The 57,671-nt window shown below is 73.0% G+C and carries 49 protein-coding genes and 1 pseudogene (1 of these 50 running past the window's edge); 27 read left to right on the top strand and 23 right to left on the bottom strand.

What is annotated here, in order from left to right; all coding sequences use genetic code 11:
* Positions 1 to 765, top strand: partial view of an outer membrane protein assembly factor BamB family protein gene (locus ACH01S_RS33435; protein ID WP_067901217.1) — the final stretch only. Its footprint begins 1,170 nt before the window's first position; only the last 765 of its 1,935 coding nucleotides appear in the window; the start codon falls outside the window, past its left edge; the stop codon is at positions 763 to 765.
* 17 nt (positions 766 to 782) lie between these two features.
* Here the strand turns inward: ACH01S_RS33435 and ACH01S_RS33430 are convergent, their stop codons facing one another.
* From ACH01S_RS33430 to ACH01S_RS33420, 3 genes are all read right to left on the bottom strand, one after another.
* Positions 783 to 1,934 carry a glycosyltransferase family 4 protein gene (locus ACH01S_RS33430; RefSeq protein ID WP_067901214.1) on the bottom strand — a complete coding sequence of 384 codons (1,152 nt, stop codon included), beginning with the start codon at positions 1,932 to 1,934 and terminating at the stop codon, positions 783 to 785.
* 162 nt (positions 1,935 to 2,096) lie between these two features.
* A complete protein-coding gene (locus ACH01S_RS33425; RefSeq protein ID WP_067901211.1) occupies positions 2,097 to 3,359 on the bottom strand; it encodes a nucleotide sugar dehydrogenase in 1,263 nt (420 codons plus the stop codon).
* A 24-nt stretch (positions 3,360 to 3,383) separates the two neighbouring features.
* Entirely contained in the window at positions 3,384 to 4,823 is a 1,440-nt protein-coding gene (locus ACH01S_RS33420) for a glycosyltransferase family 4 protein (RefSeq protein WP_067901208.1), read from the bottom strand.
* Between the two features lie 24 nt (positions 4,824 to 4,847).
* Between ACH01S_RS33420 and wecB the strand changes: the two genes are divergently transcribed.
* The 3 genes from wecB (at position 4,848) to ACH01S_RS33405 (ending at position 8,831) form a co-directional block, all read left to right on the top strand.
* A complete protein-coding gene (gene wecB / locus ACH01S_RS33415; RefSeq protein WP_083981429.1) occupies positions 4,848 to 5,948 on the top strand; it encodes a non-hydrolyzing UDP-N-acetylglucosamine 2-epimerase in 1,101 nt (366 codons plus the stop codon).
* On the top strand, positions 5,941 to 6,645 hold the full coding sequence (locus ACH01S_RS33410; protein ID WP_067901203.1) for a hypothetical protein: 705 nt from the start codon (positions 5,941 to 5,943) through the stop codon (positions 6,643 to 6,645). The genes wecB and ACH01S_RS33410 overlap by 8 nt, the downstream gene beginning before the upstream one ends.
* Before the next feature lie 86 nt (positions 6,646 to 6,731).
* A complete protein-coding gene (locus ACH01S_RS33405) occupies positions 6,732 to 8,831 on the top strand; it encodes a glycosyltransferase family protein (RefSeq protein WP_246236544.1) in 2,100 nt (699 codons plus the stop codon).
* A 7-nt stretch (positions 8,832 to 8,838) separates the two neighbouring features.
* Here the strand turns inward: ACH01S_RS33405 and ACH01S_RS44015 are convergent, their stop codons facing one another.
* From ACH01S_RS44015 to ACH01S_RS33355, 10 genes are all read right to left on the bottom strand, one after another.
* Complete coding sequence (locus ACH01S_RS44015; protein WP_067901197.1) at positions 8,839 to 9,291, bottom strand: excalibur calcium-binding domain-containing protein; 453 nt, start codon at positions 9,289 to 9,291, stop codon at positions 8,839 to 8,841.
* A gap of 126 nt (positions 9,292 to 9,417) precedes the next feature.
* Positions 9,418 to 10,434 carry a CDP-alcohol phosphatidyltransferase family protein gene (locus ACH01S_RS33395; RefSeq protein WP_067901194.1) on the bottom strand — a complete coding sequence of 339 codons (1,017 nt, stop codon included), beginning with the start codon at positions 10,432 to 10,434 and terminating at the stop codon, positions 9,418 to 9,420.
* Positions 10,435 to 10,548: 114 nt separating this feature from the next.
* On the bottom strand, positions 10,549 to 11,730 hold the full coding sequence (locus tag ACH01S_RS33390) for a glycosyltransferase (RefSeq protein WP_067901191.1): 1,182 nt from the start codon (positions 11,728 to 11,730) through the stop codon (positions 10,549 to 10,551).
* The gene (locus ACH01S_RS33385) at positions 11,727 to 12,515 is read right to left on the bottom strand and encodes a hypothetical protein (protein ID WP_067901188.1); all 789 of its coding nucleotides are present in this window, start codon (positions 12,513 to 12,515) and stop codon (positions 11,727 to 11,729) included. The genes ACH01S_RS33390 and ACH01S_RS33385 overlap by 4 nt, the downstream gene beginning before the upstream one ends.
* 134 nt (positions 12,516 to 12,649) lie before the next feature.
* Positions 12,650 to 16,060 carry a bifunctional glycosyltransferase/CDP-glycerol:glycerophosphate glycerophosphotransferase gene (locus ACH01S_RS33380; RefSeq protein WP_067901184.1) on the bottom strand — a complete coding sequence of 1,137 codons (3,411 nt, stop codon included), beginning with the start codon at positions 16,058 to 16,060 and terminating at the stop codon, positions 12,650 to 12,652.
* A gap of 226 nt (positions 16,061 to 16,286) precedes the next feature.
* The gene (locus tag ACH01S_RS33375; protein ID WP_255220368.1) at positions 16,287 to 18,500 is read right to left on the bottom strand and encodes a bifunctional glycosyltransferase/CDP-glycerol:glycerophosphate glycerophosphotransferase; all 2,214 of its coding nucleotides are present in this window, start codon (positions 18,498 to 18,500) and stop codon (positions 16,287 to 16,289) included.
* A gap of 58 nt (positions 18,501 to 18,558) precedes the next feature.
* Positions 18,559 to 19,680: an acyltransferase family protein gene (locus ACH01S_RS33370; RefSeq protein WP_067901177.1), complete on the bottom strand. Its 1,122-nt coding sequence runs from the start codon at positions 19,678 to 19,680 to the stop codon at positions 18,559 to 18,561.
* Positions 19,681 to 19,786: 106 nt separating this feature from the next.
* Positions 19,787 to 20,986, bottom strand: a complete 1,200-nt coding sequence (locus ACH01S_RS33365) for an acyltransferase family protein (protein ID WP_083981427.1) — start codon at positions 20,984 to 20,986, stop codon at positions 19,787 to 19,789.
* A gap of 12 nt (positions 20,987 to 20,998) precedes the next feature.
* Positions 20,999 to 22,423 (bottom strand): LCP family protein, encoded by a 1,425-nt coding sequence (locus ACH01S_RS33360; protein WP_067901172.1) that lies wholly within the window; start codon positions 22,421 to 22,423, stop codon positions 20,999 to 21,001.
* Between the two features lie 61 nt (positions 22,424 to 22,484).
* Entirely contained in the window at positions 22,485 to 23,336 is an 852-nt protein-coding gene (locus ACH01S_RS33355; RefSeq protein WP_148344078.1) for a TIGR03089 family protein, read from the bottom strand.
* Positions 23,337 to 23,448: 112 nt separating this feature from the next.
* On the opposite strand from ACH01S_RS33355, the gene ACH01S_RS33350 reads away from it, so the two are divergent.
* From ACH01S_RS33350 to ACH01S_RS33340, 3 genes are all read left to right on the top strand, one after another.
* Entirely contained in the window at positions 23,449 to 25,473 is a 2,025-nt protein-coding gene (locus ACH01S_RS33350; RefSeq protein ID WP_067901162.1) for a hypothetical protein, read from the top strand.
* A 227-nt stretch (positions 25,474 to 25,700) separates the two neighbouring features.
* On the top strand, positions 25,701 to 26,636 hold the full coding sequence (locus tag ACH01S_RS33345; protein WP_246236543.1) for a glycosyltransferase family 2 protein: 936 nt from the start codon (positions 25,701 to 25,703) through the stop codon (positions 26,634 to 26,636).
* Positions 26,637 to 26,643: 7 nt separating this feature from the next.
* Complete coding sequence (locus tag ACH01S_RS33340; protein WP_067901150.1) at positions 26,644 to 27,735, top strand: glycosyltransferase family 4 protein; 1,092 nt, start codon at positions 26,644 to 26,646, stop codon at positions 27,733 to 27,735.
* Here the strand turns inward: ACH01S_RS33340 and trxA are convergent.
* Both trxA and ACH01S_RS33330 read right to left on the bottom strand, forming a co-directional pair.
* The gene (gene trxA, locus ACH01S_RS33335) at positions 27,716 to 28,039 is read right to left on the bottom strand and encodes a thioredoxin (RefSeq protein ID WP_067901148.1); all 324 of its coding nucleotides are present in this window, start codon (positions 28,037 to 28,039) and stop codon (positions 27,716 to 27,718) included. The genes ACH01S_RS33340 and trxA overlap by 20 nt on opposite strands.
* A complete protein-coding gene (locus tag ACH01S_RS33330) occupies positions 28,036 to 29,037 on the bottom strand; it encodes a lysylphosphatidylglycerol synthase transmembrane domain-containing protein (protein ID WP_067901145.1) in 1,002 nt (333 codons plus the stop codon). Before ACH01S_RS33330 ends, trxA begins: the two co-directional genes overlap by 4 nt.
* A gap of 60 nt (positions 29,038 to 29,097) precedes the next feature.
* On the opposite strand from ACH01S_RS33330, the gene ACH01S_RS33325 reads away from it, so the two are divergent.
* The 7 genes from ACH01S_RS33325 (at position 29,098) to ACH01S_RS33295 (ending at position 35,851) form a co-directional block, all read left to right on the top strand.
* Positions 29,098 to 29,802, top strand: a complete 705-nt coding sequence (locus ACH01S_RS33325; protein WP_067901142.1) for a class I SAM-dependent methyltransferase — start codon at positions 29,098 to 29,100, stop codon at positions 29,800 to 29,802.
* Positions 29,803 to 29,916: 114 nt separating this feature from the next.
* Complete coding sequence (locus tag ACH01S_RS33320) at positions 29,917 to 31,065, top strand: glycosyltransferase family 4 protein (protein WP_067901139.1); 1,149 nt, start codon at positions 29,917 to 29,919, stop codon at positions 31,063 to 31,065.
* 37 nt (positions 31,066 to 31,102) lie between these two features.
* The gene (gene manB, locus ACH01S_RS33315; protein ID WP_067901136.1) at positions 31,103 to 32,170 is read left to right on the top strand and encodes a mannose-1-phosphate guanylyltransferase; all 1,068 of its coding nucleotides are present in this window, start codon (positions 31,103 to 31,105) and stop codon (positions 32,168 to 32,170) included.
* Positions 32,171 to 32,222: 52 nt separating this feature from the next.
* Positions 32,223 to 32,432 (top strand): hypothetical protein, encoded by a 210-nt coding sequence (locus ACH01S_RS33310; RefSeq protein WP_148344077.1) that lies wholly within the window; start codon positions 32,223 to 32,225, stop codon positions 32,430 to 32,432.
* 426 nt (positions 32,433 to 32,858) lie between these two features.
* The gene (locus ACH01S_RS33305) at positions 32,859 to 33,551 is read left to right on the top strand and encodes a DNA-3-methyladenine glycosylase family protein (protein WP_246236422.1); all 693 of its coding nucleotides are present in this window, start codon (positions 32,859 to 32,861) and stop codon (positions 33,549 to 33,551) included.
* Positions 33,552 to 33,840: 289 nt separating this feature from the next.
* Positions 33,841 to 34,785 (top strand): LysR family transcriptional regulator, encoded by a 945-nt coding sequence (locus tag ACH01S_RS33300; protein ID WP_067901130.1) that lies wholly within the window; start codon positions 33,841 to 33,843, stop codon positions 34,783 to 34,785.
* 64 nt (positions 34,786 to 34,849) lie between these two features.
* Positions 34,850 to 35,851: a YwqG family protein gene (locus tag ACH01S_RS33295; protein WP_067901126.1), complete on the top strand. Its 1,002-nt coding sequence runs from the start codon at positions 34,850 to 34,852 to the stop codon at positions 35,849 to 35,851.
* A 52-nt stretch (positions 35,852 to 35,903) separates the two neighbouring features.
* On the opposite strand, the gene ACH01S_RS33290 is transcribed toward ACH01S_RS33295, so the two are convergent.
* Genes ACH01S_RS33290 through ACH01S_RS33280 form a run of 3 tightly spaced genes read right to left on the bottom strand, consistent with a single transcriptional unit; the run spans position 35,904 to position 37,164 of the window.
* Entirely contained in the window at positions 35,904 to 36,101 is a 198-nt protein-coding gene (locus tag ACH01S_RS33290) for a DUF397 domain-containing protein (RefSeq protein ID WP_067901122.1), read from the bottom strand.
* Between the two features lie 12 nt (positions 36,102 to 36,113).
* Positions 36,114 to 36,317, bottom strand: a complete 204-nt coding sequence (locus ACH01S_RS33285; RefSeq protein ID WP_246236421.1) for a DUF397 domain-containing protein — start codon at positions 36,315 to 36,317, stop codon at positions 36,114 to 36,116.
* A 13-nt stretch (positions 36,318 to 36,330) separates the two neighbouring features.
* Positions 36,331 to 37,164, bottom strand: a complete 834-nt coding sequence (locus ACH01S_RS33280) for a helix-turn-helix domain-containing protein (protein ID WP_067901119.1) — start codon at positions 37,162 to 37,164, stop codon at positions 36,331 to 36,333.
* Between the two features lie 501 nt (positions 37,165 to 37,665).
* On the opposite strand from ACH01S_RS33280, the gene ACH01S_RS33275 reads away from it, so the two are divergent.
* On the top strand, positions 37,666 to 38,088 hold the full coding sequence (locus tag ACH01S_RS33275) for an ATP-binding protein (RefSeq protein WP_169809402.1): 423 nt from the start codon (positions 37,666 to 37,668) through the stop codon (positions 38,086 to 38,088).
* 19 nt (positions 38,089 to 38,107) lie between these two features.
* Complete coding sequence (locus ACH01S_RS33270) at positions 38,108 to 38,308, top strand: BldC family transcriptional regulator (RefSeq protein ID WP_067901113.1); 201 nt, start codon at positions 38,108 to 38,110, stop codon at positions 38,306 to 38,308.
* On the opposite strand, the gene ACH01S_RS33265 is transcribed toward ACH01S_RS33270, so the two are convergent.
* The 3 genes from ACH01S_RS33265 to cofD form a co-directional block, all read right to left on the bottom strand.
* Positions 38,309 to 40,864, bottom strand: coding sequence for a bifunctional FO biosynthesis protein CofGH (locus tag ACH01S_RS33265; RefSeq protein ID WP_067901110.1), 2,556 nt, complete (start codon positions 40,862 to 40,864; stop codon positions 38,309 to 38,311). It lies immediately after the preceding gene.
* 156 nt (positions 40,865 to 41,020) lie between these two features.
* Complete coding sequence (locus tag ACH01S_RS33260) at positions 41,021 to 42,307, bottom strand: coenzyme F420-0:L-glutamate ligase (protein ID WP_067901106.1); 1,287 nt, start codon at positions 42,305 to 42,307, stop codon at positions 41,021 to 41,023.
* Complete coding sequence (gene cofD / locus ACH01S_RS33255; RefSeq protein WP_067901103.1) at positions 42,304 to 43,257, bottom strand: 2-phospho-L-lactate transferase; 954 nt, start codon at positions 43,255 to 43,257, stop codon at positions 42,304 to 42,306. Before cofD ends, ACH01S_RS33260 begins: the two co-directional genes overlap by 4 nt.
* Before the next feature lie 145 nt (positions 43,258 to 43,402).
* On the opposite strand from cofD, the gene ACH01S_RS44935 reads away from it, so the two are divergent.
* From ACH01S_RS44935 to ACH01S_RS33235, 4 genes are all read left to right on the top strand, one after another.
* Positions 43,403 to 44,332 (top strand): hypothetical protein, encoded by a 930-nt coding sequence (locus ACH01S_RS44935; protein WP_067901100.1) that lies wholly within the window; start codon positions 43,403 to 43,405, stop codon positions 44,330 to 44,332.
* Positions 44,333 to 44,575: 243 nt separating this feature from the next.
* Positions 44,576 to 44,839: a WhiB family transcriptional regulator gene (locus ACH01S_RS33245; RefSeq protein ID WP_021594342.1), complete on the top strand. Its 264-nt coding sequence runs from the start codon at positions 44,576 to 44,578 to the stop codon at positions 44,837 to 44,839.
* 226 nt (positions 44,840 to 45,065) lie between these two features.
* Complete coding sequence (locus ACH01S_RS33240) at positions 45,066 to 48,368, top strand: glycosyltransferase family 2 protein (protein ID WP_067901097.1); 3,303 nt, start codon at positions 45,066 to 45,068, stop codon at positions 48,366 to 48,368.
* Positions 48,365 to 49,807 carry a DUF5719 family protein gene (locus ACH01S_RS33235; protein WP_067901094.1) on the top strand — a complete coding sequence of 481 codons (1,443 nt, stop codon included), beginning with the start codon at positions 48,365 to 48,367 and terminating at the stop codon, positions 49,805 to 49,807. The genes ACH01S_RS33240 and ACH01S_RS33235 overlap by 4 nt, the downstream gene beginning before the upstream one ends.
* Before the next feature lie 14 nt (positions 49,808 to 49,821).
* Here the strand turns inward: ACH01S_RS33235 and ACH01S_RS33230 are convergent, their stop codons facing one another.
* Complete coding sequence (locus tag ACH01S_RS33230; RefSeq protein WP_246236419.1) at positions 49,822 to 50,250, bottom strand: metallopeptidase family protein; 429 nt, start codon at positions 50,248 to 50,250, stop codon at positions 49,822 to 49,824.
* 166 nt (positions 50,251 to 50,416) lie between these two features.
* Between ACH01S_RS33230 and ACH01S_RS33225 the strand changes: the two genes are divergently transcribed.
* From ACH01S_RS33225 to ACH01S_RS33195, 7 genes are all read left to right on the top strand, one after another.
* Positions 50,417 to 50,797 (top strand): DUF3499 domain-containing protein, encoded by a 381-nt coding sequence (locus tag ACH01S_RS33225; protein WP_067901089.1) that lies wholly within the window; start codon positions 50,417 to 50,419, stop codon positions 50,795 to 50,797.
* Between the two features lie 117 nt (positions 50,798 to 50,914).
* Positions 50,915 to 52,270, top strand: a complete 1,356-nt coding sequence (locus ACH01S_RS33220; protein WP_067901085.1) for a phosphomannomutase/phosphoglucomutase — start codon at positions 50,915 to 50,917, stop codon at positions 52,268 to 52,270.
* 17 nt (positions 52,271 to 52,287) lie between these two features.
* On the top strand, positions 52,288 to 52,470 hold the full coding sequence (locus ACH01S_RS33215) for a Trm112 family protein (RefSeq protein WP_067901080.1): 183 nt from the start codon (positions 52,288 to 52,290) through the stop codon (positions 52,468 to 52,470).
* Positions 52,467 to 53,612, top strand: a complete 1,146-nt coding sequence (locus tag ACH01S_RS33210; protein ID WP_067901075.1) for a bifunctional phosphoglucose/phosphomannose isomerase — start codon at positions 52,467 to 52,469, stop codon at positions 53,610 to 53,612. The genes ACH01S_RS33215 and ACH01S_RS33210 overlap by 4 nt, the downstream gene beginning before the upstream one ends.
* Before the next feature lie 2 nt (positions 53,613 to 53,614).
* Positions 53,615 to 54,580: a cation diffusion facilitator family transporter gene (locus ACH01S_RS33205; protein WP_067901070.1), complete on the top strand. Its 966-nt coding sequence runs from the start codon at positions 53,615 to 53,617 to the stop codon at positions 54,578 to 54,580.
* A gap of 490 nt (positions 54,581 to 55,070) precedes the next feature.
* Entirely contained in the window at positions 55,071 to 56,687 is a 1,617-nt protein-coding gene (locus tag ACH01S_RS33200) for a sensor histidine kinase (RefSeq protein ID WP_067901065.1), read from the top strand.
* 42 nt (positions 56,688 to 56,729) lie between these two features.
* Entirely contained in the window at positions 56,730 to 57,407 is a 678-nt protein-coding gene (locus ACH01S_RS33195; protein WP_067901059.1) for a response regulator, read from the top strand.
* A gap of 32 nt (positions 57,408 to 57,439) precedes the next feature.
* On the opposite strand, the pseudogene ACH01S_RS44670 reads toward ACH01S_RS33195, so the two are convergent.
* Positions 57,440 to 57,671: pseudogene (locus tag ACH01S_RS44670) on the bottom strand (hypothetical protein); the annotation flags it as partial.

Here is a 57,671-nt window from a genome sequence, read left to right as displayed (position 1 = left end):
CCGGGCGACGGGCGCACCGCGACCGCGCCCGCGCCGTTCTCCATGAACCCGGACCTGCCGGGGGCGCGGCCGTGGCTCGCGGCGGCGGGCGGGCTGCTGTACGCGGCCGTCCCGCAGGCGGCGCCCCGGCCGGACGGCGCGACCCGGCTCGTCGTGCTGCGCGGCGGGCTCCTCGGCCCCGGCCCGGCGGAGCTGGACGGCGTCCCGGCGGCCGACTGGCCGGACGCCTGCGCCCTGCTGAAGAAGCCCGACCTCGCCGCCGCGCGGATGCCCGCGCACCGTCCCGCGCCCGCCTACGCGAGCGCCGGGGGCGTCCGGCTGCCGCGCCCGGTGTCCTGCGACTACGAGCCGCGCCACCGCGACCGCGACGACGGCCCGAGCCGCCCGTCCCCGCCGCCCGGCCGCCGGGAGCGGGGGACGCCGGACCCGTCCGCGAGCCCGTCCGGGACGGCGTCGCCGTCGAAACGCCCCGCCGGTCCCGACCACGAGGAGGGCACGGCGGGCGGCTTCACCGTCAGCGTCCGCTGGGTGGCGCGCACCGACCACGCCGCGTCGCGGATGCTGGAGGCGCTCCAGGCCACCCAGGCGCAGTCGCGGCGGCGGCGCGACATCGGCGCCGACGAGGCGTACGAGATCGGCCCCACCGCCGGGATGATCGCGCTGCGGGTCGCCCGCTGCGTCGTGGTCGTGGAGGCCGACCGCCCGCCGGGCGCCGCCGCGCGGCTCGCGCGGTCGGTGGCCTACCGGCTGCGCGCGCCGTCCTGACACCGCAGGGGGCGGGCTCAGAACTCGGGAACCGGCTCCGGCTCGGGGTCGGGGTCGGGCTCCGGCTCCCGGACGCGGCCGGGGGAGCGGCCCGCCCACGCTTCGAGCTGGGCGACGAAGCGCGCGGCGTGGACGGGCCAGTGGAAGCGCTCGCGGGCCGTCCGGTAGCCGCGCTCGCCCATCGCGGCGCGCAGCTCCGGGTCGTCGCGCAGCCGCAGGACGGCCTTCGCCGCCGACTCCGGGTCGCCGAACGGGACGACCAGCCCGCAGTCGGCGGGCTCGACGATGTCCACCGCGGGCGGGTTCGGCGTGGTGATCACCGGGACGCCGCGGGCCATGTACTCGACGACCTTGGTCGGCATCGAGTGCCGGTAGTTCGGCTCGTCGTGCAGCAGCGCGAGCCCGGCCATCGCGCCCTCGGCGATGCGCAGCGCCCGGTCGTTCGGGACGAACCCGTACCAGCGCAGGATCCCCTCGCGCTGCGCGGCCCGGAGCGCGTCCCGGACGTCGACGTCCGCCGCGCCGATCAGCTCGACCAGCACGCCCTCGGCGGCCAGCGGCCGGGCCATCTCGATCATGTCGAGCGCGCCGCGCGCCCGGGACAGCTGCCCGACGTACACGGCGCGGCGGCCGTCCGGCTCCTGCGGCCGCCGGTCCGGCACGTAGGTGGTGTTCGGCACCACCGGGTGCTCGCGGCCGAACCGCTCCCGGTAGCCCTCCTCGGCGAGCAGCAGCCGGTGCCTGCGCTCGGTGCGCCTCTCCAGCCGGTGCACGGCCGGGCGCAGCAGCGGGCGCGCCGGGCCCGGCAGCCAGCCCTTGGCGCTGAGCGCGGCGGCGGTGTCCTCGTGGACGTCCCAGACGACCGTCCGGCGGGCCACCTCGCGGGGCAGGGACACGAGCAGTTCCGGGTCGTGCAGCAGGATCACGTCGGCGTAGGCGGCGTGCTCGGCCAGCGCGCGGTGCGCGGCGCGCAGGGCGCGGAACCGGCGCCGCCCCGTCGCGCGCGGGATGTCCACCGGGCTGATCTCCCGCCACGGGGTCACGTTGCAGGCTCGGAACGGAGCGATATACGTGACCTCGTGGCCGGCGTCGAGCAGGGCGCGTATCTGCCGGTGCAGAATGCGCGCGTCTTCGGGATGGTGCACCACGGTGCAAACACAGACCCGCATTCTCACCCACTCCGCGTGATTCGGAATCATCGTCCCCTCCCGCCGAGTCTTGGACCCGGATGGAAATCGCCGATGAATTCCCGTCGTCCATGGCGTGGACGACGCCGGGCGATTGCACCCCCCGTGATAGGAGGGCCACCGGGAGCCGACGCGGCCACCGCGCTAGAGAAGCTCGACGGCGTCGCTCTTGGCGTCCCGCGTCCGGCCGCGGGTGTCGAACAGCAGCCGCGCGTGCCGGGTCAGCGTCGCCGGGTCGTAGGCCGCGTGCCCGGCCAGCACGATCGCGAGGTCCGCCGCGGCCAGCGCCGCGGGCAGGTCGGCGCCCGCGTTGCGGACCGCCTCCCCGTCCACGTCCCAGGACGTGACGAACGGGTCGTGGAACGACAGGTCGGCGCCGAGCCTCGCCAGCCGCCGCGCCACCGGACGGGCGGGCGACTCGCGCTGGTCGGCGATGTCGGCCTTGTAGGTGACGCCGAGGAGCAGGACCTTCGCGTCCTTCAGCGCCCGCCCCTCCCGGTTGAGGAGCTGCTGCGCGCGCTCCGCGACGTACCGCGGCATCCGGTCGTTGATCTCCTGGGCCAGCTCCACGAACCGGAACGGGTAGCCCAGCGACCGGACCTTGTACGACAGGTAGTTCGGGTCGATCGGGATGCAGTGCCCGCCGACGCCCGGCCCCGGGCGGAACGCCTGGAACCCGAACGGCTTGGTGGCGGCGCAGTCGATCGCGTCCCACAGGTCGATGCCGAGCTCGTTGCAGAACACGGCCATCTCGTTGACCAGCGCGATGTTGACGTGCCGGTAGGTGTTCTCCAGGAGCTTCGCCATCTCGGCCTCGCGGGTGCCCTTGGCCTCCACGACCCGCTCGACGAACTTGCCGTAGAACGCCGACGCGGCCGACGCGCAGCACGGTTCGAGCCCGCCGACGATCTTCGGCGTGTTGCGCACGCCGTAGACCGGGTTGCCCGGGTCGATCCGCTCCGGGGAGAACGCCAGGTGGAACTCCTCCCCGGCGACCAGCCCGGACGTCTCCAGGATCGGCCGGACGACCTCCTCCGTCGTGCCCGGGTAGGTGGTCGACTCCAGCACCACGAGCGTCCCCGGCTCCAGGTGCCGGGCGACCGTCTCGGACGCGCCGCGCACCGCGGTGAGGTCGGGTCCGCCCTCCGGGGACAGCGGCGTCGGCACGCAGATCACCACGGTGCGGGCGCCGTCCAGGACGTCCTCCTGCAGGCTCGGGACGAACCCGGCCTCCAGCATCTCCTCGATCTCGGCGGGCGAGACGTCGTCGATGTGCGACAGCCCGGCCTTGAGCCCGGCGACCACGCGCGCGTCGCGGTCGAGCCCGGCGACCCGAAGGCCGGCCCGGCTCGCCTCGCGCACGAGCGGCAGTCCCACGTAGCCGAGTCCGATGACCACCAGATCCACGCCGGTGGCTCCCTTCGCAGCGATTTATGTGATGGCGTACGCGGCCCGATATCGCTCCGCCACGGCCCGCCAAGTGCGTTCCGCGCGGACCCATTCCCGGGCCGACCGCCCGATTTTCTGCCTTCTTTCGGGACTGTAAGCCAGGTCTTCCAGACAATTCGCCCATGCTTCCGGGTCTTCCGGAACTGTTAACTCGCCGGTCACGCCCGGTTCCACGATTTCGCGAAGTGCCCTGACATCACTGGCTATGACGGGGATTCCCCCGGCCATCGCCTCGATCGGCTTCAGAGGCGTCACCAGTTGGCACACCCGGTCCGCGCGGCGCGGAACCGCGAACACATCGAGGACGGCGTGGAATCGGCGAACGGACTCCATCGGCACCCGCCCGGTGAACACGGCGTGAACGCCGTGCCCGGCGGCGCGCCGTTCGAGCGCGCCGCGCTCCGGGCCGTCGCCGACGAGCAGCAGGGTTACGGGCGCACCCTTATCGCGCAGCAGCGCCGCGGCGTCGATCAGCGTGTCGATGCCCTCGTAGCCGTAGAACGACGACGTGAGCCCGACGACGGTGGCGTCGTCGCGGATGCCGAGCCGGGCGCGCAGCCCGCCGGGGTCCGGCAGCGGTTCGAGGAACGCCTCGTCCACCCCGTTCGGGACGGTGAAGATCTTCTCCATCGGGACGCCGCGGGACGCGATCTCCGCCCGCATCGCCTCGCCGAGCGTCACGACCGCGTCCGCCTCGGTCATGCGGCGGGTCTCCAGCTCCCGGGTCAGCCGGTAGAAGTCGTCGGACTCGCTGTGCGAAGGGTCGCGCGACAGCCAGGAATCCTCCAGGAATCCGCGCACCTCGTAGACGACGGGCAGCCCGTGGCGGCGGCCGACCTCCAGCGCCACCGCCGCGTTCAGGTGGTTGCTGACCGCGTGCAGGACGGACGGCCGCAGCTCCTCGACCAGCGGCCCGGCGAGGTCGGCGCTCTTCGCGACGGCCCGGACCGGGTCGGCGGCGGGCCACCACGGCAGCAGCCGGTGGTAGGCGAGCCCGTCGACCTCGACGCGCGGCCGCGCGTCGCCGACGCCCTGGTTCAGCGGATATCCGAGCCGCGTCACCACGTGCGGGTCGAAGCCCATGTCGCGCTGGGCCAGCGCGATCCGGTGCGTCCGGACGGTGTAACCCGCGTTCGTGCAGGGCAGAGCGTTGGTCACGAACTGCAGGACGCCTTCGACGGGCCGCGCGGGCGTCCGCTCCCGCGCCGGGGCGGACGGCGCGCGGTCCAGCAGGCGGCGCAGGTCGGCGCTCTCGCGGCGGACGTCCCGCGGTCTCGGGACGGCGAGCCGGGATTTGCGCAGCCGCCCGCCGAACGGCGCGCGGGCCAGCAGCCGGACGGCCAGTCGAGCGGCGCGGCCGGGATCGTCCCGGAGCTGCCGCCAGGCGAGTCCTGCCAGGTAGACGGGCTTTTTTGTGGGCACGGCGGGCGAGCGTAGGCAACCCCGATGAACAGAAGGGAAATTGTGTTGGGACCCATCGTGCACGTCCTCGGGGCGCGGCCGAACTTCGTCAAGGCGGCGCCGGTGATCGGCGCGCTGCGGGCGGCGGGCGCCGAGCAGGCCGTGGTCCACACCGGCCAGCACTACGACGCCCGGATGTCGGAGATCTTCTTCGACGAGCTGGGGCTGCCGGAGCCGGACGTGAACCTCGGCGTCGGCTCGGGCGGGCACGCCGAGCAGACCGCCGCGCTCATGATCGGCCTGGAGCGGGAGTTCATCGGGCGTTCACCCGCCCTCGTCATCGTGTACGGCGACGTGAACTCGACGATCGCCGCCGCGCTGGTCGCGGCGAAGCTCCACATCCCGGTGGCCCACGTGGAGGCCGGGCTGCGCAGCTTCGACATGACGATGCCCGAGGAGGTCAACCGCCGCCTCACCGACCAGCTCTCCGCGCTCTGCCTCGTCACGAGCCCGGAGGCGGTCGGGCACCTGGCGAACGAGGGCGTCCCGGTGTCGCGCGCCCACTTCGTCGGCAACCCGATGATCGACACGCTGCTGGCGAACCTCGACGCGTTCGACACCGAGCGGGTGCGGGCGGAGCACGGGCTGCCGGAGCGGTACGTCCTCGCGACGATGCACCGTCCGGCGAACGTCGACGAGCCGGACACGGCGGCGGCGCTCGTCCGGCGGCTGCACGGCGTGGCCGACCTCGCCGACCTGGTGATCCCGGTGCACCCGCGCGGCCGGGCCAACCTGCTCGCCGCCGGGCTGGACGCGCACGACCGCGTGCACATTCTCGATCCGCTTGGGTACATCGACTTCATCGCGGCCGTGCGGGGGGCGGCGGCGGTCGTCACGGACTCGGGGGGCCTCCAGGAGGAGACGACGATCCTCGGCGTGCCGTGCCTGACCGTCCGGCCGAACACCGAGCGGCCGATCACCATCACGCACGGCACGAACCGCCTGGTGACGTTCGAGGAGCTCGTGCCGGGAGTGCGCAAGGTCCTGGAGTCGGGCGCGCGGGCGGGGGAGCGCAGGCCGCCGCTGTGGGACGGCCACGCCGGCCCCCGCATCGCAGATGTGATCATGGAGTACCTGGGTGAGTGAGGACAGCCGGAACGCGAAGGCGTACCAGCAGCTCGGACGGCTGCGGGCGCGGCTGCGCGAGCGCGAGGAGCGGCTCGCCGAGCTGGAGCGGCGGCTCGCCGCGCTGGAGGCGTCGACGGCCGTGCAGTTCGGCCGGCTCGTCGCGGGCGCGGCGCGCAACCCGAAGCGCGGCAAGCGGCTGCCGAAGGACCTGTACCGGCTCTGGCGCAAGCGGAACGCGCCCGCGTCCGCGCCCGCGCGGGCGGCGGACCAGGGCGTCCCGGTGGACCGCGTCGACCGGCCGGAGAACCGGCTCCTGGTCGCCGGGCCCTGCGACCGGCTGATCATCGCGGGCGTGCTCGGCGACCGGACGGCCGCGCTGCTCGGGGAGCAGGCGAAGGTCGTCCCGCTCTACCCGCACGACGCCGCGATCGCGCTCCAGACCGCCGACGTGGACATGCTCGTCGTGGACGCGGCGGCCGGGGAGCCCGGCGGCGCGTGGGCGTACCTGGGCGTCCCCGGCATGTACGACCGCGACCTCGCGCTCCACGAGATCCGCCGGATCGCCGCCGCCCGCTCGCTCCCGCTCGTCCTGTGGGCGCCCCGGGAGGGGCCGCCCGCGCCCGCCACGCTCGCCTGCCTGAGCTGGGACGCGACCGTGACGGATCCCGTCACCGCTTCCAGCCGTCTCGCGGGGCTCTTGGAACCCGCTCGTTGAAAGGACACACCTTGCGACCACGCGCCCTCGTCTACGGCGACGTCGATCTCAACATCATCGACGGGTCCGCGATCTGGGCTCAGGGCATGGTCCAGGCCCTCGCCCGCGCCGGCTGCGAGGTGACCCTGGTCCTGAAGGCGCCCGTCCGGACCGGCCGCCTCGTCGACCCGCTCCGCGCCCTGCCCGGCGTCACCGTCCGCAGCCCGCACGAGGAGGGGCTGTTCGAGGGGGACGGCGCCATGCCCGCACGGCAGGCCGCCATCATGCTGACCCGGATCGACGCCGAGGCCGAGCCGTACGACCTCGTCGTGATCCGGGGACGCCGCGTCGCGGGCAACCTGTCGGGCAGCTCGCTCGCCGGACGGCTCTGGACCTACCTCACCGACGTCCCGCAGTCGGCCGCCGAGTTCGCCGCGTCGGCGAAGGCCGAGCTGCGGCGGATCGCGGACGCGTCCCGCGTGCTGCTCTGCCAGACCGAGGAGCTGCGCGGGTTCCTGGAGGGCGCGGTGCCCGCGACGGCCGGGAAGAGCGTCCTCTTCCCGCCGGTCGTGGTGCTCCCGGACGGCCTCGAACCCCGTCCGGACGGCCCGCCCGGACGCCGCGAGCTGCGGCTCGCCTACAGCGGCAAGTTCGCGCCGCGCTGGAACACCTACGAGATGACGTCGCTGCCGCGCCTGCTCGCCATCCGCGGGGTGGACGCCGAGCTGCACATGATCGGCGACAAGATCCACAACGACCCCGCCGATCCGGGGTTCGCGACCCGGATGCGGACCGCGCTGGAGACCGGGCAGGGCGTCGTCTGGCACGGCGGGCATCCGCGCGCCGAGGCGATGCGGCTCACCGCGGCCTGCGACGTCGGCCTGTCGTGGCGGGACCCGTCCATGGACGCGAGCCTCGAACTGTCCACGAAGGTGCTGGAGTGCGGGACGCTCGGCGTCCCCGTCGTCCTCAACCGGACGCCCATGCACGAGCGGCTGCTCGGCACCGACTACCCGCTGTTCGCCGCGACCGAGGACGACGTCCTCGACGCGCTGACGCTCATCGGCAAGAACTCCGACGTGTTCACCCTCGCCGTCGAGCGCTGCCGCGCCGCCGCCGCGCTGTTCACGCTGGAGGCCGCCGCCGGACGCCTGCGCACCTACCTCGCGCAGGCGTTCCCCGAACCGTCCGACCGGGTCCTCTCCGTCAAGGGCCGTCCGCTGCGGGTGGGCGTCGCGGGCCACGACCTGAAGTTCTTCACGGCGCTGCTCGACTACCTGCGCTCGCGCCCGGACATGGAGGTCCAGGTCGACCACTGGTCGGCGCTGAAGGCGCACAACGAGAGGCGCAGCCAGGAACTGGCCGACTGGGCGGACGTCGTCGTCTGCGAATGGTGCGGGCCGAACGCGCTCTGGTACTCCGAGCGGAAGCGCCCCGGGCAGCGGCTGGTCGTCCGGCTGCACCGGTTCGAGCTGTACGCCGGGTGGCCGAAGAGCCTCGACATCGACGCCGTGGACGACGTCGTCTGCGTCAGCCCGCACTACAACGCGCTGACCCGCGAGATCACCGGGTGGCCCGCGGACAAGGTCGTCACCGTCCCGAACTGGGTGGACGACGCGCAGCTCGACCGCGCGAAGCTCCCCGGCGCCGAGCACCACCTCGGGATGATCGGCATCGCGCCGTCCCGGAAGCGGCTCGACCTGGCCCTGGACGTCCTGGAGGAGCTGCGCCGCGACGACCCGCGCTTCACCCTCTTCGTCAAGTCGAAGCTGCCCTGGGAATACTGGTGGATCTGGCAGAAGGACGAAGAGCGCGAGCACTACGAGAAGGTGTTCCGCCGCATCCGCCGCTCCTCGCTCCTGTCCGGCGGCGTCGTCTTCGACTCCTACGGGCGGGACGTGGCCGCGTGGCTGCGCCGCATCGGGTTCGTCCTGTCGACGAGCGACGACGAGAGCTTCCACCTCGCCCCGGCCGAGGGCATGGCGGCGGGCGCGGTGCCCGCGCTGCTGCCCTGGCCCGGCGCCGAGACGATCTACGACCGCCGCTGGATCCACGAGACGCCGTTCGACATGGCGGCCGCGATCGCCGCGACCGTCGCCGAGGGCCGCTGGGAGGACGAGCGGCGGCTCGCCCGCACCCAGGTGACGTCCGCCTACGGCCTCGCCGAGGTCTGCGCCCGCTGGACGGACCTGCTGAGCACCACCTGACCGGGGGTCACTCGCAGACGACGCCGTCGCCGTCCCGGTCCTCGTACCAGCCGTACTCCGGGTCGACGCCCCGCCTGTAGTGGCCGTACCCGGCGCGCTTCGCGGCCGTGCAGGTCGGGAAGCGCGGGTCGGTGCGCGGCGCGGGCGCCGCCGTCCTCTTCGGCTTGGGCCTCGGGGTCGGCCGGTGCGTCCTGCGCGGCGTCGGCGGCGCGGTCGGCGCCGGCGGCGGGCTCGCCTCGACCGGCTCCGCCGTCGTCGTGGCCGTCACGGTCACCGTCGCCTCGACCGGCGACGGCGCGCCCGCGGGCTTGGCCGTCCCGGACTCGGACCCGGACCCGGCGATCCCGGCGCCCACGGCGCAGCCGAGCAGCAGGCCCGCCGCGGTGATCACCACGACGGCGAGCGCCGGAATCCCGTTCCGCTGCCGCCGCGGCGGCGGGGGTGGGGGCGGTGGGTACATGAGGGCCTCCCGTCATCGGCTGACCGAGCCAGGGCGGGGGGCGTGAGTGGGACGGCCGGGACGCCCGAGCCGTTCACCTCCCTGTCAGGATCCGGTCACCCGACGGGCCCTGCCGGGCCGGGCGGGTCAGCCGGTGCTGGTGGCGGCGCCCGCCCGCTGGTACTCGGCGGCGGGGGCCTCGTCGCGGTGCGCGGCGATGCGGGCGTCGAGCTTGGCCATGGTGCGGCTGTAGTCGCGGGTCGACAGCCAGAACTTGTAGATGATGATCAGCTCGAAGGCGAGCATCCCGGCGGCGCTCAGGATCACGACCGGGATGACGGCCCCGGAGACGACGGCGGCGGCGATCGGCGCGACGATGAAGACGCCCATCTGGAACTCGATCCCGCTGATCAGGTGCGGGCGGATGCGGGTCGCGGTGAGGAACGGGCGGATCCGCGCGTACCAGGGGAACCGCTCGTTGAAGCCCTGCTGGAGGGCGGCGTTGGCCGCGTTGGCGGGGTCGTCGCCGACGACGCGGTTCTCCATGTCGGCCTCGGGGTCGTCGGCGATGGCGCCCGCGGCGGACAGCAGGTCCTCGTCGACGGCCTCGCCGTTTGCGCGCTGGGCGGCGAGCTCCAGCGAGTCGGCCTCGTGGCGGGCGGCCTGGAGGGTGGTGCGCATCTGCGTGCGCACCTTGTAGATCTCCAGGGCGTCCATGTAGCGGAGCATGTCGAGGAAGACGACGGCGAGCGCCGTCCAGATGTAGGCCGTGTTGTGGGTGGCGTGGTACTGGCCGCCCATCAGCGCGATCGCGCAGGCGAGGACGCGGACGCGGTCGAAGATGTAGTCGAGCCACGCGCCGAACACCGAGCCGGTGCCCTTCAACCGGGCGATCTTGCCGTCCATGCAGTCGAGGGTGAACGACAGGTGGTACAGCAGCGCCCCCGCGAGCAGCCACGGCCAGGACGCCACCGCGAAGCAGCCGCCCGCCGCGAGCCCGAGGACCAGCGCGCCGACGGTGAGCTGGTTCGGCGTGATCCGCGTCCGGTTGGCGGTGAACTTCACCAGCCGGGACGCGAGCGGGTCCACGAGGAGGACCGTCCACCAGGCGTCACGCGCCTTGTACGTCCGTTGCCGAACGTCGTCGAGCGTGAAGTGCGCCATGGATGGGTCCTCTCGTCGTCGGAAGCGGTCCGATGGTATCGGCTGCCCGGAACATGATCCGGTCATTGTCTCCGAGTCGTGACCGTGCCGTCGGGCGGCGTTCGGCGGCGGGTGCTAGTGGCGTCCGGTGGCGCGGCGGGGGCGTCGCCGCAGCTCGGCGATCATCTGCTCCCAGCGCTCCGCCACCCCGGCGATGCCGAAGCGCTCCGCGGACGCGCGGGCGTTCGCCGCCATCCGGCGCCGCAGCTCCTCGTCGTCGATCAGCTTGATCAGCGTCTCGGCGAGCGCGTCGGCGTCCTCCGGCGGGACGAGCAGCCCGTCGTGCCCCTCGGTGATGATCTCGCGGGGGCCGCGCGGGCAGTCGAACCCGACGACCGGCAGCCCGCACGCGAACGCCTCGATGATCGTCATGCCGAACGGCTCGGCCCGCGACGACATCGCGAGGATCGACGCCTTCGCGAGCTCGCCCTCCATGTCGTCGGTCGGCTCCATCAGCAGGACGTTGTTGTGCAGCCCGAGCCGGGTCGCCTTGCGGAGCAGCTCGTCGTGCCGGACGCCCTGCCCGTAGATCCGCAGCCGCCACTCCGGGTGCTTCTCCACGACCTTCGCGAACGCGCCGATCAGCAGGTCGTAGCCCTTGATCCAGACCATCCGCCCGGCGGCGACGACGAGCCGGTTGTCCTGCCGGGACAGCGGGTAGAGCCTGCGCGGCAGGCCGTTCCCGATCGTGTAGACGGGGCACGAGCCGTCCGGGAGGAGGGCCTCGTAGTCGGCGCGGTCGGCGTTGGTGAGGCTGGTGAGCGCGTCGAGCTTCGGGTACCACTCCTCGATCTCGGCGCGGATCCCGTCCGCGTGGATGCCGAGCTGGAGGTGCTCCTGCCCGATCACGACGACCCGGCGCGGGACGAACCGCGCCGCCGCGATGTTCAGCCCCGCGCGGGTCGTGACCAGCACGTCCGTGTGCGGACGGCGCAGGAAGCGGGTGATCCGGTCGTCCGTCCACGCGGAGAACTTGTCGTAGCAGCGCTCCTCCGGGTGGACGAGCGCGGACGGCTCCGGCATCAGCCGCTCGGCGCGCGCGGTGTTCGGCCACGGGACCTTCGCGTCCGGGCGCAGGTCGACCAGGGAGCGCAGCTCGACCCGGTCCGACAGCGGGAACACCGGGCGGTCCGCGTCCCGCAGCACGCTGACGATCTCGACGTCGTGGCGGAGGGCCAGCTCGTCGGCGAGGGTGAAGGTGCTGCGCACGGTGCCGTCGATGGTGAACGCGTCCAGCAGCAGGAAGGTGATCCTCACTGGGCGCCGTCCCCCACCGGGCGGCAGGCGACCGACAGGTTGTCCCACGGCGTGTAGTAGGGCCGGACGGCGAACTCCCGCCCGTCGACCACGGTGGTCTGCCGGGGGTAGGACAGCTTGCCGCGCTTGCCGGGCGCGTCGTCCAGCCGGGACGCGAGCCGGGCGTGCACGTCGGGCGCGTCCGCCGGGCCGACGTCGAGCCACAGGTCCCACAGCGCGGGCTCTGCCGCGGCGAGGTCGTCCACCTGGAGGGCGGTGCGGTAGTCGATGCCGTCGAGGCGGGCGTCCCAGGTGAGCGTGACCTCGGTGTCGCGGGCGACGGCGACGAGCCGGGCGGCCGCGCCGGGGCGCGGGCCCGCGTAGGCGAGCCGTCCCTCGAACCTGATCTCGCCGTCGCGCGGGTCCACGGCCTCGACCTCGGCGTGCGGGGTCACCTCCCGGACGACGAGACGGACGATCCCGTCCGCCGCGCGGACGACCCGGACCGTCCGGTCGCGGGCGCCCGCCGCGTAGTCGCGCAGCTCGTCGAACGAGAAGCCGGGGTCGTCGGTCAGCAGCGGGCGGTCGGCGCCGCGCGACTCGACCCGGACGTCCCACTTGCCGGGCGCGAGCCCGGCGAGCGGCAGCTTCACCGAGCGCCGGTCGCCGCGGACGGTCTCCACCCGCGTGCCGGGGGACGCGCCCTTGCGCAGGACGACGCGGTCACCGTCGGGTACCGGATCCCGCCAGCGGATGTGCAGGTGGTCGTCGACGCCGACCCTGCAATGGTTCGCCACCGCGTCCAAGGACCGTGCCTTTCCCCCAAAAACCACGCATTCCAGGCGCGAAGTTTATCAACGGCATCACACCGCTCGCGCGCCGGAACCGTCCCGGTGGCCTCAGTCGGCCGGGGTGGTTTCGGCGTGCGAGCGGAGTCGGTTCAGGCGGACGGGCCGAAGACGCGGTCGACGGTGCGGGCCGCGGCGTGGCCGTCGTCCAGCGGGCAGAACCGGTCCACGAACTCGGCGTAGCGGTCCTTGTGCCCGGCGGTCGCGTCGTCGACGTGGCGGATCGCCTCGATCAGCTCGTCGGAGGTCTCCACCAGCGGCCCCGGCGCCTCGGCCTCGAAGTCGAAGTAGAAGCCGCGCAGCCGGTCCCGGTAGTCGGCGAGGTCGTAGGTGAAGAACAGCATCGGCCGCCGCGTGTTCGCGTAGTCGAACATCACCGACGAGTAGTCGCTCACCATGAGGTCGGAGATCAGGTACAGCTCGGTGATGTCCGGGTACAGCGACAGGTCGCGGACGAAGCCGTCCGGGTCCTCGGGGACGCCGTCCACCACGTTGCTGTGCAGCCGGACCAGCAGGACGTGGTCGTCGCCCAGGGCGTTCCGGGCGCGGTCCAGGTCGAGGCGCATGTCGTGCTTGTAGCGGCCCCGGCTGTAGTACTGGTCGTCCCGCCAGGTCGGCGCGTACAGGATGACCCGCTTGCCGTCCGGGATGCCGAGCCGCCGCCGCACCGACCGGGCCACCTCGTCGGCGTCCGGGCTGTGCAGCAGGTCGTTGCGCGGGTACCCGACCTCCAGCATCTCGCCCTTGAACGCGAACGCGCGGCGGAAGATCTCCGTGCTGAACGGGTTCGGCGACAGCAGGTGGCTCCACTCCGGCACCGCCGGACCGGCCGGCTTGTCCTTGCTCTGCAGCGCCGACTTCATCCCCGGCGCGTACGCGAAGTGGACCTCCTTGACGTCCCGGCCGATCTTCTTCAGCGGCGTGCCGTGCCACGTCTGCAGGACGACCTGGTCCGGGTGCCGCTGGAACCAGTCGCCGAGCCGGTGGTTGGTGACGATGTACTTCGACGTCGTCACCGCCTCCTGCCACTCCTTGCCGTTCAGCCGGACGGCCTTCAGCGTGTCCGGCAGCTCGGCCTGCGCGTCGTTGACGACCCAGAGCTGCTCCAGGTCGGCGCCGCGGCGCAGCAGCTCCTCGTGGATCGCCTTCGGGCTGTCGGAGTACTGCCGCCCGTTGAAGCAGGAGAACAGGACCGCGTCGCGGAGCCCGTCGCGGGCGACCCGGCGGCGCGCCTCCTCGCGGTACTTCGCGCCCGCGCTCTTCTCCTCGCTCGACACGTCCCCGGTGACGGCGACGACGAGCCGGCCGTCCTTGGCCTCCAGCTCGTAGCCGCGCCGCGCCACCTCAAGCGGGCCGGGCAGCGCCCGCTGCGCCGCCTCCGTCAGCCGGACGGTCAGCGCCCGCTCGCCCTCGCCGGGCGGCCGGAACAGCAGGTCCCAGCGGCCGGGCCGCAGCGGCAGCACGCCCGCGACGCCCGGCACCGCCGCCGCCGGGACGTCCGCCCGCAGCGTGCCGGACTCGTCCTGGACGAGGTCGAACGCGTACTCCTTGCGGCGCCCCCGGCTGCGCACCACGATCTGCCCGGACGAGTGCGCCGGGTGCGTCGCCGACAGCGACAGCGTCCCGTCCGGACGCCACACGCAGCTCTCCACCGACAGGCGCGTCGTCGTCCGCCGCACCCGCACGTACCCGCTCGGGTCGCGGCCGGTGGCGACCTCCAGCGCGCCGAACGTGCGGCGCGCCTCCTCGACGCCCTCGGCGAGGACGAGCCGCCTGCCGTCGGCGGACAGCGTCCAGTCGCGGGTGTCGTCGATCGAGTCCGGGTCGATCTCCGCGTCGAGCGCGGCCGGGTCGATCTCGGCCGTCCAGCCGCCGGACCGGGCCTTCACCGGCACCGGCACCCGCGCGTCGCCCAGCGTCAGCACGACCTCGGCGGGCGGCTTGCCGGACGCCTCGACCTCCACGAGGAGGGTGTCGTCGTCCCAGGTCAGCGCCGTCGCCTTCGCCCTGACCCGCTCGACCTCGACGACCAGGCGCTCGTCCACGACCTTCGGGACGATCCGCACGTCGTCGGCCACGTACCGGTACGGCGGGTGCGCGCCCGTGCCGGAGCCGCCGCCGCGGACCGGGCCCTGCCGGAACACGCCCGAGTTCAGCACCGAGGCGTGCACCTCCCAGACGCCCTCGGCCCACTCGCCGCGCTCCTTCAGCTTCGCCGCCTCCAGCGCGAACTCGAACCCCGTCCAGCCGCCGGACGACTTGCCCGGCTTCGGCGTCTGCCGCGCCTTCATGACGATCTTGCGGCGGCCGTTGCGCAGCGTCACCGTCTTGATCGACGTCCAGCGGCGGCGCGAGCTGACCGAGTTGATGTAGGCCTCGCCGGTGACGACGAGGCGGTCGCCGTCCCAGCGCACCGCGTGCGCCCGGCCGCGCATCTTCACCTCGTCGCGCGCCCGGTACACCTCGCGCGGCACGCCGAGCTTGGTGTCCTTCCAGTACGGGTAGACGACGTAGCGGCGCACCGGGTCCCGGACGATCGACGGCGACGACTTGCCCCGCTCGTACCGGACGACCTTCACGAGCTCCATCGTGTGGCCCGACTCCGCCAGGTGCCACTTCAGCCGGGTCAGCGCGGCCGTCTCCGCGAACACCTTCGGCGACACGCCCTTGGCGTACGCGGCGGCCTGCGCGACGACCTGCTCCCGCTCCTCGCCGGACAGGTCGGGCAGGGCGTCCAGGAACATCCGCAGCTCGGTCGAGACCAGCGCGAGCTGCAACCGCCGCAGCTCCTTCACGTCGCCGCGCTCGGCGACCCACGTCGTCACGAGGTTCGCGGCGCCGAAGCCGTCCGCGATCTCCTGCGGCTCGGTCGTGACCGGCCAGCGCGCCGCCCGGCGGTGCAGGACGACGTCCGGCACGACGTCCACGGCCTTCGCCAGGTGCAGCGCCCGCACCTTGACCGGCAGGTCGTCATACCGGTTGACGTCGGGGAACTCCAGCGCCGCCGCGTCCCAGAACGAGCGGCGCAGCAGCGCCCCGCCGATCCGGCGGTCGCCCAGCAGCTCGGGGGTGCGGCGCAGGTCGGTGCCCGCCGCCGGGGCCGGGGCGGTGCCGCGCGGCTTCCACTCCGACACCTGGCCCGTCCACTTGCGGGTCGCGTCCGGGCCGACGGCGAGGTCGGAGCCGGACGCCTCAAGCGCGGTGACGAGCGCGGCGATCGCGTCCGGCGGCATCGGGTTGCCGTCGTCGTTGAACAGCAGGAACTCCCCGGCGCTCGCGGCGACGCCGAGGTCGCGGGCCGCGCCGCGGCTCGGCGCCCCGCGCCGGACGAGCCGGAACCGGTCGTCGGGCAGGGCCGCCTGCGCGGCGGTGCCGGTGCCGTCGTCCACGACCAGGACCTCCAGGTCGCGGAACGTCTGGGCCGCGATGGACTCCAGGGCGTCGCCGAGACGCTCCCCGGCGCCGTGCGCGAGCACGATGACGCTGATCCTGCTGGCGGACAACCGACCCACTCCTTCGATACTCGGCCGCCCCGGCGGCGTGCCGGACGGCTTCTCTGCGGGGACCACCCAAGCGCCCCGGACCGGACCCCGGGGACGGCGCGGCGGACGCGGCGGGGCGGGCGCCGTGCGGCCGGGTGCGGCGGGACCTGGGCAGGCCCTCGTCCAGAAGTTGCCGATCTTGACCGGATGTTACTGCGGGGCGGTGCGCCCCGTGGCCCGTTGGCCGCTATTGCGGCGGGTTCGCGATCTTCTCGCCGAGGAACACGCGGCGCACGGCGCGCTCGGCCGCGTTGCCGTCGTCCCACGGGCAGAACCGCGCCCGGAACGCCTCCAGGTTCTTGCCCGCCGCGTCGCTCCACGGCGCGCGGGACACGAACGCGTCCACCAGTTCGGCCTCGGTGTAGGCGACGACGCCCGGCGGGAACTCGGGAAGGTCGAAGTTCACGCCCCGGGTGAGCTTGTAGGTCTCCCAGTCGTTGGCGTAGATCACGATCGGCTTGCCGAGGTTGGCGTAGTCGAACATGATCGACGAGTAGTCGGTGAGCAGGGCGTCGGAGGCGATCGCGAGGTCCTCGACGGAGGGGTGCGCCGACACGTCGATGACCCGGTCCTCGGGCCAGCCCATGTCGGCCGCCATGTCCTTGAGCTTGTAGTAGTAGTGCGCCCGCAGCAGCAGGACGTGGTCGTCGCCGAGCTGGCTCACCACGCGGCCGATGTCGAACATCGGGGTGTAGTGGCGCTGGTAGTCGCGGTGCGTCGGCGCGTACAGGACGGCGGTCGTGCCGTCGGCGAGGCCGAGCTCGTCGCGCAGCCGCGCCCGCTCCTCCTCGGTGGCGCGGACCAGCCGGTCGTTGCGCGGGTACCCGATCTCCAGCATCTCGTAGTGGCACGGGAAGCCGCGCTCCCACGCCTCGCTGGACAGCGGGTTGGACGAGACGAGGAAGTCCCACCGGTCGGAGCGCTCGATCAGGGCCTTGAAGTCCATGTCGTTGGCGCCGACCGGGTACTCCATCTGGTCGAGGCCCATCTTCTTCAGCGGCGTGCCGTGCTGCGTCTCCAGGTGCACCTGCCCCGGCCGCTTCACGAGGTGGTCGGGGAAGTTGACGTTGTTGACGAAGTACTTCGCGGCGGCGATCGTCCGGTAGTACTCGGCGGAGCCGGACACCACGTAGTCGACGCCCTCCGGCATCGTCTTGCGCGCGCCCGGCTTCACGATCCACACGCAGCGGATGTGCGGGGCCAGCTCGCGGACCTTCTCGTAGATCGCGGCCGGGTTGCAGGCGTACCCGCGGTACCAGTACGCGGCGAAGACGGCGAGGTCGTCCTCGACGGGCATCCGGCGGCGGAGCTGGTAGTAGCGGTCCTTCGCGAGCTGCTTGGACCGGACGACGCCCTGCCGCTGCAGCTTGCGGACCTTGCGCCCGCTCTTCTTCGCCTTGGCCGTGAACCGCGGCGAGGCGAGCCGCTCCCACGCCTTGAAGTCGTTCCGCTCGATCGCCCGGTGCTTGTCGGCGAGGCGGGCGTCGTCGTCCGGCGGGACGTGCCCCGGCGGCTTGTACCGGTTGTAGGTCTTCGACATCTCGGCGAAGAAGCGCTGCTTCTCCGACGGGTAGACGCGGTCGGCGCGCTCGATGATGACGAGGAGGTGCCAGATCGTCCGGTCGAACATCAGCGGGCGGAACTGGTCCATCTGCGGGCCGAGTTGATCCATGAACGCGAAGATGCGGTCGTACTGGTCGAACGCGTCGAAGTGCTTGGCGCTCGCCGTCTTCGTGATCGCGCCGCGGCGGCGCTGCCGGTAGACGTAGCAGACCCGGTCGAGGAAGCTCACCCGCTCGGCCGCCATGAGGACGGGGTAGGTGATGCTGACGTCCTCGTAGTAGCCGCTGTTGAAGCGGAGCCCGTGCTCGATCATGAACTCGCGGCGGATCGCCCGGTTCCAGATCGAGGTGAACATCTCCAGCAGGCTCGGGCGGTCGGCGAGCGTGAACACGTCCGGGGCGGGCGGCTCCCGGAACAGGTGGTTGATGATGCTGCGCTTGACCTTGCCGTTCCAGTACGAGCGGGCGTAGTCGAACATGAGCACGTCGGGGCGGGTCTCGTCCAGCCGGTCGAGGATCGCGCGGACGGCGCCCTCGGTCGCGTAGTCGTCGCTGTCGAAGAACCAGACGTAGTCGCCGGTCGCCATGTCGAGGCCGATGTTGCGGGCGTGGCCCAGCCCGACGTTCTCGGTGAGGTGCCGCACCCGGACGCGGGAGTCTCTTTCGGCGAACTCGTCGAGGATCTCTCCGCAGCCGTCCGGGGACGCGTCGTCGACCGCGATGACCTCAAGGTTGGGCAGGTCCGGGTCGAGGATCGAATCGAGGCATTGGCGGATGTACCCCTGCACTTTGTGCACGGGAACGATGATGCTCAAGGAGATGCCGTAATCACTGCTCACGCGTTGACCAATCGACTGCTCGGTGAATCAGGACTATACCCGCAGATGCTAGGAAATCTTATGTGCGGCGATGCGCGGGCCTGAGCAGCCAGCGGCCGTCGGGTTCGACGACCCGCCGGGTGAGCCGCTGTACCGGGACGGTGGCGAGCGCCGTGCCGAGCGCGAGGGCGCCGACCGTCACCGAGACGAGGCCGAGCGGCGTCCGGTAGAAGTCCGCGTCGAGGACGCCGCCGTAGTCGAGGCCCTTCACGACGAGGCCGTGCAGCAGGTAGACGTACATCGTCCGGGTGCCGAGCTCGGTGTACCAGGCGCGTCCGCGCGGGACGGCGGCGAGGAACGCCGCGCCCAGCACCACCGCGAGCGCCAGCGCCAGCAGCCGGTACGCCATGCCCTCCAGCGCCCCGAAGCCCATGTGCTCGTAGCCCCGGTTCCACAGCAGGACGCCGTGCTCGATCTTCGGGACGACGTCCCCGCGCTGCCAGACGTAGGCCACCGGCAACGCCACGACCAGCAGCGCAGCGCCCGCGTAGCGCGTCCACGGGCGGCTGCGCAGCGCCGCGACCCGCTCCGGCGGGACGGTCAGCCCGAGCACGAAGAACGGCAGCAGCGCCGCCGCCCGGCACAGCGTCGAGTCGGAGTTGAAGCTCCAGCTCCCCGCGACCAGGCACAGCGCGACCGCCACTGTGACCGGGTACCGCAGGTGCGACCACAGCGGCGCGCTCAGCCGCCACAGCACCAGCGCCACCAGGAACCACATCAGGAATTGCGGACGGAAAATCTCGTGCAGCCGGAAGTCATTTCCGTTCAGCCAGACGAGCTGCAGACGGTAAAGGACGTTGAAAATCGCGTACGGCACGATCAGCATCGGGAAAATGACGCGGAATTTGTCGGTCGAGCGCATGAAGCCGCGGGAGAAGTAGCCCGAGACGAACACGAACACCGGCATGTGGAACCCGTAGACCACGCTGTAGGCCGCGTCCGCCGCGAGGCTGCGGGTGCGGAACACCTCCCAGACGTGGCCGACGACGACCAGCAGGATGAGGAAGAACTTGACGTTGTCGAAGTACGGGTCGCGGCGCCGCGGACCGGGGCCGGGAGGCGGCGGCGCCGCCTCGGCGCCCGGCGCCACGCCGACGCCGGTGGCGGCGGCGCTCCGCGGTGGGGGAAGGGTGTCCGTCATGTCTCCGAAAGCTTCAGTTGGTGCTCAACGGCCGTTCACGGGGAGGCATGGGCGACTCTAGTGCCCGCGCGCGGACGCCGCCCGCCGGATGCCCGAGGCGCACCGCTCAGCGCGACGCGCCGGGACGGCGCAGGGGGGTGAACACCCACGTCATCTTGGGCTCCAGCGCCCAGCTCATCGTCCGGACGACCGGCTTGGAGCACAGCGCCGTCCCGACGACGAGCGCGCCGCAGATCACGACGAAGACGCCGGGGACGGTGTGCATCCAGTCGGCGTGCCACCAGCCCGTGAAGTTCAGCAGCCGGGTGACGAACCCGTGCAGCAGGTACGCGTACAGCGTGTAGGCGCCGAGCTTGGTGAACCAGTGGCGGCGGCGCGGGATCAGCGCGAGGAACGCGGCGACGAACACGGTCGCGGCGGCGAACATGGCGAGCCGCATCAGCGTCCCGTAGAAGTTGCCGACGCCGAGCTCGAAGTGCGCGTCCTTCCAGAAGATCCAGTTGCGCGACATGTGGTTCATGACGAGGTAGGTCCCGCCGAGCCCCGCGAGCAGCACCACCGCGCCGATCGGCCGCGCGACCGGCTTCTTCAGCAGCTCGAAGTGCACGGGCTTCAGCGTGAGCCCGAGGACGTAGAACGGCAGCAGCCCGATGACCCGGTGGATGTCGAACGTCCCGCCGAGGTCGCTCATGTACGACAGCAGCGCGAACCCGACCGCGACGGCGAGCGGCCAGCGGATCTGCTGCCAGACGGGCGTGGACAGCCGCCACATGAACAGCGCGATCAGGAACCACGTCAGGTAGTACGGGTTCAGGAGGCTGATCTCCAGCTCGTTGCGCCCGGCCAGCCAGTCGTAGATGGAGTAGGCGAACTCGAACACCACGTACGGGACGCCGACGTTGGTGATGAGCTTGCGCGCCTTGCCGCCGGCGAACGTCCAGTTCCGCGAGAAGTAGCCGGTGATCACGATGAACAGCGGCATGTGGAACAGGTAGATGAAGATGTACAGGCCCTTGGCCACCGGGACGTTCAGCAGGTTGGCCAGCGAGTGCCCCGCCACCACCAGGAGGATCGCGAAGTACTTGGCGTTGTCGAAGAACGGGTCGCGTTCCTTGCGCGGCCGCGGCGCCTCGCCCGCGGACGGGCCGGTGGACGGACCCGTCGACGGGTCGGTGGACGGTCCTGCGGCGAGGCCGCCCTCGGCGAGCGGCGGCCCGGCGGGAGCGGGGACGCCGGGGTCCGCGGTGAGCGGGCGGTCGGTGAGCGGTGCCGGCTCGGCCCCGAAGGGCCCGGTGGTGTAGGTCATGGCCTGCCCGGTCTAGGTCTCCTTGCAGATGTCGTCGTTCGCGCGGATCTCGCCCTGCTGCTTGGGGATGCCGCCGCCGGCGCTCTTCAGGTTCGTCCAGTCGCTGCCGACGACGAGGTCGACGACGCCGGGCGTCCCGCCGCGGGTGCGGGCGGTCGGCGCGGGCTTGCTCGGGATGAGCGCGGCGAGCGACTGGGCCTGCTGGTCGGCCCCGGAACCGTACAGCACCTTGGTCGCCGACGTCGCGGCGGTCGCGTTCCCGCCGACCGTGACCTGGAAGCCCTGCGACTCCAGGTCGTCGGCGACGCGCCCGGCCTGGCCGTCGATGCCGCTGCCGTTGTAGACCCGCACGCGGATCTGGCTCGGCGGGATGGTCGTGCTGCCCGGCTTGGGCTCCTTCGGCACCGTCTTGTCGTTGCGGACGGCCGAGAAGAACGGCTGCGCGGCCTCGGTGAGCGCCACCCGGTTCGGGTCGAGCGGGTCGGGCCCGGACGGGACGGTCACGAACCGCAGCTTGCCGGAGGACATCCCCTGCATCTCGCGGCCGATGTCCATCATGACCTGCGGCGTCAGCTCCTTGTCGGTGGTGAGCGACTTGGTCACCGCGTTCATCAGGGCGAGCATCTTCCGCGGGTTGCTCAGCACGCCCGCGCTCATCGACTTGCTGGCGAGGGCGCCCATGAACTTCTGCTGGCGCTTGATGCGGTCGGTGTCGGAGCCGTCCCCGAGGCCGTGCCGGACGCGCACGTACGCGAGGGCCGTCTCGCCCTTGATGACGTGCCTGCCCCTGCTCAGCTTCAGCTTGGACTTCGGGTCGTTGACGTCCTTCGGCAGGCACACCGGGACGCCGCCGACCGCGTTCGTGATGGACTTGAACCCGTTGAAGTCGACCTGCATGAAGTGGTCGACGCGGATGTTGGAGATGCTCTCGATCGTCTTGATGACGCAGGTCGCGCCGCCGTTGGTGAACGCCGAGTTGATCTGCGCGCGGGACTGGGCCGGGATCTGCGTGCCCTTGCGGCTCTTGCAGGACGGCATCCGGACCATCAGGTCGCGCGGGAAGCTGATGCCCATCGCCTGGCCGCCGCCGGGGGACAGGTGCAGCAGGATCATCGTGTCCGAGCGGGGCGGCTCGTTCTTCATCGACCGGCCGTACTTGGCGTTCGCGCCCTCACGGGTGTCGGACCCGAGCAGCAGGATGTTCATCGCGTTGTTCAGCTTCTTCGGCCGGTTCGGGCCGAGCTGGGCGTTGACGTCCTCGTGCGAGATGTTCCCGAACGCCTGGCGGTACAGGCCGTAGGCGGTGAGGGAGCCGGCCACCATGACCACCGACAGTCCGACGCAGACCCAGCCGAGGATGCGCCAGCCGCGTCGCGGCGCCGTCGGCTGCGGATCGGCGTCGTCGACGTACTCCATGTACATCGGGTTGCTGTTCATCGGCTCCGTGGTCCGGGACGCGGGGCGGGGTCCTGGGTGGGCAGGGCAAGGAGAGCGTAGGTCAGGCGAGCCGGCGAGGGGACTCGGATGCGGCATTCGGTCCCAGCGGGCCGGCGACCACCGTCACATGCTCCACGGTGAGCCGTCGATCCAGAACGGCTTCGTCGAAGTTTCGTTGGATTATGACGGAAGCCCCTGAGGCTAGTGGTGCGAGCAAGCCGGTCAGAACCCCGTTCAGTGTGGCGAAGGGCATGTCAACCAGGAGGCGGTCGCGCGCGTCCAGCTTCCATCTATCTGCGGCGGCGCGGGCCTCGGCGACCAGGTCCGCTCCGCTGAATGTGGCGTTTGTCACATTCAGCGCGGGGGCCTCCGGCGTCACGTCCGGTGCGGGGACGAACCTGTCTCCGTAACTGCGGACCTCCGCCGCGTAGTCGGTGACGCCGGGCGGGCAGTCGGCGAGCGGGCCGCCGAGCGCGTGCAGCGACAGTCCGACGACCTCCTCCGCTCCGCCCGCGAGCGCCTCGTCCCCGACCACGTCGTCCAGCACCTCCTGTGCCGCCGCAAGGATGTACGGCTCGGAGGGCGGGGGCGGTTCGGTGGTTCCGTCGCGGAAGGTGTCGGGATCGACGGGTTGCACGACGATCCCGGCGGACCAGCAGGCCATCAGCCACACGGCGGTCTGCCAGTGCGGCGGCAGGACGAGCACGGCCCGCGTCCCCGGCTCGGCGGCGAGGCCGTCCACGAGGAAGTTCGCCGTCTTCGCGACCCAGTTGTCGAACGTCCGCGCGGACAGCTCGACGCGCTCGCCCGCCGCGTCGTCGTAGAAGGTGACGAACGGGCTGGACGGGTCGTCCGCGACCCGCCGCCGCAGCAGTTCGGCGGGCCCGGTCGCGTCCCCGGCGTGTGCGCTCATGGAACCCGAGCGTATGCCCGCATGATCGACCGCGGTCCACCGCCCGGCCGGGGCCGCTACGCTCCGCACGGAACGAACCACCATCGGACGGACGGGCACGGGGTCTGAACTCATGAACGCTGGACGGCTGCTCGCGCGGGTCACCGTCGCCCCGGCGCTGCTCGTCGCGGCGTGGCTCGCCGTCGCGCTGCCGCTGCTGCTCGCGGGCGTGTTCCGGCCCGGCCCGGCGATCGCGCTGTTCGTGCCGGTCGCGGGAGTGGCGCTGTGGCTCGGCCTGCGGACCCGCGAGTGGGGCCGGGAGTGGGACGCGGCGCCGTGGTGGCCGGTCGCCGCCGTCCTCGCGATCACGGTGGCGTTCCTGGTGCTCCAGATCGCGATGGCGGGGGAGCAGATCGTCGTCCGGCGCGACCCGGCGTCCTACGTCCAGTTCGCGACGTGGCTGAAGGACGAGGGGTCGCTGCCCATCCCGCTCAGGCAGTCGGCGTTCGGCGGCCCCGACCCGGCGCTGCACTTCGACAGCCCGGCGTTCTACCAGCACGACGGCGCGGTCGTCCCGCAGTTCATGGCGGGGTTCCCGCTGGTGCTCGCGCTCGGCGGCTGGATCGGCGGCACGCACGGCATGCTGCTCGCGGCGCCGCTGCTCGGCGCGTGCTGCGTGCTCGCGTTCGCCGGGCTGGTCGCGCGGCTCGTCGGGCCGCGGTGGGCGCCCGCCGGGGCGTTGCTGCTCGCGCTGACGCTGCCGATGCTCTACGTCTCGCGCGGCACGTTCAGCGAGCTGCCCGCGATCGTGCTGCTGCTCGGCGGGCTGTCGCTGCTGCACGACGTCCGGCGGGACGGCGGCCGGGTCGCCGACCTGAAGGCGTTCCTGGCCGGGCTCGCGCTGGGGCTCATCGTGCTCGTCCGCATCGACGGGCTCCGCGACGTCCTCCCGGTGCTGGTCGTCGCCGGGTTCTGGGCGGCGCGCGGGCGGCGGACCGGCTACTGGACGGCGGGCGGCCTGCTCCTCGGCGCGGGCGCCGGTCTGGTCGAGGGCTACACGCTGTCGCGGCCCTACCTGTCGTATCTCGGGTCGTCCCTGAATCCGCTGCTGGCCATCGCCGCCGCCGTGGTCGTGGCGACCGTCGTCATGGTGGCGCTGCTGCGCCGGCCCCGGACGGGCATCCGGCTGCGCCGCCTCGGCGCGGCGGTCGCGCGCGGACGCCTGCCCGGCGCCGCCGCCGTCCTCACCGTGCTGGTCATGGCCGGGTTCGCGGTGCGGCCGCTGGTGCAGACCGTCCGGCGGGAACCGGCGACGCGCGACGACGAGATGAACGTCCGCTTCATCGAGACGGTGCAGCGCATCCAGCACCTCGCGGTGGACGGCACCCGCCAGTACTCGGAGCACTCGCTGTGGTGGGTCGCCTGGTACATCGGCATCCCGGCGGTGCTGTTCGCGACGCTCGGCGCGGCGCTCATCGTCCGGCGGCTGCTGCGCGGGCGCTCGCCGGAATGGCTGCCGCCCTACGCCGTCATCGTCTGGACGACCGTGCAGGTGCTGCTCAGGCCGGGCATCACGCCGGACCACCCGTGGGCGTCCCGGCGGCTGATCGGGCTCGTCATCCCGGGGCTGCTCCTGTTCACCGTGTACGCGGGGGCGTGGGCGGCGCGGCGCGTCCGGCGCCTCGGCTACGGGCCGGGGGTGGTCCGGACGGGCTCGGTCGCCGGGGTCGCGCTGATGCTCGTCCCGATCGTCATCACGTCCGCCGGGTTCCTCGTGACGCGGACGGAGCAGCACGAGGTCGGCGCCGTCCGCGGGATGTGCGACAAGCTGAGGCCGCGCAGCTCCGTGATCGTGGTGGAGCAGTCGACCGGGGACCGGTTCCTCCAGGTCGTCCGGGGCATGTGCGGGGTGCCCGCCGCGCGCACGACCGGCGGCGCGTCGCCGGACGACGTGCGCCGCGTCGCCGCCGGGGCGTACCGGGCCGGGCGGCGTCCGGTGATCATGGCGGCGAAGGCGGAGCAGGTCGCGCCGTACGGGACGCCCGAACACGTCCTCCACGTGCGGACACGCCAGGACGGCCGGTCCCTCACCGGACCGCCCGGCGGGACGTGGGGACTCGCGATGGACGTCTGGATCGCCGAGCCCGCGCGCGGTTGACCGGCGTCCGGGTCGTTCCGGGGGGCGTGGGGGGTCGTCCCCCCACAATGATCCGCGTCAATCGCCCGCGCGGCGGGAAAAGCGGTCGCGGTCGGCCGGGGCGAGTATCCTCGCGCTGCGTGAGCACACAGTCTGCCGAGCCGAAGACCGAGCCCGCGCCCGAATCCGTGGCCGAGACCGTGCCGGAGACCGCGGCCGAGACCGCGTCTGCGACCGCGACCCAGCCCGTGCCGGAGACGGTGGCCGTTCCCGCGCCCGCCGGGCCGGTGGACGGGCCCGTCCACGTCACGATCGTCCTGCCGTGCTACAACGAGCAGGACCACGTGATCGACGAGGTCGAGCGCATCTGCGCGGCGATGGACGCGAGCGGCAAGACCTACGAGCTGCTGGCCGTCGACGACTGCTCGACCGACGCGACGCTCGCCCGGCTGGAGGAGGCCGCGCCCCGCTTCCCGAACATGCGGGTCATGGCGTTCCAGCACAACAGCGGTTCCGGGACGGTCCGCCGCATCGGCTCCCAGCAGGCCCGCGGCGAGATCGTCGTGTGGACCGACGCCGACATGTCCTACCCGAACGAGCGCATCCCCGAGCTGGTGGACGTCCTCGACACCGACCCGTCCGTCGACCAGGTCGTCGGGGCCCGCACCACCGAGGAGGGGACGCACAAGGCGCTGCGGGTGCCCGCGAAGTGGTTCATCCGCAAGGTCGCCGAGCGGCTCACCAACACGAAGATCCCCGATCTGAACTCGGGGCTGCGCGCGTTCCGCCGCGAGGTGTCGCTGCCGTACCTGCGGCTGCTGCCGCCCGGGTTCTCCTGCGTCACGACGATCACGATCGCGTTCCTGTCGAACCAGCATCCCGTCCGGTACATGCCGATCGACTACGCCAAGCGCGCCGGGAAGTCCAAGTTCCACTTCACGAAGGACGCCTACCGCTACATCCTCCAGGTGCTGCGGATGGTGATGTACTTCAACCCGCTGAAGGTGCTGATGCCGCCCGCGCTGTGGCTGATCGTGATCGGCCTGCTCAAGGGCGTGTTCGACATGGTCGTGCACTTCGGCTACTTCGCCAACAACACCATCATGATCTTCGTGACGGGGTTGATCATCGCATCGCTGGCGCTGCTCGCGGACCTGATCGTCCGCTCGCGCGGCGACGTCTGACGCGCCCGTGCGCATCGCGATAGTCGGACCGGCCTTCCCGTACAAGGGCGGCGGGGCCCAGCACACCACCGAGCTGGCGCACCGGCTCGCCGCCGCCGGGCACGACGTCGTCATCGAGTCGTGGCGGGCCCAGTACCCCGGCTTCCTGTATCCCGGGCAGCAGACGATCTCCGACCCGGAGGGCGAGCCGTTCCCCGGCACCCGCCGCGCGCTCGACTGGCGCCGGCCGGACGGCTGGTGGCGCACCGGCCGCGCGCTCCGCGCCTGCGACCTCGCCGTGCTCGTCGTGCTGAGCCCGGTCCAGGTGCCCGCCTACCTGGGGATACTCGCCGGTCTTCGCGGCCGGACGCCCGTGGTCGCGCTGTGCCACAACGTCCTGCCGCACGAGCGCAAGCCGTACGACGAGCCGCTCATGAAGCGCCTGCTGCGCAGGGTCGACGCGGTCCTGGTGCACTCCGACGCGCAGGGGAAGCTGGCGCGGGGGCTCACGAAGCGTCCGGTGCGGGTGGCGGAGATGCCCGCGCACCTGCCGACGCCCGCCGCGTCGCCGTCGGACGACGGGAAGGTCCGCCGCCGGTTGCTGTTCTTCGGAATCGTCCGCCCGTACAAGGGGCTGGACGTCCTGCTCCGCGCCCTCGCCGAAGGCCCGGACGACGTCGCGCTGACCGTCGCGGGCGAGTTCTGGGGCGGCCTGGACGAGACACGCGAGCTGGTCCGCTCGCTCGACCTGGCGGGACGGGTGGAGCTGCGGCCGGGGTACGTCCCGGCGGCGGACGTCCCGGGCCTGTTCGCGGCGGCGGACGCGCTCGTCCTGCCGTACCGCACGGCGACCGCGTCGCAGAACGTGTGGATGGCGTACGAGCACGGGCTGCCGGTGATCGCCACCGATGTCGGCGGGTTCGGCGAGCAGGTGCGCGACGGCGTGGACGGCGTCGTCTGCACCCCGGACGACGTCCCCGCCCTGGCCGCCGCGATCAGGCGGTTCTACGCGCCGGGGGAGCCGGAGCGGTTGCGCTCCGGCGTCCGTCCGGTCGACCACGGCCCGGTGTGGGCCGCCTACCTCGACGCCCTCACCGGGCTCACAGGTGCGGTTCGATGACCTTCAGCAGGGCGCGCTTCGGCTTCGCGCCGACGATCTGCTCCACGACCTCGCCCTTCTTGAAGAGCAGCAGCGTGGGCAGGCCCATCACGCCGAACTTGTTCGGGGTCTCGGGGTTCGCGTCGTAGTCGATCTTGGCGATCCTGATCCTGCCGTCCTGCTCGGTCGCGATCTGGTCGAGCACGGGGGCGATCATGCGGCACGGGCCGCACCAGTCGGCCCAGAAGTCGACCAGCACCGGGGTGTCGCTGTTGAGGACCTCGTCCGCGAAGGTCGCGTCGGTCACGGTGATCGGGGCCGTCACGGTCCCTCCTTCGTTCGCTGCGTATCCCTCACAAGCTCCCTGGCCGCCGGTTCATTCCCGCCGTCCGGCGCGGCGGCCTCCGGGGCGGCCTTGGGGGCGGTGCGGCCCAGCAGGAACGCGGCGCCCGCGTTGATCAGGTCGGCGGCGGTCAGCAGCACCCGGGACGCGATCGCGACCACGACCGGCGCGCCCGCGGGCAGCGCGGACGCCAGCACCACGGTCAGCGCGGCCTCCCGCGCCCCGATGCCGCCGGGCGCGATGAACACGAGGAAGCCCGCGACGAACGCCAGCGCGTAGGCCCCGGTCGCGGTGAACGGCAGGCCCGCCCCGTCGCCGCCGACCGCGTCGCACAGCAGCCAGGTGTGGACGCCGAACAGGGCCCAGCCGAGGACCGTCCAGCCGATGGCCTTCAACGTGACGCCGAGGCTCACCGGGTGCTCCAGCGGCGGCCGCCGGATCAGCCTGAGCATGAGCCCGAGCGCCCACGTCACGATCCTCGGGTGCAGCATCGCCAGCATGACGGGCGCGAGCAGGAACAGCCACCAGTACGTCTCGCGGGCCGCCGCCGACGTCAGCGGCAGCGTCACCGCCGCGACCGCGAGCCCGCAGGCCGTGGACGTCGCCACCGCGAGCAGCGTCGACCCGAAGCTGCGCTCCGGCGGCACCCTGTGCTCGCGCGTCATCTCGATCTGCGTGACGAGCGCCCACACCTTGCCCGGCACGTACTTGCCGAGCTGGGACACGCCGGAGATCCGGAACGTGGCGCGCACCGGTAGCGGCGACCCGAGCCCGGCGAGGAACTCCCGCCACCCGAGCATCCAGGCGAACAGCCCGGCGAGACCGGCGAGCAGGGCCCCGGTCAGGGCGATCCACGACATCTGCCGGAACGCGTCGACGGCGGCGTCCCACTGCGAGGCCACGCTGTACCCGCAGAACGCGAGCGCGAGGACCACCAGGGACACGCGCAGCGCCCGGACGGCGACGACCTTCGTCTTCACGCGCCCAGCGTAGGCGAACGCGGCCTCGCGCCATCCGCGCCGCTCTACAGTGGGGGCACGATGAAGATTTCCGATGTGGTCGCCTTCATGGGCCACCAGGTGCACGTGTGCCGGTACCGCGAGGCGGGGACGCTCCTCGGCTGGATGGGGCGCGACCTGCGCGGCAGGCGCGTCCTCGACGTCGCGGGCGGCGACGGCTACTGGGCCGGGCGGGCGCGCCGCCGCGGCGCCGACGCCGTCTCCATCGACCTCGCCCGCAAGAAGATGGTCTACGGCCGGACGCTCGCCGACGCGCCCGCGCTGATCGAGTGCGACGCGCTCCGCCTCCCGTTCGCGGACGGCTCGTTCGACGCGGTCCTGTCGGTCTGCGCGATCGAGCACTTCGACGACGGCGGGCGCTCCCTGGACGAGATGGCCCGCGTCCTCAAGCCCGGCGGTGAGATCTTCATGTCCGCCGACGTGCTGAGCCGCGCCGACGCGTGGCCGAAACTGCGCGACGCGCACAAGTCGAAGTACCACGTCCAGCACACCTACACGCACGAGAGCCTGCGGAAACTGATGGACGAACGCGGCCTCGACCTGGTCAAACACAGCTACCAGTTCCGGTCGGCCGGGGCCGAGCGCCTCTACCTGTCGCTGTCCACCTACGGCGGGAAGGTCGGGTTCAACGCGGCCGCGCCGCTGGCCCCGCTGGTCGCGCTCGCCGACCGCAGGGCGCCGAACGAGCGCGGCAGCATCGTTCTGGTCCAGGCCCGAAAGCGGTAGTTGTTCACGAGGTCCGGAATCGCGGTGTGAGGTCCCGCGAAGCGGGCATCGGCGGGCGTAGGCTCGAATAGTAAAGAGTGATCTACGCCACCGCGCTGGATGGGGGGATGGACCGTGGCGCCTCGAATCCTGCTCGACGCCACAGCCGTGCCGGCGGACCGCGGCGGGCTCGGCCGCTATGTCGACGGGCTGCTCGGTGCCCTGCACGCGCAGGGCGCGGACCTCGCCGTCGCCTGCCAGCGCGCCGACGAGAAACGCTACGGGGAACTCGTGCCGGGGGCGCGGGTCGTGGCGGGTCCGGCGACGCTCGCGCACCGCGCCACCCGGCTCGCCTGGGAGCAGTCCGGCCTCCCGCACCTGGCCGAACGGGTCGGCGCCGACGTCATCCACCTGCCGACGTACACGATGCCGGTGAGCGCGTCCCTGCCCACCGTCGTCACGATCCACGACGTGACGATGTTCGCCGACCCCGAGCCGCACGACCCGGTGCGCACGTCGTACGTCAAGTCCGCGACCCGGTCCGCCGCGCGCCGCGCGACCCGGCTGATCGCGCCGTCCCGGGCGACCCGCGACGAGCTGGTCCGGCTGCTCGGCGCCGACCCCGGGCACATCGACGTCGCCTACCACGGCGTCGACCACGACGTGTTCCACCGGCCGAGCGAGGCCGAGACCAAGCACGTCTCCGACCGGCTCGGCCTGCACGGGCGCCCCTACGTCGCCTATCTCGGGGCGCTGGAGCCGCGCAAGAACGTCCCGAACCTGATCCGCGGCTGGGTCCGCGCCTGCGCCGGGCGGTCCGACCCGCCCGCGCTCGTCCTCGCCGGCGGCGGCGGGTGGGACGACGACGTGGACGCCGCGCTCGCCACCGTCCCGCTCGGGCTGCGCGTGCTGCGTCCCGGCTACCTGCCGTGGTCGGCGCTGCCCGGCCTCTTCGGCGGCGCGCTGGTCGTCGCGCACCCGAGCCGCGGCGAGGGCTTCGGCCTGCCGGTGCTGGAGGCGATGTCGTGCGGCGCGCCCGTCCTCACCACGCGGCGCGGCCCGCTGCCCGAGGTCGGCGGCGACGCCGTCGCCTACACCGAGCCCGACGCGGACGGCATCGGCGCCGCGCTCGCCGCCCTGTTCGACGACCCGGGCCGCCGCGCCGAGCTGGCCGAGGCCGCGCACGAGCGCGCGCAGCGGTTCTCCTGGTCGGCGTCGGCGGCGGCGCACCTCGCGTCGTACCGGCACGCCGTCGACCAGTACGCGGCGTCCCGCAGCCACTAGGCTCGCGGTGGTCGCCCCGCCGCGAGAAAGGAACCGAGTGGAAGCGATCCTCCTTGTGGGGGGCCAGGGCACCCGCCTGCGCCCGCTGACCATCTCCACGCCGAAGCCGCTGCTCCCCACGGCGGGCGTCGCCTTCCTCGCGCACCAGCTCGCGCGCGCGCACGCGGCGGGCGTCGAGCGGATCGTCTTCGCCACGTCCTACCGGGCGGAGATGTTCGAGGCCGTGTTCGGCGACCACGCGTACGGCGTCGACCTCGCCTACGTCTGCGAGGACGAGCCGCTCGGCACGGGCGGCGCGATCCGCAACGCGTCCACCGCCCTGGCCTCCGGGCCGGACGACCCCGTCCTCATCCTGAACGGCGACATCCTCTCCGGCCACGACGTGCGCACCCAGGTCAAGCTGCACGAGCAGGCGGGCGCCGCCGTCACGCTCCACCTCACCGAGGTGGACGACCCGTCCCGCTTCGGCTGCGTGCCCACCGACGAGCACGGCCGCGTCACCGCGTTCCTGGAGAAGACGCCGAACCCGGTGACGAACCAGATCAACGCGGGCTGCTACGTGTTCCGCCGCTCGGCCATCGACACGATCCCGGAGGGCGAGGTCGTCTCCGTCGAACGCGAGACGTTCCCGTCCCTGATCGCGTCGGGCTCCGTCGTGATGGGCCACGTCGAGGCGTCCTACTGGCTCGACGTCGGCACGCCCGAGGCGTTCGTGCGGGGCTCCCGCGAGCTGGTGCTGGGCGAGCTGGCGTCCCCGGCGATGCCCGGCGAGCCGGGCGAGCGCCTCGCCCTCGCCGGGTCGAGCGTGGCGGCGGGCGCGGTCGTCCGGGGCGGCACCACGGTCGGACGCGGCGCGGTGGTCGAGGCCGGGGCGACCGTCCTCGGCAGCGTCCTGCTGGACGACGCGTTCGTCGCCGAGGGCGCCACCGTCCGCGACTCGGTCCTCAGCCGGGGCGCCCGAGTCGGCCCCGGCGCCGTCCTGGACGGCGTCGTCCTGGGCGACGGCGCGGTGGTGGGCCCGGGCAACGAACTGAGGCCCGGCGCGCGCGTCTGGCCGGGCATCGAACTCCCGCCCACCGCGATCCGCTTCTCCCCAGACGCCTGACCCCCGTGACGCCGTGGTGGCGGAACATCTCCTGAAGGCGCTTCTCCCGGCCGTGGCGATGCTTGAGGACGCGGCGAAGTTCGGAATGGATTCTCACGCGGCGGTGAACGCCCTGGAGAACGTGGCGTTCGAACTCGACAAGATGGGCGCCGCCGAGCGCCGCGAATTCGCTGAGCTCCTTGAGCGTGTCGCGGCTTCGGCCGAGCCCGCCCAGCGGGAATGGATCCTCAGTCTCCCGCGAAATCTTGGAATCGATTCATGAGCGACCCGACCGACGTCCCGAACGGGGAATGAGCGCGAGCTCGCGAAAGTGGTGAGCCCGTTCTTCGGAAAGAGCCTGCGCGCCGCACCGGGCAGGCGGCCGGAAGCGGGCTGACATCATCGACGTGTCCGGGTGGCAGACTGGCGGGGTCTTGTCGAGTGTGTGTGTTGGAGTGAGATGACCGCCCTTTCTGGCTCGGTTGGCCGTGGGGCCGGGGAGTCGACCGCTGGGCGGCTCCCCGGCCGGGTTCGGGAGTGGCGGCCGCCGTGGGAGCTTGATCTGCTCGGGACGCTCGCGCCGCACCGGCGAGGTGGAGGGGATCCGGCGTTCAGGGTTGAGCGGGACGGGTCTGTCTGGCGGGCGTCGTATACGCCGGAAGGGCCCGGGACGATTCGGCTGGGGTGGGCCGGTGATGCCGTCGAGGCCATGGCTTGGGGGCCGGGGGCGGAGTGGCTGCTCGACGGGGTTCCGGAGCTACTGGGGGTCGATGACGAGCCGGAGGGGTTCGTCGCGCGGCATGACGTCGTCCGGGAGCAGGTGACCAAGCGGGCGGGGCTGCGGATCGGACGGACGCGCCGGGTGTTCGAGGCGCTCGTCCCGGCGGTGATGGAGCAGAAGGTGCTCGGGCAGGAGGCGTGGCGGGGCTGGCGGTACCTGCTGCGCCGGTTCGGGGAGCCCGCGCCGGGCGCGCCGCACATGCGGGTTCCGCCGCCGCCCGAGGTCTGGGTCCGGATTCCCTCGTGGGAGTGGCACCGGTCGGGGCTGGAGGCCGTCCGGGCGCGGACGATCATCGGCGCCGCGCGGGTCGCCCGGCGGCTGGAGGACGCGCCGGACGAGGCGCGGCTCCGCTCGCTGCCCGGCATCGGGGTCTGGACGGCCGCCGAGGTCAGGCAGCGCGCGGTCGGCGATCCCGACGCCGTCTCCGTGGGCGACTACCATCTGCCCGGCCTGGTGGGCTGGGCGCTGGCGGGCCGCAAGGTCGACGACGCCGGGATGCTGGAGCTGCTGGAACCGTACGCGGGGCATCGTTACCGGGTCACCCGGCTGCTGGAATCGTCCGGGAAGCACCCGCCGAGGCGTGGCCCCCGCCTGCCGGTCCGCGACTACCGGTCGTTCTGACCCGGTCGGGTCCGCGGCGGCGGCGCAGCCAGAAGTTGTTCGGGGTCCAGTCGAGGCCGTCGCGGCTGTCGGCGCCGAATAGCGGGCCGAGGACGGCGAGGGCGGCGATGAGTCCGAGCACGTACACCATGACGTCTTCCTTTGGGATCGCGGTTTTAGAGCGTTCCCGCGCGGGGCGATCGGTGGTGGCGGGGTGTCCGCCGCTTTCCGTCGCACCTACAGTTTGACTGGGTCCAACGTTGAGGTCCAGCGACAGTTCCTGCATGGATTGTGTAAGAATCGCTTCACTATGCTGGATCTCGGCCGGTTGCGGGTGCTTCGCGAACTCAAGCGGCTCGGGACGGTCGGGGCCGTCGCCGACGCGCTCGGCTACAGCCCGTCCGCGGTGTCGCAGCAGCTCGCGCAGTTGCAGCGGGAGGTCGGCGTCCCGCTGGTCGAGCGGGCCGGGCGGCGGCTGCGGCTGACCCCGGCGGGCGAGGTGCTGTGCGAGCACGCCGAGGCCCTGCTCGCGCGGGCGAAGCGCGCGGAGGAGGCGGCGCTCGCGGCGAGCGGCCGCGTCGCCGGGGTCGTCCGGCTCGTCGGTTTCCAGACGGCCCTCCTGCACGTGCTGGCCCCCGCCCTGCCGCGCCTGGCGAAGGCGTATCCGGAACTCACGGTGGACGTCCTGGACGAGGAGTTCCACCGCGTCCTGCAAGCGCTTGTGCTTCAGGAGATCGACGTCGTCCTGACGGACGAATACTCCCTGCTGCCGCGTCCGCGACGTCCGGAGCTGACGTCGGAGGTCCTCATCACGGAGATGATGCGGGTCGCGCTGCCCGAGGACCATCCGCTCGCGCGCGGCGGCGGCCCGGTGAAGATGGCCGACCTCGCCGGGTGCGGATGGGTGACCGGCCACGTCGGCACCAACCACGCCGACCTGCTCGAACGGACGTGCGTGGAACTCGGCGGCTTCCGTCCCGACGTCCGGCACCGGTCGAACGACCTGCTGGTGATCCTCGCGATGGTGGCCCGGGGCGGCGTGGCCTGCCTCGTCCCCGACCTGGCGCTCGCCGAACGCGAGGACGGCATCGCCGTGCTCGACGTGGCGGAGGGCCCCGTCGACCGCCGCATGGTCCTCTGGACGCGCGTCGGCGCCGACCTGCGCCCCTCGGTCATGGCCGTCATCGACGAACTCCGCCGCTCGGCCGACGACCTGGTCGACCGCCACCCCACCTGCATCCGCGGCGCCCCCTGACCAGCCCGCCGCCCAGGAAGGCGCGCTCCGGGCATGTCGGTGGGGGGTCGTACGATCTGCGGCCATGGACCGTACGACTCCGCCGCGGCCGATCGACGTCGCGGCCGTCTTTCCCGAGCTCGCGCCCCTGGCCCGGACGGCGACGCGCCTGCATCCGCGGCCCGGCTCGCCGGGCGTCGGCGACAGCTCGGTCGGCGGCCCGCTGCTGTGGCCGGTCGGCGAGCCCTGGCCGGTCTGCGGCCGACGCCACGACATGTACGGGGACCTGGAGCGGACGCGGGACGTGCGGGAGCGGCGGCGGATCCTCGGGGACGCCTGGGGGCGCACGCCGGTCGGCGGCCGGTTCGCGATCACCGCGCGGGAGCAGGAGGAGCTGGACCGGCTGGAGGCCGCCGCGCCTCCCGAGCGCCCGGACGGGCCGATCACGATGCTGCCGGTCGCGCAGTTGTTCTGCCGCGACGTCCCCGATCTCGTGGCGCCGCCCGGGATGGATCTGCTCCAGGTGCTGTGGTGCCCCTTCGACCATGACGACGAGGACGACTTGGGCAGCCCCTCGCCGTTGCTGCGGTGGCGGCGGGCGTCCGATGTCGGGGAGGTGCTCGATCCCCAGCCCGAGCCCGAGGTGATGGAGTACGACACCTACCTGCCGGAGCCGTGCGTCCTGCATCCCGAGCAGGTGGTCGAGTACCCCTACATCGATCTCCTGCCGGGCGACCTCGGCCCCAGGATGCGGGAGTGGGAGCAGGAGAGCGGGCACGCCTACCACTACGAGCTGTCGATCGCGGACGGCTGGAAGGTCGGCGGGTACGCGTCCTGGAACCTCACCGACCCTTACCCGATGGTCTGCGCCTGCGGAACGGACATGGAGCTGCTGTTGCGGATCGCCAGCAGCGAATGGGACGGCGGCGCCAGCTGGCGGCCCGTCGAGGACGCCGCCGGGCCCACCCACCACAGCCTGCCCGCGTTCGGCGAGCCCACCGAGGTCACGATCAGCCGCGGCTACAGCCTGTGGATCTTCATCTGCCCGGCGTCGTTCGATCACCCGCGCAAGCTGACCGTGCAGTGACAGAGGCTCCCGCCGCAAGGACGGCGGGAGCCTCGCTCATTCGGATGGGAGGTCAGACGTTCTTTAGTTTGTCGGTGAACGTCTTCCAGTCGGCGGGGGTGAAGACGAGGGCTGGCCCGTTGGGGTCGGTGCTGTCGCGAACGGCGACGACGGCGGGGAGGTTGGTGGCAACTTCGACGCACGTGTTGTTGATGTCGCCGCTGTAGCTGCTCTTGAACCAGTCAGCGTGGGACAGGTCGGTCTGGGTCATGTGGACAGACCTCTACTGTGCGCCGTTCTTGATTTCGTTGGTGAAGGTCTTCCAGGCGGCGCAGGAGAAGATGAGGGCTGGGCCGTTGGGGTCGGTGCTGTCGCGGACGGCGACGATGGCGGGCAGGTTGGTGGCGACCTCGACGCACGTGTTGTTGGCGTCGCCGGTGTAGCTGCTCGTGAACCAGTCAGCTCGGGACAGGTCGATCTCGTTCATGTGGACTTGACCTTTACTCTTCGGCGGCGGTCTCAATGAGAGCCGCTGACTCCTCCGGGCTGAGCGCCAGTTCGCGAAGACGCTCAAAAGCGACATTACATCGGGTCACGAGGTGGGGGTTTTCGAGGTACACGACCCCGTGGAATCCCTCGGTGTAGGCGACGTCCGGGTCCGCCTCTTCGGCGAAACGCAGCAGGATGAAGGCACCGTCGAGACCGATGTGGGCACCGGCGGAGGCCGACAGAACTTGGACGGTGATATTCGGTCGGCGTGTCTCCCTGACGAGCCGGTGCATCTGGTCGCGCTGGATCTCAGGACCGCCGATCTGGCGAGTCAGGACGGATTCGTCGAGGATGACATGGAGCTCCGGCGGGTTCTCAGTGCGAGTGATGATGGTTTGCCTAGCCATCCGGGCTTGCAGGCGGCGCTCGATTTCCCGGTCGTCGAGGTTGTCCAGCATCCCTGCGGTGAGCAGTTCGCGGGCGTAGTCAGGCGTCTGGAGGAGGCCCGGCACGACCTGGGGTGCCCAGTCGCCGATCATTGAGGCTTCGTCTTCCAGCGCGACGTACGGGCTGGACAGGACGTCGGTGTAGTCGGTCCACCAGCCGCGTTGTTCTGCTCGTTCGGCCAGTTCGAGGACCATTTCGCGTTCCGGCGTGACGACGCCGTAGATGTCGAGCATGAGGGCGACGTCGTGGGGCGATGCCTTGTTGCGGCCGGTTTCGAGGTGCCCGATCTTTCCCTGTGACCAGCCGAGGCGGGCGGCGACCGTGTCCTGGCTGAGGCCCGCCCTGCGGCGGAAGTCGCGGAGCCAGCGGGCCAGGCGGCGGGCCCGTACTGATGGCACGTAGGCGGGTTGTTTGGGTGGCGCCAATTCAGTCTCACCAAGATCAATTGTGGGGGCGGGAGATCTCGCGACGGATGTCAAGCAAGATCTTTGTATTCTCTACTTGCTTTCAGTATTGAATACGGCCATAGTAGCACTACCGCGAATCACTCACTGATGGTGATCAAGTGCAAGCTCCCCGTGCAGGCCCCCACGGTGCCACAACGGTCGGGTGTTCGGCAGGCGCTTTCCCGAGCCTCATCGAGGTTTCGGGCGGCGGATCCGGCTCCGGGACCGGTGGCGGCGAGGGAATCGGAGGGGCGGTCACTTGGTGATCAGTGAACGCCTGTCCGTCAGCACCATGAAGAGAAAGGGGCCGGTGCCGCCCGTTCGTCCGCCTCTTGCACAGGTGGACGGTGGCCCTGACGTGGTCAGGGATGGGCGGCTGGCGCGGCCCCGGAACGGACGACCATGCCCGTACTCCCGGGAACCGTAGCAGAACCCGGCAGCAGCGAAATGATCATGAGTGTGTCATGGCCCGCCGGGATGACGGCGGCGGGCTGTGCGCGGCGGTGCGTGCGCGGGTGGCTCGGCGACGCGCGCGGGCTCGACCTCGGTGACGTCGAGCTGATGGTCTCGGAGCTCGTCACGAACGCCTGCGAGCACTCCGGCCGCCCCCACGGCCGGGTGAGCCTGGTGGCGGTCTGCGGGCCGGAACGCCTCCGGGTCGAGGTCACCGACGCCGGCGGCGGGACGGTCCCGGCGCCCCGCCGTCCGGACGCCGACGACGTCCGGGGCCGCGGCCTGCTGATCGTGGCGGCGCTGTCGGACGGCTGGGGCCACCTCGCCGACCCGGACACCGGGGCCCGCACCGTCTGGGTCGAACTCGCGAGACGCCCCGCGCCGGACGGGGACGCCTCGCGGCACGGACGTCCTACCAACTGAACAGGAGACACAACCCCCCATGTCGAAACAGACCGTCAACGTCGAGGAACTGCTGACCCCGAGCGAGGTCGCGGTCATGTTCCGCGTCGACCCGAAGACCGTGACCCGCTGGGCGAAGGCCGGGAAGCTGACCTCCTTCCGCACCCTGGGCGGCCACCGCCGCTACCGGAAGTCGGAGGTGGTGGCCCTGCTGCGCGGCTCCGAGGGGGTCGTCCACTAGTCACGCGGTCGAGATCGGGAGGGCGCGGAGCCGTCCGAAATCGCCGATGCCGTCCGTGCGGCGGGACGCCTCCAGCCGTTCCGCGGGCACCTCGCCGTACAGGGTGGTGCGCTGGCGGGACGGGCGGCCCGCGCGTCGCGCGATCTCCTCCAGTTCGCTGATCGGCTTGAAGGAACCGTTCTCGGATCCGGCCATTCGGCTGATGGTCTCTTCCATGAGCGTCCCGCCCAGGTCGTTCACGCCGCCCTGCAGAACGCGGGTGCAGAGTTCGTCGCCCAGCTTCACCCAGGACGTCTGGATGTTGGAAATGGAGCCGTGCAGCAGAATGCGCGCCAAAGCATGAACGGCGACGTTCTCCCGGACGGTCGGCCCCGGCCGCGCCAGCCCGGCGAGGTAGATCGGCGAGTTGTGGTGGACGAACGGCAGCAGCACGAATTCGCTGAACCCGCCCGTCCGCTCCTGGATGGAGCGGAGCAGTTTGATGTGCGCGACCCAGTGGGCCGGGGTGTCCACGTGCCCGTACATCATCGTGGACGTCGTCGGGATGCCGATCTCGTGCGCGGTGGTGACGACCTCGACCCACTGGTCGGTCGGCAGCTTGCCCTTGGTCAGCACCCAGCGGACGTCGTCGTCCAGGATCTCGGCGGCCGTCCCGGGGAGCGAGTCGACACCGGCCTCCCGGGCCGCCTCCAGCCATTCCCGGATGGACATGTCCGTCCGGGACGCGCCGTTCACGACCTCCATCGGGCTGTAGGAATGCAAATGGATGCCGGGGGCCCGGCGCTTGACTTCGCGGGCGAGGTCGAAATACGCGGTGCCGGGCAGGTCGGGATGGATGCCGCCCTGCATGCAGACCTCGGTGGCGCCCGCCGCCCACGCCTCGTCCACCCGGTCTCCGACCTGCTGGAGGGAAAGGGTGTAGGCGTCGGCGTCGGTGCGGCGCTGGGCGAACGCGCAGAAACGGCAGCCGGTGTAGCAGACGTTCGTGAAATTGATGTTCCGGGTGACGACATAGGTGACGTCGTCGCCGACCGCCTCGCGGCGCAGGTCGTCGGCCAGGGCGGCGAGCGCGTCCAGTTCCGGGCCGTCGGCGTGGAGGAGGGCGAGCGCTTCGTCGTCGGTCAGTCCGGCGGGGTCCCGCTCGGCGCGGGAAAGGGCCGCCTTCACGTCCGCGTCGAAGCGCCGCGGGGCGGACATGCGGTCGCGCAGCGCGTCCCAGTCGCCGTACACCTCGTCGAAATCGTCGCGGCGGTCGGCGGTGCGGCCGGTGGTGTCGATTTCGGTGTGCAGATCGGTGCGTCCGGATGCCTGGAAACCGCCGTCCGGTTCTTGCCAGGGGCGTCCCTCAAGGACGGCGTCCTCGCGGGCGAGGCCGGTCGCCGGGTCGGCCAGGGCGGCGACGTGCGCGGTCAGGCGCGGGTCGAGCCACGGCTCGCCGCGGCGCACGTACTCGGGGTAGATCGTCAGGCGTTCGCGCAGCTCGAAGCCCGATTCGGCGGTCTTCGCCGCCAGTTCCTCGATCTGCGGCCAGGGCCGCTCCGGGTTCACGTGGTCGGGCGTGAGCGGCGACACCCCGCCCCAGTCGTCGATCCCGGCGCGCAGCATCAGCGCGAACTGGTCGGCGACGAGGTTCGGCGGCGCCTGCACGCGCGCCTTCGGGCCGAGGACCAGCCGCGTCACCGCGATCGTCGCGGCGAGTTCGTCCAGTTCGGCGTCCGGCGTCCCGCGCATCTTCGTGTCGGGCTTCGCGCGGAAGTTCTGCACGATGACTTCCTGGATCGCGCCGTATTCGCGCATCGTCCGGCGGATCTCGAAAATGGCGTCGGCGCGCTCCTCGACCGTTTCGCCGATGCCGATCAGAATGCCGGTGGTGAACGGGACGTTCGTGCGCCCCGCGTCCTCCAGGACGCGCAGCCGGACGGCCGGGTCCTTGTCCGGCGACCCGAAATGCGGGCCGCCGCGCTCGGTGAACAGCCGCGTCGCCGTCGTCTCCAGCATCATCCCCATGGACGGCGCGACCGGCTTCAACCGCTGGAAGTCACGCCACGTCAGCACGCCGGGATTCAGATGCGGCAGCAGGCCCGTCTCCTCAAGGACCCGGATCGCCATCGCGCGCACATAGGAGAGCGTGTCGTCGTAGCCGTGCGCGTCCAGCCATTCGCGGGCCTGCCTCCACCGGTCCTCGGGACGGTCCCCGAGCGTGAAGAGCGCCTCCTTGCAGCCCATCGCCGCGCCCTGCCGCGCGATCTCCAGCACCTCGTCCGGGCTGAGGTAGGGCGCGTCCAGTTTGTGCGGGACGGTCGCGAACGTGCAGTACCCGCAGCGGTCCCGGCACAGGCGGGTCAGCGGGATGAAGACCTTGCGGCTGTAGGTGATGACGCCGGGACGGCCCGCCGCCTCCAGACCGGCGTCCCGGGTGCGGGCCGCGTACGCGAGCAGGTCGTCGAGCCCGGCGCCCCGGGCCCGCAGGAGTGTCGTCGCCTCGGATCGGTCCAGTGTCTTGCCGTCACGCGCCCGGGCCAGTGCCCGGCGGAGCGCGGAGCTGGTGGCGTCCATGCGGGCACTCTATGCCAATCGTCATATTCCGGGGCGCACCGGGGGCGGCGGGCATCCGCTTAGCAGAGCCCGCGACGCCCCCGATCTATTCCGCCGAACACTTGGGCGACCGCCAGACCCCGAGGGCGAGGCAAGTCGATCCTCGCGCCGCCGCGGTCACCTGACCTCGATGAACGCGTCCGGGTCGCGGGGCGGGCGGTCGCGCGGCGGGGCGGCCGGGTGGCCGACGCCGACGGCGCCCATCGGGTCCCAGTCGTCCGGCAGGCGCAGGACGTCGCGGACGACGTCGCGGCAGAACATCGTGCTTGACACCCAGCACGACCCGAGCCCCTCCGTCGCCAGCGCGACCAGCAGGTTCTCCACGCCCGCCCCGGCCGCGACGACGAACATCTCCCGCTCGGCGCGGGCCCGGCGCTCGTCGGGGTAGTCGTGCGAGCCGTCCATGACCAGGCACGGGACGACCAGGTACGGCGCCTTCCGCAGCGGCTCCCCGCGGCGCAGCCGCTTCGCGATCGACTCGGCGGAGAAGCCGTCCCGGCGCAGGTCGGCCTCCCACGCGTCGCGCATCGCGTCGAGCAGGCGCGTCCGCGACTCCGCCGACTCCAGCAGGACGAACCGCCACGGCGTCGTGTGGTGCGGCGCCGGAGCGGTGATCGCGGCGGCCACCGCGCGGCGCACCGCCGCCGGGTCGACCGGGTCGGCGGTGAACTCGCGGATCGTGCGGCGCGCCCGGAGCACCTCCGACGGGCCGTACCGGAACATGTCCTCCTCCGGCGGCCGGACGAGCAGCCGCGCGCCCGGCCCGTCGTCCGCCGTGACCAGCGCGGACAGCCCGCGCACCACCGCGATCGGCACGCCGTCGAGCTTGCCCTTCACGAGTTCGGCGGCGGCGGCGATCTCGTCCGCGACGGCGGTGATCGTCTGTTCGAGGCGGTTGCCGTGCCGGTCGTCCATGCCGCGCAGGTCGCTCAGCGGGTCGAGGCCCGCGACGCCGATCGCCGCGTCCGTCAGCCCGTTCCGCCACGGGCGGCCGAGCGTGTCGGACAGGATGACCGCGACGTCCGCGCCCAGCCGCGCGCGCACGGCCGCGCGGATCCGGCGGGCCGAGGCGTCCGGGTCCTCCGGCAGCAGCAGCACCGTGCCCGGCCTGGTGTTGGACGCGTCCACCCCCGCCGCCGCGAGGACGAGCCCCTGCCGCGTCTCCACGATCCGCGTCTCGCCGCGCGCGTGGACCCGCCGCGCCACCACCCGGACGGTCTCCGCGTCGATGGCCTTCTCCCGGTCGTCCGCGACCAGGACCCGGCCCTCCGCCTTGCTCACGATCTTGGACGTGACGACGAGCACGTCCCCGTCCCGCACCGCGTCCGGCGGGATCAGCGCCGCGATGTCGTCGCCCTCCGCGACCTCCGGCAGGCCGGGGATCCCGAACACCTCGAAGTTCATTGAGCGTCCTCTTCCCGCTTCAGCTCCAGCGCGAGGTCGAGGGCGGCGCGGGCGATGGCGGCGGTCGCGTCCGGGTCGCTCATCAGCAGCGGGCGCGCCCGCACCTCGATGCCCTCCACCCGGACGTCCGCGTCCGCGTCGTCGACGAGCCAGCCGTCCAGCAGCCCGAGCCCGTACAGCTCGGCGACCGCGCGGGCCGACGTCTCGACGCCGATCGCGGTCAGGCAGGCGTCGGCCATGCCGCGCACGGGGGCGTCGCCGATGATGGGGGAGACGCCGACGATGGTCTTCTTGGCCACCGCGTCGCGGATGCCGGGGACGGCGAGGATCGTCCCGATGCTCACCACCGGGTTGGACGGCGGGAACAGCACCACGTCCGCCGCGTCGACCGCCTCGACCACGCCCGGCGCGGGCTTGGACTCCTCCGCCCCGACCGCCGCGATCGACAGCGCCGGGACCGACGCCCGCAGCCGCACCCACCACTCCTGGAAGTGGACGGCCCGGCGGCCCTGGTCGTCCTCGATCACCACGTGCGTCTCGACCTGGTCGTCGGTCATCGGGAGCAGCCGGACGCCCGGCTTCCACCGGTCGCACAGCGCCTCCGTCACCGCCGACAGCGGGTACCCGGCGGCGAGCATCTGCGTCCGGACGATGTGCGTCGCGAAGTCGCGGTCGCCCAGCCCGAACCACCCCGGGCCGACCCCGTACGCCGCGAGCTCCTCCTTCACGGTGAACGTCTCGGCGGCCCGGCCCCAGCCCTGCTCCTCGTCGATGCCGCCGCCGAGCGTGTACATCACGGTGTCCAGGTCGGGACAGACCCGGAGCCCGAACAGGGAGATGTCGTCACCGGTGTTGCCGATGACGGTGATCTCCGCTTCGGGGGCGGCGGCCCTGAGCCCGCGCAGAAAACGGGCCCCGCCGATCCCGCCCGCCAACGCCACGATCTTCATAGGATCAACCATATTCAAGGCTCTGTCCTCCGTGTCCGGGCCCGATGGCGTCGCCTGGCGGGGCGTCCGGCCCTCTGGGTCTAGTGGGCGTGGATATGCAAAGCTTTGCCGTGTAATCACGCAGCCTCGGTCTGGAGATGTCACCGTGAACAAGGAAGCCGTCCAGCGCCTGCGCGAACCGGCCGCCTGGGTACTGCTCGCCTCAGCGGGGGTGCAGTTGCTCGCGGGCATCATCAGCCTTCTCGGGGACGACGGCTCGTTCACCTACCGCGCGCTGCTTGAGACGATCGGCGGGGCGTTCCTCCAGATCGGAATCGTCGGGCTGCTCGTCCTCGCCGTCCTGCTCGCGACGTGGGAGCGGCCCACCCCGCAGGCCAGGACGATCACCATGGGCGCGCTCGGCGTGCTCGGCGGGATCGCGCTGTTCGGCGTGATCTGCTGGCTGAGCGGGATGCTCGCCGACTCCGAGGCGGCGAACGCCGTCACGAAGCTGTCGGCGTTCCTGATCGGCGCCGGGAAGCTCGCCGTGGTCGGCGTCGGCGGATGGTTCGTCTTCACCGTCTTCCAGGGGATGCAGCCGCCGCGCCCGCAGATGCCGCAGGGCTACTCCGACTTCGGCTACCAGCAGGGCCCGCCCGGACAGCCGGGACAGCCCGCGCAGCCCGGGCAGCAGCCCGTCCAGCCGGGGCAGCAGGGCTACGACCAGCAGGGCTACGGTCAGCAGGCGTACGGGCAGCAGCAGTACCAGCAGTATCAGCAGTACGGCCAGCAGCAGCCGGGCGCCGAGGGGCAGCAGCAGTACGACCAGCAGCAGGCTTACGGACAGCAGCAGTACCAGCAATACCAGCAGTACGGTCAGCAGCAGTACGGCCAGCAGGGCTACGAGCAGCAGCAGCCGCAGCAGCAGCCGTCCGAGCAGGACGAGATGGGCGAGTGGACCCGCGCCTACGGCGGCTCCGGGCAGGAGCAGGGCCCGCAGGGGACGCAGCCCGCGCCGCCGCAGCAGGGCGGGGAGCAGCGTCCCGAGGACAGCGGCGACTGGTACCGCGACAACCGGCCCCCGCCGCCGCAGTGACCGCGCCCACCGCGCCGACGGGACCGCGCTGACGGTGGTTACCGCCCGATTAACCGATCTTCATCGAAAGGTCACCGGGCCCTCCCGGGATAGCCCGCTTTGTCGGGCCGGAAAGCTCTCCGGCTTGACGGGGCGGGCGCTACACGCGTGTAATTTCGTCGGTGTAGTTTCAATGCGCTCTCAGGGGAATGAACCCCGAGGGGAGGCATTGACCAGGGGGTTCCACGGGCAGGGAGGTGCGCTGTGAGCGAGGTCGTCATCCCGCTGGCGCACGGCACAGACGGTGAAGAGTTGGGCTGGCAGGAGCGCGCCCTGTGCGCGCAGACGGACCCGGAGGCGTTCTTTCCGGAGAAGGGCGGCTCCACTCGGGAGGCCAAGAAGGTGTGCCGGGCATGCGAGGTGCGTACGGAGTGCCTGGAGTACGCGCTGCAGCACGATGAACGCTTCGGCATCTGGGGAGGGCTCTCCGAGCGGGAGCGCCGCAAGCTGAAGCGGCAGGCCGTCTGACCCGACGGCGCCGCGCCCGACCAGGGCGGCTTCGGACGGAAGGTCCGGCGAACGGGGAGAGGGCCCTCGACGGGGGAGGGCCGCCGGATCTCCGGGTTCCGAAGCGTGTTCACATGGTCCGCGCGTACAGTGTGCAGCCGTGTCGGCTCCGTGCCGGCACGGCTGCTGTCGTTCTCGCACGCGAACCCAGCCGTTCCCCGTCGTCCCCCCACAGATCGAGCGATCCTTGGCCCGCACTCTCGATCGCCACGTCGTCACGGCCGTCCTCGTCGCGCACGACGGTGCGCGGTGGCTCCCGGAGACGCTGAAGGCGCTGCTCACGCAGGCGCGTCCGGTGCAGCGCCTCGTGGCCGTGGACACCGGAAGCCGCGACCGCGGCCCCGCCCTGCTCGCCGAGGTGATCGGCGACGGGACCGTCCTCACGCTGCCCCGCACCACCGGCTACGGGGAGGCGGTGGCGGAGGCGCTCCGGCAGGACGCCGCGTCCGCGCCCGTCCCCGACGACGAGCCGGGGAACCCCCGCACCGAGTGGGTCTGGCTGCTGCACGACGACTCGGCGCCCGCCCACGACGCCCTCGCCCACCTGCTGCGCACGGCCGACGCCGACCCGAACGTCGCGGTCCTCGGCCCGAAGGTCCGCGACTGGGACGACCGGCGCGTCCTGCGCGAGGTCGGCGTCACCGTCGACGCCGCCGGACGCCGCGTGACGGGCCTCGACCCGTACGAGTTCGACCAGGGGCAGCACGACGGCGTCCGGGACGTCCTCGCCGTCGGCAGCGCGGGGATGCTCGTCCGCCGGGACGTGTGGGAGCGGCTCGGCGGGTTCGACGTCGACTACGGCCTCTTCCGCGACGACCTCGACTTCTGCTGGCGGGCGCACGCCGCCGGGCACCGCGTCGTCACCGCCACCGACGCCGTCGTCTACCACGCGGAGGCGGCCCGGCGCGGGCTCCGCGAGATCGGCATGTCGGCCGAGCACCCGGCCCGCCGCGACCGGCGCAACGCCGTCCACACGCTGCTCGCGAACCAGCCGTTCGGCGCGATGCTGCGGGCCGTCGTCCGGAACGTGTGGGCGTCGCTCGTCCACGCGCTGTACCTGCTGGTCACCAAGCAGCCGGGGGCGGCCCGCGAGGAGCTGCGGGCGCTCGGCGACGTGCTGCGCGACCCGGGCCGGGTCCGCCGCGCCCGCGCCGCCCGCGCGGACGGGCGCAAGCACGTGTACCGCAGCGTCCGCCGGTTCCAGGCCAGATGGGTCGTCGGACGGCGCGCGGCCGAGGCGGTCTCGGAGTTCCTCGCCGCCCACGAGCGCGACGGCGAGCACGAGGAGGACCCGACCGTCGACGAGCCCGGCCCGATCCGCCGGTTCCTCGCCCGGCCCGGCGTCCTCGCCGTGCTGGCGCTCGCCGCCGTCGCGGGCGCCGCCGAGCGGTCGCTGCTCACCGCCGCCGGACGGCTCGGCGGCGGCGCGCTCGTCCCCGCGTGGGGCGGCGCGAGCGACCTGTGGGCGCAGTACGCCTCCGGCTGGCATCCGGTCGGGCTGGGCAGCGGCGCGGGCAGCCCGCCGTACGTCGGAGTGCTCGCCGCGCTGTCCACGGTGCTGTTCGGGAAGCCGTGGCTGGCCGTGTCGGTCCTGCTGCTCGGCAGCGTGCCGCTCGCCGGGCTCACCGCCTACCGCGCGTCCCGGCTGCTCGTCACCGGGTCGGCGCGGACCGGCCGCCGCGCCCGCGCCACCGGCCGCCGCATCCCGGTCGGCGCCGTCCGGGCCTGGTTCGCGGCCGCGTACGCGCTGCTGCCCGCCGCGACCGGGGCCGTCGCGGGCGGACGGCTCGGCACCGCCGTCGTGCACGTCCTGCTGCCGCTGATCGCCGTCAACGTCGCCCGCGTGTACGGGCTGCCGCGCTCGGCGGCCACCACGGAGAACGCGGCGCTGGACGCCCGCACCCGCCGCAAGCGCGCCGGGCGCGCCGCCTGGGCCGCCGGGCTGCTGCTCGCCGTCGCGATGGCGTTCGTTCCGCTGACCTGGCTGATCGCCGTGGTCGCGGCCGGGACGGTGTGGGCGCTGTTCGACCGGCCGCGCCGCCAGGGCCGCCGCAACCTGCTCATCGCGCTCGGCGTCCCGCCCCTGCTCCTGCTGCCCTGGACGGTCGGGCTGCTGCTGCACCCGTCGCGGTTCCTGCTGGAGGCGGGGCTGCACCGGCGGTTCGAGCCCGGGACGAGCGCGGCCGGGCTGCTCGCCCTCGACCCGGGCGGGCCCGGCACGCCCGCGTGGTGGGCGCTGGGCGGCCTCCTCGCGGTCGCGGTGTGCGCGCTGCCGCTGCGCAGCCGCCGCAACACCGTCCTCGCGGGCTGGCTGATCGGCGTCTACGGGCTGCTCGTCGCCGTCCTGACCAGCGCCGCCGTCGTCACGAAGGGCGCGGACGAGGCGCCCGTCTGGCCCGGCGTCGCGCTGCTGTTCGCGGGCGCCGGGACGCTGCTCGCGGCGACGGCCGCCGTCCAGCGCGCCACCGAGGCCCTCGCCGGGCAGCACCTCATCTACAAGGCGGGCGGCGCGGTCGTGCTGGCCGCCGCGCTCACCGCGCCGCTGCTCGCCGCCGGGTTCTGGACGGTCCGCGGCGCGGACGGCCCGCTCGGCGGAGTCGATCCCGACGTCGTGCCCGCGTTCGTCCACGGGCCGGGCGGGCCGCGGACGCTCGTCCTGCGCACCGACCCGGACGGGCGCGTCTCCTACACGCTCGTCCGCGACGCCCGGCCGCGCCTCGGCGAGGCCGAGGTCGCGGCGACCGGGCCCGGCCGCGACCGCCTGGACGACCTCGTCGCCGGTCTCGCCGCCGGGCGCGAGGGCGACGACGGGCCCGCGCTGACCCGGATGGGCGTCCAGTACCTGCTCGTGCCGAAGCCCGCGAAGGACCCGGTCACGAAGGTCCTGGACGCGGCCCCCGAGCTGACCCGCCTCAGCCGCACCGGGACGTTCGCCGTCTGGCGGCTCCAGGCGCAGTCGGCACGGATGATGCTCGTCGAGGGCGGCACGGTCACGCCCCTGCGCGCCGGACGGATCGACGCGCGCGTCCGCATCCCGGCGGGCACCGGGCCGCGCACGCTTCTGCTCGCCGAACCGTCCGACGGCGGATGGCGGGCCACCCTGAACGGCCGCGCCGTCAAGGAGCGGAAGGTGGACGGCTGGGCCCAGGGTTACGACATCCCGGCGGCGGGCGGCGAGTTCGCGCTCACGCGGTCGATGACGATGCGGCACGTGTGGATCGGCGTCCAGGCCGTCGCCGTCCTCGTCGTCGCGGCGCTGGCGCTGCCGGGCGCGCGGGGCGACACCCTGCTGTTCACCGGCGAGCGCGAACGGCGGCGCGGCCGGGGACGCAAGGGGCGGCGGCGCGGGTCGCACACGCGCGTCCAGGAGGAACCGCCCCCGCTCGCCGCGCCGCGTCCCCGGATGGAGCTTCCGGCGGGGCCGTCCGCTGAGCCGTCCGCGGAAGCTCCCGCTGGGGAGGCCAGCCCCGACCCGGAGGAGGTCTCGTGAACCTGGACAGGGTCCTGCGCCTCTTCGGGATGCGCTACGCGTCCGCCGCGCTGATGCTCGTCGCCGTCGCGGCGCTGTACGGGGCGGCGACGTTCTCCCGTCCGGGCGAGGCCGCCGGGAAGGGCGGGCGGGCGCCGGTCACGTCGGCGGTGCTGGTGTGCCCCGGCCACGAGGGCGGGCGGCTCGCCGTCCAGTCGGCGGGCGGGCGGCGCGGCGCCGGACGCGCCGACGTGATCCCGACCGAGGGCGGGTCCGCGCTCGCCACCATGACCTCACCCGGCCAGGGCTGGGGCAAGGACACCAAGCCGGGCGACGACTCCTACACGCTGCGCGCCACCGGCGCCCTCGCCGCCGGGCTGGAGGCCGAGCAGACCACCGACCGGGGGAGCGGCGACGACCGGGGCCTCGCCGGGGCCCGCTGCGCCGCGCCCGGCACCGACACCTGGTTCGTCGGGCCCGGCCCGGACGCCGCCGACGAGGTCGTCCTCTACCTGACGAACGTCGACTCCCAGCCCGCGTCCGTCGACCTGGCCGCGCTGTCCGGCGAGGGGCCCCTCGACACGGTCGAGGGGCGCGGCACGCGCGTCGACCCCTACACGACCAAGGTCGTCCGGATCGGGGAGTCGGACGAGGGCCTCGGCGACATCGTGAAGTCGGCCGCCGACCTCGCGCTGCGCGTCCGGACCACGAGCGGGCGGGTCGCGGCGTCGCTGCGCGTCCGCGCCGGGAAGGGCAAGGGCGTCGAATGGGTGCCCGCGTCGCCCGCGCCCGCCGCGTCGCTGATCGTGCCCGGGGTGCCGGGCGGGGCGGGGCAGCGGCGGCTGCTCGTGTCCGTGCCCGGTGACGCCGACGCGCAGATCAAGGTGTGGGTGGTCACGAAGGACGGCACGTTCGTCCCGGCCGGGCAGGACGTCCTCGACGCGCCCGCCAAGACCGTCACGTCCCTCGCGCTGGACGGCGCCCTGTCCGGACGGGCGGCGGCGGTGCGGCTCGTCGCGGACCGTCCCGTCCTCGCCGGGTTCGCGGCCGAGCGCGGCGCCGACATCGCCTACGGGACGGCCGCCGCGCCGCTCGGTCCGGCCGGGCCGGGGATCGTCGCCGACAACCGGTTCGACTCGACGCTCCTGCTCAGCGCCCCGGCGGGGGCGGCGACCGTCCAGGTGACGACCGTGATCGCGCGGGGCGGGAGCGCGCCGCGGGAGATCGGCGTCCCGGCGGGGCGCACCGTCGAGTCCAGGCTCGCCGCGCCGGACGGCGACCCGGGGTTCGGCGTGATCATCACACCGAAACCGGGCTCGGGCCCCGTCTACGCGGCGCGGACGCTCTCCAAGGGCAAGGGCGAGGAGTTCCTGTTCACCGTCCTGCCGATCGTGCCCGCGGTGACGACCATCGACCTGCCGGGCACGGCCGACTCGCAGAGCGCCCTGACACCGGGCTGAGCCCGGCCCTGAGGTCAGTCGTCGGGGCTGTCGTAGCTCGGGTCGACGGACTCGGGGGACAGGCCCAGCAGGTCGGCGACCTCCTCGACCAGGAGGTCGCGGATCAGCCGGGCCAGCTCGGTCTCGCCCTTCGCCCGCGCCTCGACCGGACGCCGGAACACCGTGATGCGGACCGGCCGGTCGCCCTCGCCGGGGACGGTCTGCCCGAGCGGGACCGGCCCGTCGAACCACGGCTCCACGCCGGGGACGTCCTCGACCGTGAACCGCACCTTGGCCAGCTCGCGCCCCCAGCGGCGGCCGAGCCGGCGGACCTCGTCGTCGACGAGGTCGTCGAACCGCTCCGCGCGGGTGCGGGAGACCGGCGCCTGCGGGGGTGTCAGCGGGCCGCGGACGCCACGGCCGTGCCGGTCGCGGCGCCGTACGCCTGCCAGACGGGATCGCACCCGATAAGCGTACCTCCACCCCACCCGCCGCAGACGGGGCCTGTCTGCACGGTGAGAGTTTGAGACCACACGGAATGTAGTTGTTACCCCGGAAATCACCCGGTAACGGCGACACGTGCGCCCGGGTGGTGGCGGAGCCGGTGGGACGGAGGTACGGTCAGCCATCGTGAGCCCCGTCCGCACCTGCTCTCGTACCGCCTGCAAGGCGCCCGCAGTGTTCACGCTCACGTACGTCTACCGTGACTCCACAGCGGTCCTGGGTCCGCTCGCCACGTACGCAGAGCCGCACTGCTACGACCTCTGCGCCGAGCACTCCGAGCGGCTCACCGCCCCGATGGGGTGGGAACTGGTGCGGCTCCCCGTCGAGGAGGAGTCCGAGCCCAGCGCCGACGACCTGGAGGCGCTCGCCGACGCCGTCCGCGAGGCCGCCAAGCCCGCCCCCGGCGGGACGCACGAGCCGGTCGGCCAGGGCACCGAGGTCGGCCGCCGCGGCCACCTGCGCGTCCTGCGCTCCGAACCCGCGGGGACCCAGCCCGGCCAGGAGTGATCCGGAACCTCCGCCGCGTCGGTGGCGTCGCGGCGGGTCGGGACCGCGCGTCCCGGTAGGCTCGGGAACCCCGTTTCTTCGTTTCTTCGGGCCGGGTTCTTCGAACAGGGAGCAGGAGTGGGCGACCTCGCCAAGATCTTCAAGGCGTACGACATCCGGGGCGTCGTGCCGGACGAGCTCGATCCCGCGACCGCCGAGGCGGCGGGCGCGGCGTTCGTCCGGCTCACCGGGGCGGACGCGGTCGTCACCGCCCACGACATGCGCGAGTCGTCGGTCCCGCTGGCCGCGGCGTTCGCGCGGGGCGCGACGTCCCAGGGCGCGGACGTGATCGAGGCCGGGCTCGGCTCCACCGACATGCTCTACTACGCCAGCGGCAGCCTCGACCTGCCCGGCGCGATGTTCACCGCGAGCCACAACCCGGCCCGCTACAACGGGATCAAGCTGTGCCGCTCCGGCGCCCGCCCGGTCGGCCGCGACACCGGCCTCACCGAGATCCGCGAGATGATCGAGAACGGCGTCCCGGCCTACGACGGCGAGCCGGGGACGGTCACCGACCGCGACATCCTCAAGGGCTACGCCGACCACCTGAAGACGCTGGTCGACCTGTCGTCGATCCGTCCGCTGAAGGTCGTCGTCGACGCGGGCAACGGGATGGGCGGGCACACCGTCCCGTCGGTGTTCGAGGGGCTGCCGATCGAGCTCGTCCCGCTGTACTTCGAGCTGGACGGCACCTTCCCCAACCACGAGGCCAACCCGATCGAGCCGGAGAACCTGCGCGACCTCCAGGCCAAGGTGCGCGAGACCGGCGCCGACATCGGGCTCGCCTTCGACGGCGACGCCGACCGCTGCTTCGTCGTGGACGAGCGCGGCGAGATCGTCGCGCCGTCCGCGATCACGGCGCTGGTCGCGACGCGGGAGCTGGCGGAGCACCCCGGCTCCTCGATCGTGCACAACCTGATCACGTCGAAGGCCGTCCCGGAGATCGTCGCCGAGAACGGCGGGACGCCCGTCCGCACCCGCGTCGGGCACTCGTTCATCAAGCAGACGATGGCCGAGACGGGCGCGGTGTTCGGCGGCGAGCACTCCGCGCACTTCTACTTCCGCGACTTCTGGTTCGCCGACTCCGGCATGCTCGCCGCGCTGCACGTGCTCGCCGCGCTCGGCGAGCAGGACGGGCCGCTCTCCGCGCTGATGGCCGAGTTCACCCGGTACGTCGCGTCCGGCGAGATCAACAGCGAGGTCGCCGACCAGGACGCGACGACCGCGCAGGTCCGCGAGGCGTTCGCCGGGCGCCCCGGCGTCACCGTCGACGAGCTGGACGGCCTGACCGTCGCCGACGACGCCGCCGGCTGGTGGTTCAACCTGCGGCCGTCCAACACCGAGCCGCTGCTGCGCCTGAACGCCGAGGCGGGCGACGAGGAGACGATGGCGGCGGTCCGCGACGAGGTCCTCGCCCTGGTGAGGAAGAAGTGAGGGAGAGTGACACCGCGATGACCATGCACCTGGACTCCTGGCTCCTGGAGATCCTCGCCTGCCCCAACTGCGGCGGCGGCCTGCGCGCCGACGACGCGGCCGCCGAGCTGGTCTGCACCGGCACGTGCGGCTACGCCTACCCGGTGCGCGACGACATCCCCGTCCTGCTCGTCGACGAGGCGAGGACCCCCGCTCCGTGACCTCGCCCGGCCTCGACCCCTCCCGGCTGGACGACGCGGACGCCGCCGAGGCGGCCGACCCCGGCGGGATGCTGCGGCAGGTGGCCTCGTCCGCCGCGCAGGTCCGCGAGGCGCGCCGGGCGGCGCAGGAGGCGGGCGTCGGCGTCCTCGCCGAGGACGGCCGCCCCCGCGCGATCGTCGTCGCGGGCATGGGCGGCTCGGGCATCTCCGGCGACGTCCTCGCCGCCGTGTGCGGGACGGGCTGCGCCGTCCCGGTCACGACGGTGCGCGGCTACCGGCTGCCCGGCTGGGTCGGCGCGGCCGACCTGGTCATCGCCGTGTCCTGCTCCGGGCGGACGGAGGAGACCCTCGACGTCGCGGCGGAGGCGGCCCGCCGGGGCTGCCGCCTGCTGTTCGTCGGCGGCGCGGGCTCGCCGCTCGCCGAGCTCGCCGCCTCGACCCGCGGGGTGTTCGTCCCGGTCCGGTCGGTGGGGCAGCCCCGCGCGACGCTGTGGGGGCTGACCGTCCCGGTGCTGCTGGCGGCGCGGGCGCTGGGCCTCGCCGACGTGCCCGACGCGGTCCTGGAGTCGACCGCGAAGCGGCTGGAGGACGTCGCGCACCGGTGCCGTCCGTCCAGCGAGCCGTTCGTGAACCCGGCCAAGCGGATCGCGCTCGACCTCGCGGGCGACGTGCCGCTGGTGTGGGGGTCGTCCGCGCTGGCGGCGACGGCCGCGTACCGGATGTGCTGCCAGCTCAATGAGAACGCCAAGTATCCGGGCGTCTTCGGCGAGGTCCCGGAGGCCCAGCACAACCAGGTGATGGCGTTCGACGGGCATTTCGCGCGCGGCCGGGTGTCCTCGGACGACCCCGACGACTTCTTCCGCGACCGGTCGGGCGACCCCGAGCACGGGCTGCACCTCGTCGTCCTGCGGGACGTGGACGAGCACCCGCAGGTCCGCAAGCGGTGCGAGGCGTCCGCCGAGCTGGCGCGCGGCCGGGGTGTGGCGGTCACCGAGATCGCCGCCGAGGGCGAGCACCCGCTGGAGAGAATCGCGACACTGATCGCGCTCAGCGACTATGTCACGGTTTACTTGGCTATCGCGCTGGGGGTGGACCCCACTCCCGTGCCCGCCATTCAAGAGCTCAAAGCGAGGATTGCGTAGAGATGAGTGCTGAGGGTGGAACGAAGGCCATCGTCGCCGCGTTGGCCGCCAACCTCGGGATCGCGGTGTCGAAGGCCGTCGCGTTCGCGTTCACCGGTTCGTCGTCGATGCTGGCCGAGTCGATCCACTCGGTCGCGGACTCGGGGAACCAGGGGCTGCTGCTCCTCGGCCGGAAGCGCTCCGAGCGGGACAGGACGCCCCAGCACCCGTTCGGGTACGGCCGGGAGCGCTACTTCTACGCCTTCGTCGTCGCGGTCGTGCTGTTCACGGTCGGCGCGGCGTTCTCGCTGTACGAGGGCTACCACAAGATCTCCCACCCGGAGGATGTCGAGTCCCCGATCTGGGCGTTCGCCGTCCTGATCATCGCGATCGGGATGGAGTCGTTCTCCTTCCGCACCGCGATCAAGGAGTCGAACGCCATCCGCGGCGAGCAGTCGTGGTGGGCGTTCATCCGCCGGGCGAAGGCGCCGGAGCTGCCGGTCGTCCTGCTGGAGGACCTCGCCGCCCTGGTCGGCCTGCTGCTCGCGCTGTTCGGCGTGTCGATGGCGGTGGCGACCGGCGACGGCGTCTGGGACGGCGTCGGCACCGTCGCGATCGGCCTGCTGCTCGGCGCCGTCGCGACGATCCTCGCGATCGAGACCAAGAGCCTGCTGATCGGCGAGGGCGTCGACCCCGAGCACGAGCGGGCGATCATCGAGGCGCTGGAGTCGGTCGACCAGGTCGACCACCTCATCCACATCCGCACCGAGTACCTCGGCCCGGACGCGCTGCTCATCGCCGCGAAGATCGCCGTCAACCACGACGACACGGCGGCGGACGTGGCGCGCGGCATCGACGCGGCGGAGGCGAAGATCCGCGAGCGGTTCCCGGAGGCGAAGCTCATCTACCTGGAGCCCGCGCTGGACGAGGCGTCGCGCAGCGGCGTCGGCGTGGCGGACGCGACGGCGCCCGACGCCCCCGCGTCCTGAACGCGCGTACGGGCCGCCTGAGCCTGAGTCTGGGTCTGGGCCCCGGTCTGAACGTTCGGCCGGGGCGCGTCGTCCGGGAGGGGGTGCGGCGCGTCCTCTAAGTGGGGGCGCCGTTCCGCGAGGGGCGTCGTTCCGGACATGGGACCCCTCGCCGGGCGGCCGTTGCCGTGCCGGCCGACCCCAGCCCAGGCTAGACCGGCTGTGCCTCCGGAGAGAGGCGCGTACCAGGCCGTCCGGCGAGGTGCTTTCCCATGCCTCCCCACCCGGACCCCTGAAACCGGGTGGTTCTGGTGTGACCGCGGCAGCCGCACCGAACCCCCTACGCCGGCGCCGCTGCCGTCGCGGTCACGGTTAAGACATTACGTTCGCGACGCTCTTCCGCACGTCCCCCTCAAGGAGGGAAAGCGGGTGGTACCAGAGGCGGATCCGCGTCGTCCGCATACACCCGCGCGGTGAGGTGAGAGCTCGACCCAGCGGTCAGTATGGACTCGTGACCTCCGATGACAAGCCCCAGGCCGATTCCGGGTGGGGGACCGGCCCCCCGCCCCCGGAAGCGGCGGGCCCCGGCCCCGCGGGGTTCGGCTCAGCGGTCGCGCACCACGCGTGGCGGCTGTCCGGCCGGATCGTGGCGGGCGTCGGGCAGTTGCTGCTGTGGATCCTCACCGGCGTCGGGACGCTGCTGCGCCCGCTCGCGCTGCGGCTCGGCGCGCGGCTGAACGGCGGCGCGCCGGGCGGCCCGGGCGGTCCCGGCGGGGCGACGGCGCCGCTGCCCCGCTGGATCGGCACGTGGCGCGATGTCGTCGGCTCCTGGTACTTCGCCCCGGTCACCGGGCTCGCGCTGACCGTCGCCGCGCTCGCCGAGCTGGCGCCGAGCGGCGAGTCGCCGGTCAGCCTCGCGGGCGGGTTCGCGGTCGCGGCCACGCTGCCGCTCTGCTGGCGGCGGGAGAACCTGCGGCCGGTCGCGGCGATCGTCCTCGGCGCGGTCTCGGCGAGCCTGCTGACCGGGCAGATCCTCCTCGTCACCAGCGGGTTCGCGGCCCTGTACACGCTGTACGCGCTGGGCCGCCAACTGCCGCGCCAGTCGGCCGGAGTGCTCGCGGTCGGCAGCGTCGTCACGGTCGCGGTCGTCTACCTGGCGACGTCGACGCTGCGGGACATCCCCTGGCCCGCCGTGCTGATCGCCGTCCTCGCCGCGATCGGGCTGGGCGACGCGCGCCGCGTCGTCGAGTCCGCCGGACGGACGGAGGCCGAGGCCGCCGAGCGCACCAACGAGACCCTCACCCGGCTCACCGCCGTCCAGCGGGAGCAGGCGGTGATGCGCGAGCGGGCCCGCATCGCGCGGGAGCTGCACGACGTCGTCGCGCACTCCGTCTCCATGATCGCGGTGCAGGCGGAGACGGCGCCGTACACGATGGAGAACCTGTCGGACGAGGCCCGCGCCGGGTACAGCGAGATCGCCAAGACCGCGCGGGAGGCGCTGGTGGAGATGCGGCGGCTGCTCAGCGTGCTGCGCGCCGACGCCAAGCCCGAGCCGGACGCGGCGAACTCCCCGCAGCCCCGGCTCGACCGGCTGCCCGACCTGATCGAGCAGCACCGCGGCGCGGGCGGGCGCGTCGACCTCGCCGTGCACGGCGACCCGCGCGGGCTGTCCACGACGGTGGAGCTGTCGGCGTACCGGATCGTCCAGGAGGCGCTGACGAACGCGCGGCGGCACGCGCCGGGCGCGGGCGTGCGCGTCGACCTGACGTTCCTGCCGGACCGGCTGGCGGTCCGGGTCCGCGACGACGGTCCGGGGCCGTCGTCGCGGACCAGGGTGCTGAACCGGGACGACCCCGAGTCCCGTACCGCCGTCCTCGACCCGGCGGGCCCCACCGCGGTGGACGGCGGACACACCCGGCTGGAGACCCACGTCGCACCCGAGTCCGGTGGCGGACACGGCCTCGTCGGCATGCGGGAACGTGCGACCATGCTGGGCGGGCGGTTCTCCGCCGGCCCGGCCGCCGAGGGCGGGTTCCTGGTGGAGGCCGAGCTTCCGGTGACGAGGGAGGGGAATTCCACCCGTGGACACGGTTCACACGGTTCCGAGGCGCCGCCGGGGCGGCGCTGACCCGGTGCCGGCCGCGCCCGCCGTCCGCGCGGGGCGGCGCCGGTGATCAACGTGCTGATCGTCGACGACCAGACGATCGTCCGCGCCGGGTTCGCCGCGCTGCTCGCCGCGCAGGACGACATCACCGTCGTCGGCGAGGCGGGCGACGGGCGCGAGGCGGTCCGGATCGCCGAGCGGCTCCCGCGCCCCGACGTCGTCGTCATGGACATCCGCATGCCCGGCATGGACGGCATCGAGGCCACCCGCCGGATCCTGGCGCTGCCCGGGTCGGAGAACGTCCGGGTCCTCGTCCTCACGACGTTCGACGTGGACGAGTACGTCTACGAGGCGCTCGCCGTCGGCGCCAGCGGGTTCCTGCTGAAGGACGCGACCGCCGACGAGCTGGTCTCGGCCGTCCGGGTGGTGGCGCGCGGCGACTCGCTCCTCGCCCCGCAGGTGACCGGGCGGCTCATCCGCGAGTTCACCAAGCAGCGGCGGAACCGTCCGCAGGCGCCGTCGGAGCTCGCGACGCTGACGGCGCGGGAGACGGAGGTGCTCGTCCTGATCGCGGGCGGGCTGTCGAACGGCGAGATCGCGCAGCGGCTCGTCGTCAGCGAGCACACCGTCAAGACGCACGTGGCGCGCGTGTTCACCAAGCTCAACCTGCGCGACCGGGCCCAGGCCGTCATGCTCGCCTACGAGTCGGGCGTGGTGGTGCCGGGGGAGAACACGGCCCCGTGACCGCGTGACGGCGTGACCCCGTGGCCGCTGCGTCAGCCGTGGTACGGCGGGTAGGCGCCGGGCGGGGGCTGGGGCGGGTACCCGCCGGGCGGCGGGTAGGCCGGGTGCGCGGCGGGCGGCACGGACGGGTAGCCGGGCTGCGCCGCCGGGTAACCGGGGTGGCCGGGGTGCGGGGCTGGCGGGTGCGGGCCGGGGTGGCCGTGCGCGGCGTTGGGGTGGGGCGCGGGGCCGCCGTAGGCGCCGTAGGCGGCGCGGGCGCGGCGG

It is taken from the genome of Actinomadura chibensis NBRC 106107 (genome assembly GCF_001552135.1).
In the GTDB taxonomy this organism is placed as follows: domain Bacteria; phylum Actinomycetota; class Actinomycetes; order Streptosporangiales; family Streptosporangiaceae; genus Spirillospora; species Spirillospora chibensis.
This window is presented reverse-complemented; position numbering and strand designations above follow the sequence as displayed.

Excerpts from the sequence above, each read along its gene's own strand:
- ACH01S_RS33430 (WP_067901214.1), bottom strand. The coding sequence starts at position 1,934 with ATGCGGGTCTGTGTTTGCACCGTGGTGCACCATCCCGAAGACGCGCGC.
- wecB (WP_083981429.1), top strand. The coding sequence starts at position 4,848 with ATGAACAGAAGGGAAATTGTGTTGGGACCCATCGTGCACGTCCTCGGG.
- ACH01S_RS33405 (WP_246236544.1), top strand. The coding sequence starts at position 6,732 with ATGGTCCAGGCCCTCGCCCGCGCCGGCTGCGAGGTGACCCTGGTCCTG.
- ACH01S_RS44015 (WP_067901197.1), bottom strand. The coding sequence starts at position 9,291 with ATGTACCCACCGCCCCCACCCCCGCCGCCGCGGCGGCAGCGGAACGGG.
- ACH01S_RS33395 (WP_067901194.1), bottom strand. The coding sequence starts at position 10,434 with ATGGCGCACTTCACGCTCGACGACGTTCGGCAACGGACGTACAAGGCG.
- ACH01S_RS33370 (WP_067901177.1), bottom strand. The coding sequence starts at position 19,680 with ATGACGGACACCCTTCCCCCACCGCGGAGCGCCGCCGCCACCGGCGTC.
- ACH01S_RS33365 (WP_083981427.1), bottom strand. The coding sequence starts at position 20,986 with ATGACCTACACCACCGGGCCCTTCGGGGCCGAGCCGGCACCGCTCACC.
- ACH01S_RS33360 (WP_067901172.1), bottom strand. The coding sequence starts at position 22,423 with ATGAACAGCAACCCGATGTACATGGAGTACGTCGACGACGCCGATCCG.
- ACH01S_RS33355 (WP_148344078.1), bottom strand. The coding sequence starts at position 23,336 with ATGAGCGCACACGCCGGGGACGCGACCGGGCCCGCCGAACTGCTGCGG.
- ACH01S_RS33350 (WP_067901162.1), top strand. The coding sequence starts at position 23,449 with ATGAACGCTGGACGGCTGCTCGCGCGGGTCACCGTCGCCCCGGCGCTG.
- ACH01S_RS33325 (WP_067901142.1), top strand. The coding sequence starts at position 29,098 with ATGAAGATTTCCGATGTGGTCGCCTTCATGGGCCACCAGGTGCACGTG.
- ACH01S_RS33305 (WP_246236422.1), top strand. The coding sequence starts at position 32,859 with ATGGCTTGGGGGCCGGGGGCGGAGTGGCTGCTCGACGGGGTTCCGGAG.
- ACH01S_RS33300 (WP_067901130.1), top strand. The coding sequence starts at position 33,841 with ATGCTGGATCTCGGCCGGTTGCGGGTGCTTCGCGAACTCAAGCGGCTC.
- ACH01S_RS33295 (WP_067901126.1), top strand. The coding sequence starts at position 34,850 with ATGGACCGTACGACTCCGCCGCGGCCGATCGACGTCGCGGCCGTCTTT.
- ACH01S_RS33290 (WP_067901122.1), bottom strand. The coding sequence starts at position 36,101 with ATGACCCAGACCGACCTGTCCCACGCTGACTGGTTCAAGAGCAGCTAC.
- ACH01S_RS33285 (WP_246236421.1), bottom strand. The coding sequence starts at position 36,317 with ATGAACGAGATCGACCTGTCCCGAGCTGACTGGTTCACGAGCAGCTAC.
- ACH01S_RS33275 (WP_169809402.1), top strand. The coding sequence starts at position 37,666 with ATGAGTGTGTCATGGCCCGCCGGGATGACGGCGGCGGGCTGTGCGCGG.
- ACH01S_RS33270 (WP_067901113.1), top strand. The coding sequence starts at position 38,108 with ATGTCGAAACAGACCGTCAACGTCGAGGAACTGCTGACCCCGAGCGAG.
- ACH01S_RS33265 (WP_067901110.1), bottom strand. The coding sequence starts at position 40,864 with ATGGACGCCACCAGCTCCGCGCTCCGCCGGGCACTGGCCCGGGCGCGT.
- ACH01S_RS33260 (WP_067901106.1), bottom strand. The coding sequence starts at position 42,307 with ATGAACTTCGAGGTGTTCGGGATCCCCGGCCTGCCGGAGGTCGCGGAG.
- cofD (WP_067901103.1), bottom strand. The coding sequence starts at position 43,257 with ATGAAGATCGTGGCGTTGGCGGGCGGGATCGGCGGGGCCCGTTTTCTG.
- ACH01S_RS33215 (WP_067901080.1), top strand. The coding sequence starts at position 52,288 with ATGACCATGCACCTGGACTCCTGGCTCCTGGAGATCCTCGCCTGCCCC.
- ACH01S_RS33205 (WP_067901070.1), top strand. The coding sequence starts at position 53,615 with ATGAGTGCTGAGGGTGGAACGAAGGCCATCGTCGCCGCGTTGGCCGCC.